The organism is Macrococcus capreoli, from assembly GCF_025628935.1.
GTDB classification, from domain to species: Bacteria; Bacillota; Bacilli; order Staphylococcales; family Staphylococcaceae; genus Macrococcoides; species Macrococcoides capreoli.
On record NZ_JAOTIS010000018.1, the window covers coordinates 1 to 43,514 of the forward strand.

Annotated in this window: 44 protein-coding genes, 8 tRNA genes and 1 rRNA gene; 3 read left to right on the forward strand and 50 right to left on the reverse strand. The window is 36.3% G+C overall.

Going from position 1 to position 43,514, the window contains the following annotated elements; translation table 11 throughout:
• Positions 1–9 precede the first annotated feature (9 nt).
• The 32 genes from OCL94_RS11550 to ald all read right to left on the reverse strand — a co-directional run bounded on the left by OCL94_RS11550 (position 10) and on the right by ald (position 26,484).
• Positions 10–85 (reverse strand) — tRNA-Ala (locus OCL94_RS11550).
• A 17-nt stretch (positions 86–102) separates the two neighbouring features.
• A tRNA-Pro gene (locus OCL94_RS11555) sits at positions 103–176 on the reverse strand.
• 11 nt (positions 177–187) lie between these two features.
• A tRNA-Arg gene (locus tag OCL94_RS11560) sits at positions 188–261 on the reverse strand.
• A 19-nt stretch (positions 262–280) separates the two neighbouring features.
• Positions 281–369: transfer RNA gene (locus OCL94_RS11565), tRNA-Leu, on the reverse strand.
• A gap of 15 nt (positions 370–384) precedes the next feature.
• Positions 385–459 (reverse strand) — tRNA-Gly (locus OCL94_RS11570).
• 25 nt (positions 460–484) lie between these two features.
• Positions 485–560, reverse strand: a tRNA-Lys gene (locus tag OCL94_RS11575).
• A gap of 6 nt (positions 561–566) precedes the next feature.
• A tRNA-Thr gene (locus OCL94_RS11580) sits at positions 567–642 on the reverse strand.
• Positions 643–657: 15 nt separating this feature from the next.
• A tRNA-Val gene (locus tag OCL94_RS11585) sits at positions 658–733 on the reverse strand.
• A gap of 11 nt (positions 734–744) precedes the next feature.
• Positions 745–859 (reverse strand): 5S ribosomal RNA (rrf, locus tag OCL94_RS11590).
• A 275-nt stretch (positions 860–1,134) separates the two neighbouring features.
• Positions 1,135–2,622 (reverse strand): lysine--tRNA ligase, encoded by a 1,488-nt coding sequence (lysS, locus tag OCL94_RS11595; protein WP_262997080.1) that lies wholly within the window; start codon positions 2,620–2,622, stop codon positions 1,135–1,137.
• A 4-nt stretch (positions 2,623–2,626) separates the two neighbouring features.
• Positions 2,627–3,640 carry a tRNA dihydrouridine synthase DusB gene (gene dusB, locus OCL94_RS11600; RefSeq protein WP_262997081.1) on the reverse strand — a complete coding sequence of 338 codons (1,014 nt, stop codon included), beginning with the start codon at positions 3,638–3,640 and terminating at the stop codon, positions 2,627–2,629.
• 10 nt (positions 3,641–3,650) lie between these two features.
• Positions 3,651–4,127 carry a 2-amino-4-hydroxy-6-hydroxymethyldihydropteridine diphosphokinase gene (gene folK / locus OCL94_RS11605; RefSeq protein WP_262997082.1) on the reverse strand — a complete coding sequence of 159 codons (477 nt, stop codon included), beginning with the start codon at positions 4,125–4,127 and terminating at the stop codon, positions 3,651–3,653.
• Between the two features lie 2 nt (positions 4,128–4,129).
• The gene (folB, locus tag OCL94_RS11610; RefSeq protein WP_262997083.1) at positions 4,130–4,486 is read right to left on the reverse strand and encodes a dihydroneopterin aldolase; all 357 of its coding nucleotides are present in this window, start codon (positions 4,484–4,486) and stop codon (positions 4,130–4,132) included.
• A complete protein-coding gene (gene folP, locus OCL94_RS11615; protein ID WP_262997084.1) occupies positions 4,479–5,267 on the reverse strand; it encodes a dihydropteroate synthase in 789 nt (262 codons plus the stop codon). Before folP ends, folB begins: the two co-directional genes overlap by 8 nt.
• Positions 5,268–5,362: 95 nt before the next feature.
• Positions 5,363–6,295, reverse strand: a complete 933-nt coding sequence (cysK, locus tag OCL94_RS11620) for a cysteine synthase A (RefSeq protein ID WP_262997085.1) — start codon at positions 6,293–6,295, stop codon at positions 5,363–5,365.
• Between the two features lie 89 nt (positions 6,296–6,384).
• Positions 6,385–7,257: an Hsp33 family molecular chaperone HslO gene (gene hslO, locus OCL94_RS11625; RefSeq protein ID WP_262997086.1), complete on the reverse strand. Its 873-nt coding sequence runs from the start codon at positions 7,255–7,257 to the stop codon at positions 6,385–6,387.
• Positions 7,258–7,319: 62 nt separating this feature from the next.
• Positions 7,320–9,392, reverse strand: coding sequence for an ATP-dependent zinc metalloprotease FtsH (ftsH, locus tag OCL94_RS11630; protein WP_262997087.1), 2,073 nt, complete (start codon positions 9,390–9,392; stop codon positions 7,320–7,322).
• 124 nt (positions 9,393–9,516) lie between these two features.
• Positions 9,517–10,056, reverse strand: a complete 540-nt coding sequence (hpt, locus tag OCL94_RS11635; protein ID WP_262997088.1) for a hypoxanthine phosphoribosyltransferase — start codon at positions 10,054–10,056, stop codon at positions 9,517–9,519.
• A 3-nt stretch (positions 10,057–10,059) separates the two neighbouring features.
• Positions 10,060–11,283: a tRNA lysidine(34) synthetase TilS gene (gene tilS, locus OCL94_RS11640; RefSeq protein WP_262997089.1), complete on the reverse strand. Its 1,224-nt coding sequence runs from the start codon at positions 11,281–11,283 to the stop codon at positions 10,060–10,062.
• A 72-nt stretch (positions 11,284–11,355) separates the two neighbouring features.
• Complete coding sequence (locus OCL94_RS11645) at positions 11,356–11,742, reverse strand: S1 domain-containing RNA-binding protein (protein WP_262997090.1); 387 nt, start codon at positions 11,740–11,742, stop codon at positions 11,356–11,358.
• A gap of 103 nt (positions 11,743–11,845) precedes the next feature.
• Positions 11,846–12,229, reverse strand: coding sequence for an FtsB family cell division protein (locus OCL94_RS11650; RefSeq protein ID WP_262997091.1), 384 nt, complete (start codon positions 12,227–12,229; stop codon positions 11,846–11,848).
• An 11-nt stretch (positions 12,230–12,240) separates the two neighbouring features.
• Positions 12,241–12,510 carry an RNA-binding S4 domain-containing protein gene (locus OCL94_RS11655; protein ID WP_262997092.1) on the reverse strand — a complete coding sequence of 90 codons (270 nt, stop codon included), beginning with the start codon at positions 12,508–12,510 and terminating at the stop codon, positions 12,241–12,243.
• Positions 12,497–13,666, reverse strand: coding sequence for a MazG family protein (locus OCL94_RS11660; RefSeq protein WP_262997093.1), 1,170 nt, complete (start codon positions 13,664–13,666; stop codon positions 12,497–12,499). Before OCL94_RS11660 ends, OCL94_RS11655 begins: the two co-directional genes overlap by 14 nt.
• 4 nt (positions 13,667–13,670) lie before the next feature.
• Entirely contained in the window at positions 13,671–15,182 is a 1,512-nt protein-coding gene (locus OCL94_RS11665; RefSeq protein WP_262997094.1) for a polysaccharide biosynthesis protein, read from the reverse strand.
• Positions 15,172–18,669 carry a transcription-repair coupling factor gene (gene mfd / locus OCL94_RS11670; protein ID WP_262997095.1) on the reverse strand — a complete coding sequence of 1,166 codons (3,498 nt, stop codon included), beginning with the start codon at positions 18,667–18,669 and terminating at the stop codon, positions 15,172–15,174. The genes OCL94_RS11665 and mfd overlap by 11 nt, the downstream gene beginning before the upstream one ends.
• Positions 18,666–19,235, reverse strand: coding sequence for an aminoacyl-tRNA hydrolase (gene pth / locus OCL94_RS11675; RefSeq protein WP_262997096.1), 570 nt, complete (start codon positions 19,233–19,235; stop codon positions 18,666–18,668). Before pth ends, mfd begins: the two co-directional genes overlap by 4 nt.
• A gap of 85 nt (positions 19,236–19,320) precedes the next feature.
• Positions 19,321–19,986, reverse strand: a complete 666-nt coding sequence (locus OCL94_RS11680) for a 50S ribosomal protein L25/general stress protein Ctc (protein ID WP_262997097.1) — start codon at positions 19,984–19,986, stop codon at positions 19,321–19,323.
• Between the two features lie 248 nt (positions 19,987–20,234).
• Complete coding sequence (locus tag OCL94_RS11685) at positions 20,235–21,200, reverse strand: ribose-phosphate diphosphokinase (protein ID WP_262997098.1); 966 nt, start codon at positions 21,198–21,200, stop codon at positions 20,235–20,237.
• Between the two features lie 75 nt (positions 21,201–21,275).
• Positions 21,276–22,634 (reverse strand): bifunctional UDP-N-acetylglucosamine diphosphorylase/glucosamine-1-phosphate N-acetyltransferase GlmU, encoded by a 1,359-nt coding sequence (glmU, locus tag OCL94_RS11690; RefSeq protein WP_262997099.1) that lies wholly within the window; start codon positions 22,632–22,634, stop codon positions 21,276–21,278.
• A gap of 287 nt (positions 22,635–22,921) precedes the next feature.
• Positions 22,922–24,247, reverse strand: coding sequence for an APC family permease (locus OCL94_RS11695; protein WP_262997100.1), 1,326 nt, complete (start codon positions 24,245–24,247; stop codon positions 22,922–22,924).
• Positions 24,248–24,273: 26 nt separating this feature from the next.
• Positions 24,274–25,314 (reverse strand): bifunctional threonine ammonia-lyase/L-serine ammonia-lyase TdcB, encoded by a 1,041-nt coding sequence (gene tdcB / locus OCL94_RS11700; protein ID WP_262997101.1) that lies wholly within the window; start codon positions 25,312–25,314, stop codon positions 24,274–24,276.
• Between the two features lie 51 nt (positions 25,315–25,365).
• Complete coding sequence (gene ald / locus OCL94_RS11705) at positions 25,366–26,484, reverse strand: alanine dehydrogenase (protein ID WP_262997102.1); 1,119 nt, start codon at positions 26,482–26,484, stop codon at positions 25,366–25,368.
• A 366-nt stretch (positions 26,485–26,850) separates the two neighbouring features.
• On the opposite strand from ald, the gene OCL94_RS11710 reads away from it, so the two are divergent.
• Positions 26,851–28,038 (forward strand): glycine C-acetyltransferase, encoded by a 1,188-nt coding sequence (locus OCL94_RS11710; RefSeq protein ID WP_262997103.1) that lies wholly within the window; start codon positions 26,851–26,853, stop codon positions 28,036–28,038.
• A 34-nt stretch (positions 28,039–28,072) separates the two neighbouring features.
• Positions 28,073–29,023, forward strand: a complete 951-nt coding sequence (locus OCL94_RS11715) for an L-threonine 3-dehydrogenase (RefSeq protein WP_262997104.1) — start codon at positions 28,073–28,075, stop codon at positions 29,021–29,023.
• A 62-nt stretch (positions 29,024–29,085) separates the two neighbouring features.
• Here the strand turns inward: OCL94_RS11715 and spoVG are convergent, their stop codons facing one another.
• From spoVG to metG, 9 genes are all read right to left on the reverse strand, one after another.
• Positions 29,086–29,421: a septation regulator SpoVG gene (gene spoVG, locus OCL94_RS11720; protein WP_262997105.1), complete on the reverse strand. Its 336-nt coding sequence runs from the start codon at positions 29,419–29,421 to the stop codon at positions 29,086–29,088.
• A gap of 36 nt (positions 29,422–29,457) precedes the next feature.
• Complete coding sequence (locus OCL94_RS11725; RefSeq protein ID WP_317618564.1) at positions 29,458–29,832, reverse strand: RidA family protein; 375 nt, start codon at positions 29,830–29,832, stop codon at positions 29,458–29,460.
• Between the two features lie 15 nt (positions 29,833–29,847).
• Positions 29,848–30,675 carry a pur operon repressor gene (gene purR, locus OCL94_RS11730; protein ID WP_262997106.1) on the reverse strand — a complete coding sequence of 276 codons (828 nt, stop codon included), beginning with the start codon at positions 30,673–30,675 and terminating at the stop codon, positions 29,848–29,850.
• Positions 30,676–30,735: 60 nt separating this feature from the next.
• Positions 30,736–31,587, reverse strand: coding sequence for a 4-(cytidine 5'-diphospho)-2-C-methyl-D-erythritol kinase (ispE, locus tag OCL94_RS11735; RefSeq protein ID WP_262997107.1), 852 nt, complete (start codon positions 31,585–31,587; stop codon positions 30,736–30,738).
• 122 nt (positions 31,588–31,709) lie between these two features.
• Positions 31,710–31,973, reverse strand: a complete 264-nt coding sequence (gene veg / locus OCL94_RS11740; protein ID WP_096077819.1) for a biofilm formation stimulator Veg — start codon at positions 31,971–31,973, stop codon at positions 31,710–31,712.
• A gap of 98 nt (positions 31,974–32,071) precedes the next feature.
• Positions 32,072–32,962 carry a 16S rRNA (adenine(1518)-N(6)/adenine(1519)-N(6))-dimethyltransferase RsmA gene (gene rsmA / locus OCL94_RS11745; protein WP_317618565.1) on the reverse strand — a complete coding sequence of 297 codons (891 nt, stop codon included), beginning with the start codon at positions 32,960–32,962 and terminating at the stop codon, positions 32,072–32,074.
• Positions 32,949–33,512, reverse strand: coding sequence for a ribonuclease M5 (rnmV, locus tag OCL94_RS11750; RefSeq protein ID WP_262997108.1), 564 nt, complete (start codon positions 33,510–33,512; stop codon positions 32,949–32,951). The genes rsmA and rnmV overlap by 14 nt, the downstream gene beginning before the upstream one ends.
• 107 nt (positions 33,513–33,619) lie before the next feature.
• Positions 33,620–34,396, reverse strand: a complete 777-nt coding sequence (locus OCL94_RS11755) for a TatD family hydrolase (RefSeq protein WP_262997109.1) — start codon at positions 34,394–34,396, stop codon at positions 33,620–33,622.
• 20 nt (positions 34,397–34,416) lie between these two features.
• Complete coding sequence (gene metG / locus OCL94_RS11760) at positions 34,417–36,390, reverse strand: methionine--tRNA ligase (protein ID WP_262997110.1); 1,974 nt, start codon at positions 36,388–36,390, stop codon at positions 34,417–34,419.
• Between the two features lie 302 nt (positions 36,391–36,692).
• Here metG and OCL94_RS11765 point away from each other — a divergent pair, with 302 nt between their 5' ends.
• A complete protein-coding gene (locus OCL94_RS11765; RefSeq protein ID WP_262997111.1) occupies positions 36,693–36,968 on the forward strand; it encodes an AbrB/MazE/SpoVT family DNA-binding domain-containing protein in 276 nt (91 codons plus the stop codon).
• Between the two features lie 73 nt (positions 36,969–37,041).
• On the opposite strand, the gene rsmI is transcribed toward OCL94_RS11765, so the two are convergent.
• The 9 genes from rsmI to OCL94_RS11810 are packed head-to-tail and all read right to left on the reverse strand — an operon-like array spanning position 37,042 to position 43,342.
• On the reverse strand, positions 37,042–37,875 hold the full coding sequence (rsmI, locus tag OCL94_RS11770) for a 16S rRNA (cytidine(1402)-2'-O)-methyltransferase (protein ID WP_262997112.1): 834 nt from the start codon (positions 37,873–37,875) through the stop codon (positions 37,042–37,044).
• Positions 37,872–38,126: a GIY-YIG nuclease family protein gene (locus tag OCL94_RS11775; protein WP_262997113.1), complete on the reverse strand. Its 255-nt coding sequence runs from the start codon at positions 38,124–38,126 to the stop codon at positions 37,872–37,874. The genes rsmI and OCL94_RS11775 overlap by 4 nt, the downstream gene beginning before the upstream one ends.
• Complete coding sequence (locus tag OCL94_RS11780) at positions 38,119–38,847, reverse strand: tRNA1(Val) (adenine(37)-N6)-methyltransferase (protein ID WP_262997114.1); 729 nt, start codon at positions 38,845–38,847, stop codon at positions 38,119–38,121. Before OCL94_RS11780 ends, OCL94_RS11775 begins: the two co-directional genes overlap by 8 nt.
• Before the next feature lie 37 nt (positions 38,848–38,884).
• A complete protein-coding gene (gene yabA / locus OCL94_RS11785) occupies positions 38,885–39,214 on the reverse strand; it encodes a DNA replication initiation control protein YabA (RefSeq protein WP_262997115.1) in 330 nt (109 codons plus the stop codon).
• Positions 39,215–39,224: 10 nt separating this feature from the next.
• Positions 39,225–40,025 (reverse strand): PSP1 domain-containing protein, encoded by an 801-nt coding sequence (locus tag OCL94_RS11790; RefSeq protein WP_262997116.1) that lies wholly within the window; start codon positions 40,023–40,025, stop codon positions 39,225–39,227.
• On the reverse strand, positions 40,025–40,945 hold the full coding sequence (locus OCL94_RS11795; protein ID WP_262997117.1) for a DNA polymerase III subunit delta': 921 nt from the start codon (positions 40,943–40,945) through the stop codon (positions 40,025–40,027). Before OCL94_RS11795 ends, OCL94_RS11790 begins: the two co-directional genes overlap by 1 nt.
• Before the next feature lie 49 nt (positions 40,946–40,994).
• Positions 40,995–41,324 (reverse strand): cyclic-di-AMP receptor, encoded by a 330-nt coding sequence (locus OCL94_RS11800; protein WP_262997118.1) that lies wholly within the window; start codon positions 41,322–41,324, stop codon positions 40,995–40,997.
• Between the two features lie 41 nt (positions 41,325–41,365).
• The gene (tmk, locus tag OCL94_RS11805) at positions 41,366–41,980 is read right to left on the reverse strand and encodes a dTMP kinase (protein ID WP_262997119.1); all 615 of its coding nucleotides are present in this window, start codon (positions 41,978–41,980) and stop codon (positions 41,366–41,368) included.
• Between the two features lie 9 nt (positions 41,981–41,989).
• Positions 41,990–43,342 carry an Orn/Lys/Arg family decarboxylase gene (locus OCL94_RS11810; protein ID WP_262997120.1) on the reverse strand — a complete coding sequence of 451 codons (1,353 nt, stop codon included), beginning with the start codon at positions 43,340–43,342 and terminating at the stop codon, positions 41,990–41,992.
• Between the last annotated feature and the right edge of the window lie 172 nt (positions 43,343–43,514).

Consider the following 43,514-nt stretch of genomic DNA (forward strand, 5'->3'; position numbering starts at 1 on the left):
TAAATATAATGGTGGAGACTAGCGGGATCGAACCGCTGACCTCCTGCGTGCAAAGCAGGCGCTCTCCCAGCTGAGCTAAGCCCCCATATATAATTTAGTAAGTCGGGAAGACAGGATTCGAACCTGCGACCCCTTGGTCCCAAACCAAGTGCTCTACCAAGCTGAGCTACTTCCCGTTTATTAAAAACGCGCCCGAGAGGAGTCGAACCCCTAACCTTTTGATCCGTAGTCAAACGCTCTATCCAATTGAGCTACGGGCGCAAAAAAAATAAAAATTAAATGGTGCCGAGGACCGGAATCGAACCGGTACGGTAATCACTTACCGCAGGATTTTAAGTCCTGTGCGTCTGCCAGTTCCGCCACCCCGGCATTTAATTTTCTTAATGGAGCGAAAGACGGGATTCGAACCCGCGACCCCAACCTTGGCAAGGTTGTATTCTACCACTGAACTACTTTCGCATTATTAAGTTTTATATTCAAATAATGGTGAGCCATAGAGGATTCGAACCTCTGACCCTTTGATTAAAAGTCAAATGCTCTACCAACTGAGCTAATGGCTCTGGAAATGGTGCCGGAAAAAGGACTTGAACCCTCAACCTACTGATTACAAGTCAGTTGCTCTACCAATTGAGCTATTCCGGCATAATATTAAATAAATGGTGGAGGATGACGGGCTCGAACCGCCGACCCTCTGCTTGTAAGGCAGATGCTCTCCCAGCTGAGCTAATCCTCCTGGGTATATCTGCCCGGCAACGTCCTACTCTCGCGGATCGTAAGACCAACTACCATCGGCGCTAGAGAGCTTAACTTCTGTGTTCGGTATGGGAACAGGTGTGACCTCTCTGCCATCGTCACCAGACAATTTTCAATACTTATATAAGTATAACAGCTTCGAAGATTATTTCAATAGTAAATTTTACACTGTGTTCATGAACTTTACAATTGATTAACTTTCTTAATGTGTCGACTTGTCATAAGCGACTTTTTAATAATACGAAATTCAGCAATTAAAGTCAACAAATTTTTTTATCTTTTTTTGATTTTTTTAAAGTTAGTAAATTCTGATAATTGCGCCCGAAGAAAAAGCACTCTAAACCCCTTTGTTTACAAGGTTTAGAGCGCATTCGATTCTCCTTATTTATGTCTCATATATGGGAATAATAACACGTCACGAATTGATGCACTGTTTGTCAGTAACATTACTAGGCGGTCGATACCGATACCTAATCCACCTGTTGGAGGCATACCGTATTCTAATGCTTCGATATAATCTTCATCCATTTCGTGTGCTTCATCGTTACCAGCAGCTTTCTCTTCCATTTGCGCTAAGAAACGTTGTTTTTGATCGATTGGGTCATTTAATTCAGTGAATGCGTTCGCATGCTCACGACGTACGATAAACAATTCAAAACGATCTGTAAAGCGTGGGTCTTCTGGATTTTGTTTCGCTAATGGTGAAACTTCTACTGGATGACCATAAATAAATGTTGGTTGAACTAAATGTTCTTCAACCTTTTGTTCAAAGAATTCATTTAATACATGACCATATTTCATTCCTGGCTTTACTTCAACACCATGCTCTTTAGCCAGTGCATGTGCTTCTTCATCTGATTTCACATCATAGAAATTGACGCCAGTATATTCTTTAACAGCATCAACCATATGCCATCTTCTCCATTTCGGAGCCAACTCGATAGCTTCGCCTGCATATTCTACAGTAGTAGAACCTGTTACTTTTTCAGCAATATGTGCAACCATCTCTTCCGTTAAATCCATAATATCGTTATAATCTGCATACGCTTCATATAATTCAATCATCGTAAACTCTGGATTATGTCGCGTTGAAATACCTTCATTACGGAATACGCGTCCAATTTCATAAACTTTCTCTAATCCACCAACGATTAAACGTTTTAAATGTAATTCAATCGCAATACGCATGTATAATTCCATGTCTAACGCGTTATGATGTGTAACGAATGGACGTGCAGCAGCACCACCAGCGATTGTATGCATCATTGGCGTTTCTACTTCTAAGAAACCTTTCGCGTTTAAATAGCTACGCATTTCCTGAATAATTTTACTGCGTGTAATAAATGTTTGTGTTGATTCTTCACTCGTAATCAAATCTAAATAACGTTGACGGTAACGTTGTTCAACGTCTTGTAGACCATGGAATTTATCCGGTAACGGACGAAGTGCTTTCGATAACATTGTAAACGACTTAGCTTTAACAGATAATTCTCCAGTGTTTGTTTTAAACATTACACCTTCAATACCTACGATATCGCCTAAATCTGCATTGTTCCATAATTCGAACTGTTCATCGCCAACTGCATCTTTACGTACATAAATTTGAATTTGTCCGTCTAAATCTTTTACATGTGCAAATCCAGCTTTACCTTTTCCACGTTTCGTCATAATACGACCTGCGAAAGATACGTGAGATGTTTCTTCTTTTTCATGTAATTCTTCTTTAGAAAATTGATCCCACTCAGCTTTTAATGTTGCTGATGTTGCAGTTCTAACGAATTTTTGACCGAACGGATCGATTCCCTGGTCTAATAAGTCTTGCATTTTTTGACGACGTACCAACATTTGGTCGTTTAATTCTTCTGTCATTTGATTACACTCCTTCAGCAATTTTCATTTCTTGTTTTTTCTCTTCTTCTATTACATATTCCTCGAATGATTTAAGTATATCAACTAATTCGTCTCGTGTCTCAGCAACGTTTATCAGCTTACGTGCTTTACCATTGCCACGAATCCCTTTTAAATACCATGATGCGTGTTTACGCATTTCCATTACCGCTACTTTTTCACCCTTCAACGCGATTAAACGGTCTAAATGTAGTGTTGCCACTTTCATCTTCTCTGAAATGTGCGGTTCCGGCATTAATTCACCCGTCTCTAAATAATGAACAGTACGGTAAATCATCCATGGATTCCCTAAAGCTTCGCGTCCAATCATGACTGCATCGACACCTGTTTCATCAAGCATTTTCTTGGCAAGTTCCGGACTCGTTACGTCACCATTACCGATAACTGGTATGCTTACCGCTTCTTTCACTTGGCGAATCACATCCCAATCCGCTTTACCTTCGTACATTTGTACACGCGTTCTACCATGAACGGCAATTGCTGATGCACCGGCTTTCTCAATCATCTTCGCATTTTCAACTGCGAAAATATGCTCATCATCCCAACCTATACGCATCTTTACTGTAACAGGTTTATTAACTGCTTCTACAACTGCCGAAACCATTTCATAAACTTTCTCAGGATTTAATAACCATTTCGCACCGGCTTCACATTTAATGATCTTCGATACTGGACATCCCATATTAATATCAATAATATCTGCTGTTGTATTCTGATCTACATATTTTGCTGCTTCTACTAATGTTTCTTTTTCTCCACCAAAAATTTGTAAACTTAACGGTCTTTCGTTCTCATCGATATACAGCATTTTCATCGTCTTTTCATTATTGAAAAGAATCGCTTTATCACTTACCATTTCAGCACAAACTAATCCTGCACCAAATTCTTTTACAGTTAATCTGAAAGCTGCATTACAAACACCTGCCATTGGCGCTAATACAACTTTATTATTAATTTCTATATCTCCAATTTTCCACATATCTTTACCCTCACTTATAAATTCTTACATCCGGGTCCAAAGTTACTAATTCACTTACTTTTTGATTCAATATTGGATGAATTGCGTATGGTGCAATTTCATTCAATGGAATCAATACAAAACTACGCTCATGCATATATGGATGCGGCACTTTTAATCGCTCACTATCTATAACCTGACTTCCGAACAGGACAATATCCAAATCAATCGTTCTCGGTCCCCAGTGAATCTTACGAACACGATTCAACTTCAATTCTATTGCTTGAATTTCATCTAGCAATTCCAGTGCCGATAAATATGTTGAAACTTCAACCACACCGTTAAGAAAATCATCCTGAACAACGCCTCCAACAGGTGCTGTTTCATATAAAGCCGAAACTTGTGTCACCTTAGTTTCTCGAACTTCGTTGAGCATTGCTAATGCATCAGTTATTTGTCGCGCTCTATCACCCATATTACTTCCAAAGCTAATATATGCAACCGTCATAACTACCTCATTCTATGAATCTCAATACCAACGCCATCATAAACACCAGGGATGGGGGGATTCATTTTTGTAATTTTGACTTTTAAGGCCATTATCTGATTATAGTGATTGAAGAGTATTTTTGCAATACGTTCAGCCACATGTTCTAATAATTTCGACTGAATTGCCATTTCTGCCTTAATATCTTCATAAACGAGACCGTAGTTTACTGTATGTTCAAGCGCGTCTGTTTCTCCCGCTTGTTTCAAATCAACGTCTAATTCCACATCTACGACAAATATTTGCCCAATTTGATTCTCCGCTTCAAATACACCATGATATGCATAAAATTGCATCCCATTTAAAAAGATTTTATCCATTGATTTCTCCTTTTAACTGATCCATTACTTTAATAAAACGTGCATTCATCAGTACGTTATGTACTCTGACAGCTTCAACTCCGAAATTAATACCTATCGCCGTTGTAGCAAGCGTCCCTTCATCACGCTCGGTTGGTGTAGTTTCTCCACCTAATAATTCTTTAACCATACGTTTACGACTCGTTGCAAGCAACACTTTGTAATTTAATGCAACAAGTTCATCTAAGCGTTTCATCACTTCTACTTCTTGTTCGCGAGATTTAGCAAAACCGATACCTGGATCAAGCCAAATCTTATCATGTGGTATACCCGCATCTTGTGCGTGTTGCGCTTGTGTACAAAGATCCGTAATCATGTGTTCCATCACATCGCCACTGATTTCTTCCTTCTCGTTATGCATTAATATAATTTCCGCGTCATATTTTTTTACGACATCAAATATTTTCGGATCAAATTTACCAGCCCACTGATCATTAATTATATGCGCGCCGTGTTCTAATGCTGCCTCGGCCACTTCACTTCTAAATGTATCTACAGAAATGATAACATCTATGTCACAAATTGCTTTAAGCACCGGAATGACGCGATTAATTTCTTCTCCAATTGAAATTTCGGTATATCCAGGTCTTGTAGAATATCCACCGATATCAATGATATCAACACCTTGAGCGATCATTTCATGTACGCGATTGACCGCATGTGTTACTTCGTTATATTTGCCACCGTCTGAAAACGAATCCGGTGTAACGTTCAATATCCCCATCACTAACGTTCTCTTCATCTCATTTACCTCCACAGTATAGTGACTTTATTATAACAAAGTTCTAATACAAAAAATAAGACTGAGACTCACCGTCCCAGTCAATCCACTTATATTTAGTCTTGTAAATTCGCAAATAACGGCGTAGATAAATAACGTTCACCATTACTTGGTAAAATAGCGACAACGTTTTTACCGCTACCTAATTCAACTGCTTTATCTATCGCTGCTTTAATTGCAGCACCTGATGAAATCCCTGCTAAAATACCTTCTTCACGTGCAACTAAACGACTCGTCTCCATCGCTTCATCATTCGTAATTTGTGTAATGCTTGTATACATATCTGTATTTAAAGTTTTTGGGATGAACCCTGCACCGATGCCTTGAATTTTATGTGGTCCTGGCTGTCCGCCACTTAATACAGGAGAATCAGCAGGTTCTACAGCAATGATTTCGATGTCTGGGTTATGTTCTTTTAACACTGACCCTGCACCTGATAACGTACCACCTGTACCAACACCTGAAATAAATGCGTCGATTGATAAACCTTCCATGGCTTTCACAATTTCAGGACCTGTCGTTAAGCGATGCACTTCAGGATTAGACATATTCTCAAACTGTTGCGGCATAAAGTAACCATGTTCATCTCTTAATTCATTTGCTTTTGCGATGGCACCTTTCATACCTTCAGCGCCAGGTGTTAATACTAATGTTGCACCATATGCTCTCAGTAAAGTACGACGTTCCTGACTCATCGTATCCGGCATTACTAAAGTTGCTTTATAGCCTTTAGCTGCTGCAACCATTGCTAAACCGATACCTGTATTACCAGACGTTGGTTCAACAATATTATCTCCAGGCTTAATGATGCCCTCTTTTTCAGCCGCTTCAATCATTGCTAAAGCAATTCTATCTTTTACTGAGCTACCTGGGTTTTGATATTCCAATTTAACGTAAACATCTGCTGCACCTTCTGGAACAACACGATTCAATTTAACTAATGGCGTATTACCGATTAAATCTGTGACACTTTCTACTCTTAATGACATAATAATCGACCTCCATAATGTAATATTATTCTTACTTATTTTATCGGAATAATTATATCAAAATTTATAATGAATTAACAATAATCAGTCTAAGCAATAATGCTGCGTAATTCATCTGGGGTAAAATTGTATTTCGTACGACAGAAATGACATTCGACTTCTGCGCCACCGTCTTCTTCAATCATAGATTCAACTTCGGCTTCACCTAAACCTTTAATTGCTGTTAAAAACTTCTCTTTACCACAATTACATTTAAATTCAACAGGCATCGTATCAATAATACGAATGTTATCTTCGCCTAATATCTCTTCTAATATTTGTTCTGGAGACAATCCTTTATTAATTAAGTTAGAAATTGGCTCCATGTTATTAATACGTTCTTCTAAAAATGATATCGTTTCTTCACTTGCGAAAGGTAACAACTGAATAATAAATCCACCTGCTGCTTGTGTTAGTTCTTCTGGTGTACACAATACGCCTAAACCAACTGCTGCAGGTACTTGTTCACTCGTTGCAAAATAATAAGCAAAATCTTCAGCGATTTCACCGTTATGAATTTCTGTAGATCCCGTAAAGTAATCACGCATACCGATATCTTTTACAACATTAATATAACCGCTGCGGCCGACCGCTTCACCTACATCCATTTTACCCGGACGAATAGATTCTACTTGAACATGTGGATTTTGAACATAGCCACGCACTTCACCTTTAGCATTTGCATCGACTACGATTTGACCTAATGGCCCACCACCATTAACAGTTATCGTTAACTTCTCTTCATTTTTAAGCATCGCACCCATCATTGAACCTACTGTCAATGTACGTCCAAGTGCTGCTGTTCCGACACGCCAAGTGTCATGTTTCTCACGTGCAGATTCTACTAAATTTGTCGTTCTCACACTAAACGCACGCACTTCATCATTAAACGCTAACGCTCTTACTAAATAATCTTTTGTCATTATATTTCTCCTTTTAAAAAGAGGCGGAATCGAATCAGCGATTCTCTTCCAGCCTCATATGATTAAAACTTATCTTTATCTAATTTATCTACATTAGGTTGTGGTTCATTTTTCGATTCATCGACTGGTGCATCCGGATTTTTTAATTGTTCCTTCACCTCTTCATAAGAAGAGCCAGCATCATCAGAATTATCATCCACATTTTTCACAGTCACACGAGCATCATCTGTATTATCTACTACAGTTTCTTTCTCCTTCATGTGATATAAATGAGAATCATCATAACTTACTTCAGGTAAAGTACCTTTCGTAAATAACTCATTGATTTGGTTTGCGACTAATGTTTCTTCAGTCAATAAAGTCTTCGCAATTAAATCAAGCTTATCTTGATGTTCAAGAAGAATTTCTATACATCTCGCATAACTTTCTTTAATTATACGTTGTACTTCTAAATCAATTTCATAAGCAATTTGATCTGAGTAATTCGGTTCATGACCCATATCACGACCTAAGAACACTTCACCTTGTGATTGACCAAATTGTAATGGTCCAAGTTTATCACTCATACCATATTCTGTCACCATTTTACGTGCGATACCTGTTGCGCGCTGGAAGTCATTATGTGCTCCTGTAGAAACTTCACCAAAAGTGATTTCTTCAGCAACACGACCACCTAATAATCCAACAATCTTATCTAGTAATTCTGGTTTCGTCATAAAGTAACGATCTTGTTTCGGTAACATCATTGCGTAACCACCCGCTTGACCACGTGGTACAATTGTAACCTTGTGAACCATTTCGGCTTCATCTAATACACAACCGATAATCGTGTGTCCTGCCTCGTGCCATGCAACGATATTTCTTTCTTTCTCAGAAATAACGCGTGATTTCTTCGCGGGACCTGCAATGACGCGGTCTGTCGCTTCATCAATATCGCGCATATCAATCTTCGTCTTACCTTGACGCGCAGCCACTAATGCTGCTTCGTTTAATAAGTTCTCTAAGTCTGCACCACTGAATCCAGGTGTACGTTGACTTAAAGCTTTTAAATCGACTGTTTCATCAAGTGGTTTGTTGCGTGCATGTACTTTAAGTACCGCTTCACGCCCTTTAACATCAGGCGCACCAACTTGAATTTGACGGTCAAAACGACCTGGACGTAATAATGCCGGGTCTAAAATGTCTGGTCTGTTTGTCGCTGCGATCATGATAATTCCTTCATTCTCACCGAAACCATCCATCTCAACAAGTAACTGGTTTAATGTTTGTTCACGCTCATCGTGACCCCCACCAACACCAGCACCACGTTGACGACCTACCGCATCAATTTCATCGATGAAAATAATACATGGTGCATTTTTCTTAGCATTTTCAAATAAATCACGTACACGGCTTGCACCGACCCCAACGAACATCTCAACGAAGTCTGAACCACTAATAGAGAAGAACGGAACGCCAGCTTCCCCAGCGACGGCACGTGCAATTAAAGTTTTACCTGTACCAGGAGGACCTACTAAAAGGACCCCTTTCGGAATACGCGCACCCATTTTTACGAATTTACGATTATCTTTTAAGAAATCAACTATTTCTACTAATTCTGCTTTCTCTTCATCTGCTCCGGCTACATCTTTAAAACGTACTTTTTTCTTTTTATCATCATAAAGTTTCGCTTTAGATTTCCCAAAGTTCATGACACGGCCTCCGCCGCCGCCACCTTGTGATTGAGATAGGAAGAAAATAAAGACGAATGCTAATAATAATAGCGGAATCAATGTACTTAACATACCTAAAAATACATTTTCTTTATCAGCTGGCTTTATATCAAATTTCAAATCACCATCTTGCTCTTCAGCAATTTTAGTGATTTTATCTAAATCTTTCTGATTGTTATACATTAATACAGATGTGAACGTTTCGTTCGGTTCAGCACCTTTTAATTTCCCTTTGACTAAATATACATCTTGTCCAGGCTGGATTGTTAATTCTTTAACTTTGCCCTTTTCCAGCTGTGACATTAATTTCGTGTATGTCATCTGTTTAGGCATGGAACCCGTGCCATTAATCATTGAGAACACACCAAATAAGACGATACCTATAAGCGTTACCATCAATATACTACGAAAGGCTTTTTGCATTCACGTTTTCCTCCTACTAATTTGTAAAGCTAACAAAGATTTTAACACACTAAATGTTATTCAATCTACTAATTAAACTTACACAATCTATTTATCTCATGTTCCATTTAGGTGTAATTCCACTCTACTTAGAATATACTTCTTCTTTTAATAATCCGATGTAAGGTAAATTACGATATTTTTCTTGATAATCCAAACCGTAACCTACTACGAAATCATCAGGGATTTTTTCCCCAACATATTTCGCTTCAATATCGACTTTACGACGCATTGGTTTATCTAATAATGTTACAATTTCAATAGAGTTTGCTTTGCGGTATTTTAATAAATCGATAATTGCGTTTAACGTCGTTCCTGTTTCTAAAATATCTTCAATAATAATAACGTCACGTCCTTCAACTGACACATCTAAATCTTTTAAGATTTTGACTTCGCCTGTTGATTCAGTACCACCGTGGTATGATGAAACATCCATAAATTCGATTTCTACATGGGTATCAATATGTTTGATTAAATCTGCCATGAATAAAATAGATCCTTTTAAAATACCAACACATAAAGGTACTTTCCCTTCGTAATCGGCAGTTATTTCTTGACCTAGACGCACACAAGCAGCCTCAATTTGTTCTTTCGTTAATACTACACTTTCAATATCGTTATGCATCGTTTATTTCTCCTTTGTAATAATAATATCTTTATTGAATAGATGATGATTTTGTTTATAATGACCAACCGCGATTACTTTATTATCCACACAAATAATCGGTACTTTCGAACGTTCATGAACCGGTATTTTCAAATCTTTCATGATTCGCGAAACTTTCTGATGTTTTCCACCGATTTCTATAAGATCACCCTCTACGCGCTTACGAATAACAATTGTACTTAAGATGCTTTTAATTTCTATCTTATATTCGTTAAAGTGGTATTTCCCGGGTGAAGTAATTTCCATCCACTCATCTACCGGTTCATTTTTATTTCGTACTATCAATTTATCATAAGCAATTTGAATATGCCAATGCTGTGCAATTTCAAAAGATGCATGTGTTGTATCGGTTTGCATGACACGCACAATTTCATCTAATAATCCATGACTTAGCGCAAAGTCTTTATGATATTGCTGAATGAATTGGATGAGCACACGATGAATGACTAATCGATTTTCTTGCACTAACTGGCTGCGCGATAAACAATTAGATTTGATTTGTTTCTGAAATACTTCGACACGCTTTAATATGAGCGCATCTGTATCTTTCATATACTCTGCCAAATATAATAAGTGGTCGGGATTAAGGGCTGCCTGCTCCAAACTAGGCATAATTTCATTTCGAATATAATTGCGCACATATTTATTACTCTCATTGGATGCATCTGTCATATACGGTACATCAAAACGTTCAGCATATGCATAGAGTTCGTCCTTACTTTCTGATAATAAAGGCCTTATTACCTTATATCCATCGCGCTCAATCATTGATTGTATATCAATCGGTTGATAGAGATAACGATGCGTCATAAGTCTAAAGAATATCGTTTCTATTTGATCATCTTTATGATGCGCAGTCAATAAGTAGTCTATGTTGTACTGGTGAATTGCTTGCTCAAAAAAAAGATATCGTGCTTCCCGCGCATCATTTTGAATACTTTTTGTAAGGTCGAAAAAGTCTTTAGATATCGTATGTGCGATGAAATGTAAATGATACTTTTCGCAATACATCTCAATCATGTCCGCTTCTTGTTTAGAAGCGTCTCGCAACTGATGATTCACATGCAATACATAAATATCTTTGAAATGTTTCGTTCTTCTCACTTTATCTAGCAGTACCATGCTATCCACGCCACCTGAAACCGCAATCGCAAGCTTATCAGATGCATTCCAAAGTATATCCACGTCCTCAACTCCCTTAATAAAATAAGAGCTTAGGGTCACACCCCAGCTCTTGATTTAAGAAACAATCACGTATTAACGCTTAGATCCTCTACCGCCACGACGTGATTCAGTTTGACGTTTAATTGAAGTTAGTCGATCTTCACTGTCTTTTAAGAAATTTGATAATTGTTTTTCAAAGTCTTCAGGCTTTTTCTCAACTTTAACTGGCGCTGGCTTTCTTGGACGTTCTTTCGCTTTCTTAATAGAAAGGCTAATTTTACCGTCATCTCCGATTGTTAATACTTTTACCTCTACTTCATCTCCGACTTTTAAATGCTCGGCAATGTTTTCAACGTAACTATCTGCAACCTCGCTAATATGAACTAATCCACTTTTGCCTCCAGGTAATTCTACGAACGCACCAAAGTTTTTAATGCCTGTTACTTTACCTTTTAATTTGTTTCCAACTTCAATTGCCATAAGTTTAATAAATCCTCCCGATATAATTCTTCATAATATATCATTATATGCTTGATTTCCTCATTTTACAACTTGATAAATGAAATTATCTGTGAACTCTGACTTATTCATTCTCGTCTTTCTTTTTCTCTGCATCAGGAATCTTAAAGATAACTTCCCCATCATTGCTCAGGAAATATTCGCTACGTGCTATTTTCTCGATATATTCTTTACTGTTTAACTGTTTTAATCGTTCTTTCAAAGTAATTTCTTTATCTTTTAATTTCTCTAATTCAGCTGCTTGTCGCTGTTTTTCCTGCGCAAGTTCTTTATTCGTATTCATTTGCATGAACAACATAATCGTTAAAAATAATAATATCGCAAGTAATGCTCCACCAAATACTTTTAAGCGTTTACGCACAATTTTACTACTCTTAATATTTACCCGATGTTTTCGTGCCTGCTCTTTCGTGTACTCATTTTCAATTGCACTTACTTTTTTAGCCATGCGTCACACCTCTATTCAAAAGGTTGTTCAATTTTTTCTTCTTTTTTAACTTCAAACATACCTTTCGCATTATCTTTCGTTGCGTGTTCTTTTAAATCTGTTACGACTACCGTAATAATACGTTGCCCAAGTCTCACTTCAATTTCATCATCTACCGCCACATTACTTGATGCTTTCGCAACATGACCGTTGATTTTTATTCTGCCCTGATCACTTACTTCCTTTGCTAATGTACGACGTTTAATTAAACGTGATACTTTTAAATATTTATCGAGTCTCATTCATTTCACCTGCAATTTCCTTCAAAGCTTCTTCTATAGATGTACCTTGAGATTTATTCAAATCATATAACTTTAAGAAGATATCTGCAAAAATTTTCTCTTGTTTCACTTTTCTTTCCACTTTACCTTCTTTAGCTTTCGCATCATTCCACACAGTATGTAACTCTTCTATCGTTGAAATAGATGCATCTCCAAACACATGCGGATGACGACGAATCATCTTCTCTGTAATGCTCTTCACTACTTCACGCGCATCAAACATATACTCTTTATTGGCAATAGCTGCATGGAAGACGACTTGCAGTAGAATGTCCCCCAATTCTTCAATCATATGTTCAATATCGTCATTATCAATTGCTTCAAATAGTTCATATGATTCTTCTATCAAATATCGCTTTAATGATTGATGTGTTTGTTCTTTATCCCATGGACAACCGTTTTCTCCAACTAATGCATCCATGACTTCTGTAAAATAGTCAAAATCTCCCGCTAGTAACTCCCCTTGTAACGGCGGAACAAATAAAGAGGTTAAATTCGATAATGCGAAGTCGTGATCCATTTCATGTAATGCGCGCCAATCTATATCTGCATTTTCGCCGCGCGCACCCGTAACAATCGCCACATTGTGCTCAGCTGGATATATATCAAGTAATGATACTTTAACATCACTTGCAATAAGCTGATCATACACTTGCGTAATGATTAACCCATTACGCGGATTAATCGCAGCTTTATTCAGCAGTGTTCCGTCAAGCATCTGAAAGCCATTGTTCGGGTCAAACTGTACAGCCTGGAATAAATCATCGATAAAGCTCTTTCCACCTAATATTTCTACATTTAAGTCATTATCCGCAAGTAGCAACTCAGTCGTAGATTCAGCAACCATCGGATGGCCAGGTACCGCATATATAATATCTTCTTGCAAAGCAAGTTCCTTCAGCTGTCTTACAATTTCTTCATACACATTATTAAAGCTATCATGCGCTTCATATACATCATCAAAGCTAATCCATTCAATATCTTCTAAATCTTCAACAACTGGATGACTTAATGTTCTAACATAAACTTTATTTGCTTTATTTAAGAAACGATAAATTCCGAATGGCAACTCATCTAATCCATAGTTTCCTAAACCAACTACTGTAATCTTATTCATCCAATCACTCTTTCATCAATTTATTCATCGTGCTGCCAAAAGGCAAATGTTCCCACTCTTCTCGGGTAATAATCTTCCACTTAATCATAGCATAAACGACGACAAGTCCCCCTATAATTACCCCTATGATTGAGATATAAAATGCATTCATGCGTGTGCCATAGTCATGCAACGCAAATAATAAGCTTTGTATTAAACAACTCATTATCATCAGTGTAGAACACCATTTCATTAGAAATGATGCAAATACAATACGATATCTTCTCATAATACCCACATGAAGTACAATAGCATACACAAATAATCCTAAAACAGTGGCAATAGAGGCTCCATTAATACTTAAGTATGGTATCAATAATATGTTTAGCGTTATCTTCACAACTAATCCTATTCCTACACCCCACAACTGTACACGATAATCTTCAAATATTTGCAGCATTGCTGTATACATAATAATCAATGAGACGAAGATGATCGCCAGCATGTAAATAAACAATGCTTCATATCCATTCGTCGACTTAAATAAAAACATATTAAATGGTTTAATCAAATTCATTAAACCGATTGCAGCTGCACTGCTAAAGACGACGGTAATCTTGAGCGCACTATTGGCATAACTATTCATTTGTTCTATTCGATTGCGATGAATGCATTCTGATAATAGTGGAATGAGCACAAGCGAAAATGAGGTTGTCACAATTAAGCCCATTTGAATCAATGAGGCGCCACGATCATAAATTCCTTTCAATTCTCGTGCTTCATTGAGTGACATAATATTTTTAAGTTGATTAATCATGGTAAAGCTATCAACAAGTTGCCATAATATCATTATCAAATAACTCAAACTATAAAATAAAATGAGCAAGACGAAATTCCGATACGACCCTTCATTATTTCCCTGGTAATGTACTGGATTCCTCTTATTACTCCAAACTAAATATATGCAAGCGCCACACAATCCAATAAAAGAACCCAATATACTCAACGCACCACTTTGATAGACCGATAAATCTAACCATACAAACAAAGCGATTGAAATTAATATCATCCCAACACGCAGCACTTGATCTACGACTTGAGAATATGCAATTTGTTTCATCGAATGATTGCGTTGTAAATTACCCCGTATTATTGCAACAGTTGGAAAGGGCAGCAACACTAAGCTCGATACGCTTAACATCGGACTAAGCATCGGATCTCCCATCAGTCGTGCAACACCATTACTGAACACTATTATGCACACCAAAATAGCGATACTTATCAAAGTAATATTTCGATATAGTTTCTGTAAAAATTCATTGCTATAGTGAGATTGACTAATCACCGACGGAATCGCATTGAGCGATAACACCGAAACGATTGCGATAATCGGATATACTTGTTGATACGCATAAAGACCTGTATCGCCTAGTATATTTTGATAAGGTACTCTATATATCGCACTTAATATTTTTACAACTAACATCGTAATCGTTAGTACAATCACACTATTAAATACCGGACTTTTATTCACCATCGATTTCTATTCCTTCTTGAATTTGACGCGTCAATTGCACTAATGTATTCAACCAATTTGCACTTTTCTTGAGCGTAAACATTATTTTATTATCTTTATATTCTATTTTCAAATCGCGCCCGAAACTTTCCGTTGCTTTGAACAAACGTTCCCCGTTGATTTTATTTGTTGTTGCAACGCTTGTTTCAAGTTCAATTGCTTTACCACTATCCTTAACGTTGACAATGCCAAATGCAATTGCATTCACACGTATTTCAACAATCTTCATTAACTGGTCAACCGCTTCCGGATACTCTCCGTATCGGTCGGTCATCTCATCCTGAATATCCATGAGCTCAGATTCCGACGTTACACCGCGTAATTTCTTATAGAATTCAATCTTCGCTTGTTCCTCACGAATATAATCAGCTGGAATATACGCATCCACTTCTACGTCAATTTCAAGTTGTGGTACTTCTTCCTCTTGTTTAATACCACGTTTCTCATTCACAGCTTGTTGTAACATTTCAGAATATAAATCATAGCCGACAGAATCAATAAAGCCATGTTGTTGTCGACCTAATAAGTTACCTGCACCACGAATATTCAAATCACGCATTGCGATCTTAAAGCCGGATCCAAGCTCAGTAAATTCTTTAATCGCTTGCAGTCGTTGTTCTGCAACTTCAGTTAATACTTTATTGGGTGCATGCAAGAAATACGCATAACTAATGCGGTTACTACGTCCGACACGCCCACGTAATTGATACAACTGGCTTAAGCCAAAGCGATCGGCATCTTCGATTATTAAGGTATTCGCATTCGGTACATCAACACCTGTTTCAATAATTGTCGTCGTTACTAAAATATCATATTCACCATTGATGAAACCTAGCATTGTTTCTTCCAATTCACGTTCACCAAGTTGGCCATGTGCAACTGCAATGCGCGCATCTGGCATCATCATCGCCAACTGTTCAGCTTTCTGATAAATCGTTGCAACACGATTATAGAGGTAGAATACTTGACCGTTACGCGATAATTCACGCTCCATCGCTTCTTTAATAAAGTTATGTTGATATTCCAGTACATATGTTTGCACAGGAAATCTGTTTTCCGGCGGTGTTTCAATTACTGATAAATCACGTACACCAAGTAAACTCATATGTAATGTTCTTGGAATAGGTGTTGCCGTTAATGTTAGCACGTCAACATTTGTCTTTAACGCTTTAATCTTTTCTTTATGCGTCACACCGAAACGTTGTTCTTCATCAACGATTAATAAACCTAAATCTTTATAAACGATATCTTTGCTGAGTAATTTATGTGTCCCTACTACGATATCTACGAATCCTGACTTTAAACCTTTTTTCGTTTCATCGACTTCTTTCTTCGTTCTAAAGCGACTCATTAATTGAATTTCTACCGGATAATCCTGCATACGTTCAATTAACATTTCATAATGTTGCTGTGCTAATATCGTTGTTGGCACTAAAAATGCAACTTGTTTACCATCCATTACTGCTTTAAATGCCGCACGCACTGCGACTTCAGTTTTTCCGTAACCTACATCTCCACATAACAATCTGTCCATCGGTTTACGCTTTTCCATGTCTTGCTTAATTTCTACTAAACTTTGAATTTGATCCGCGGTTGGTTCATAGGGAAAGTCCATTTCAAATGTTTCCTGTGCTTCAGTATCCGGTCCAAATTGATAACCTTCTACGCGGTCACGCTCTTGATATAACTTTAATAACTCTTCTGCAATATCCTCAACACTTTGTTGCACACGTGCTTTCGTCTTCTTCCACTCAGTGCCACCCAGTTTATTCAGTTTAGGCTCTTTATCTTCCGAACCTACGAACTTCTGAACATAATTCATTTGATCTACCGGCACAAATAATTGATCTGTTCCTTTATACTGGATTTTTATATAATCCTTATGCATTTTATTCACTAACAGTGTTTCAACGCCCATATAGCGTCCTACACCATGATGTACATGGACAATATAGTCCCCTACATTTAACTCTTGATAGGATTTAATTTTCTCGGCATTTGACAACTTCTTCGTTCGCTTCGGTTGCTCTTTTCGTAATTTAAATAACTCACGTTCCGTCACTACAACAAGTTTCATAAACGGTAACTCAAATCCTTCAGATAAGTCACCTTCTACAATTGTATTAACGCCCCCCTTACTCTCAGCAACACTGAAAGTAACAGGCAACTTCATATCTGTGAGCATCGATTTAATCTTTTCCTTACGCGTGCTATTACTCGCTAGTACAACAACATTAAATGCATGCTTTCTAAAGCGGTCAAATTCAGAGAACATTAAATCATATTGCCCATAAAATTGTTGCAATGGTTTACAAGAGAATTTAAAGATATTTTTTATTTTAACCGGCATTGATGCTGTAAATAACGTTACGTAAGCAATTTGATAGCGATTCAACAATGTTTCGAAACTGTCTTCTTTAATAAACGATTGACCGACAAAACCACGTCCCGATTCAACGAGTGATTGATGAAATTCACTCGTTTCACGAATGCTCGACTCAATTGCTTCATTCACTCTATTCAGTTCGTCTACAATAACAATCGCATCTTTACCAAAATAATCTATTATTGTCGTTTCTTCTTGATAAGCGAACTTTACGACGCGGCGTAATATATTGTGATTTAGCAACTCGCCCGCATTCATCTTAATTGTTTGATACGTATCGCGTAAATCATCTCGCACATTCGTTGCAATTTTTTGGCGTGTTATTTCAAATGCTTCTGCTAAATTACTTTCCAACAGTTTAATATCTTCGTTTGTGAAAATAAATTCACTAGCTGTAGATATTTCGACCGCGTCAATGTTATTTAACGAACGCTGACTATCTGCATCAAAATAACGTATCGCATCTACTTCTGTATCAAACAACTCTATACGTACTGGTTCACCAATCATCGGATAAACATCGATTAAACCACCACGTACAGAAAACTGACCTAACGTTGTAACGCGTTCACTTTTCTGGTAGCCCATATCGATTAAATCTTGCTGCAATTGAATCAGATCAAGATCATCACCCAGCTTTATTTCACGGTAGTAGTCCGTAAATACCTCTTTACGGCTAATTAATTTTTGCAAACCGTTAATCGGCACAAGAAATAGCCCAACATGACCTTTCGCCAAGTGGGTTAATGTACGTATACGTTCTCGCATTAAATCTGGACTTTTAGTCGAGAACTCTTCTATCATGATATCTTGTACAGGAAACTTAAATAATTCATCTTCATTTATCAATTGTGCCAAATCATTCTCTAACTTTTCGGCCTGGAACAGATTGCTTGTTATGATGATCATCTGCTTCTTCTGCTTTAAATAACTCTCTGCTAAAATAACGGCTTTCGCACTCGGGTTTAATCCCGTTACTAAAATATTATCTTTCCCTAAGCTGCTGTTCAGTTCCTTAAAACGCTCATCATTATTTAATAACGTATCTATTATTTGTCTCATACATCACCATTATATTGATTCATTACATTCTCGAATTTTTCACCGGAAATAAACGTTTCAAGTGCTTCGATTGTATGATCAATCACCTTATGCATCGTTATCATTTCATCATCACTAAACTTCTGCAGAACATAGTCAACAACCGGTTGATGACCTTCCGGACGCCCAATACCAACACGTATGCGTTTAAATTCTTGTGTTCCTACATGTTGAATGATAGATTTCATGCCGTTTTGTCCACCTGCAGAACCTTTTTGACGAATGCGAATACGACCTTGCGGCATATCCATATCATCATAAAGTACAACTAAATCTTCAATATCTACTTTATAATAATCCATTAATGGACGCACCGCTTCGCCTGATAAATTCATATATGTCATCGGTTCAATTAACAGCACTTTCTCACCATTAATTGTTGCCACTGTGTAATTGCCTTTAAATTTTTGTTTATCTAATGCAATATTATGCTTGTCTATCAATGCATCAACGACCATAAAGCCAATATTGTGCCTTGTATTCTCATATTTCTTACCGATATTACCTAAACCAACTATACATTTCATGTTCAAATCCTCCGAATATTCATTAATCCTATTATAATATAAAAAAAGAGACATACAAAAGTATGCCCCTTGAATTCTCATATGATTATTCAGCTTTTTCTTCAGTAGCTGCTTCGCCTTCTGCTGTTTCTTCACCAGCTTCAGTACCTTCTGCTGCTTCACCTTCTGCAGATTCGCCTGCTTCACCTTCTGCAGGTTCTTCAACAGTTGGAGGAACTACAGATACGATTGCCTCATCATCTTCGTTGTTGATTGTATAAGCTTTATCAGCTTTTAAATCACCAACCATAATTGAATCACCGATGTTTAAGTTCGTAACATCTACTTCGATGTTTTCTGGAATATCGTCTGGTGTAGCTGTAACTGATAATTGGAATAATGGTTGTTGAACTACGCCACCTTCTTTAGCGCCTTCTGCTTCACCTACTAAGTTAACTACTACGTCTACTGTTAATTCAGCTTTCATATTAATCGCTAAGAAGTCGATATGTGTAATTTTGTTTTTAATCGGGTTGATTTGGTAATCTGAAACCATAACTTTAACTGTGTTTGAACCTACTTCTAAATCGATAACACCGTTACGTCCAACTTCACGAATGACTTTAATGAAGTCTACTTCTTCTACTTTAACTGAAGTGTTTTTTGCACCATATCCATAAACAACTGCTGGAATTTTACCTTCGTTACGTACTTTGTTTAAGCTTGAACGTGTTTGTTTACCTTGTCTGATAATTGATTTTAATTTAGTCATAATTAAATACTCCTTTTGTGCGCAATCTATGTGCGCTCCTACACTTACCCATCAGTTGTGGAAACCTGCTTGCAAGTGTTTATTTGTCTTAAATGCTCTTCACATAATTTATATATACCCCAAGTTTTTTGAGATAAACATCTTATTTATGATAATGATTATTTTTATAATATAAAAAATAGGCTAAACGCGCTCATGGCAAGCGTTTAGCCTATCAAAATAATATTATATTTTATTTTGATTGATGATTAATCAAATAAAATACTTACTGATTCCTGCTCGTATACACGAACGATAGCTTGTGCTAATAATTCACCAACAGATAGTTGTTTAATTTTCGCTGGTTTATTTTCTTCAGGCAATAAAATAGAATTTGTAACGACTAATTCTTTAATTGCTGAGTTTTCGATTCTTTCATAAGCTGGTCCAGATAATACTGGGTGCGTACAACATGCATAAACTTCTTTTGCACCTTTATCAATTAAAGCTTGTGCTGCTAAAGTAATTGTTCCTGCTGTATCAATGATGTCATCAATGATGATGGCAGTTTTCCCGTTAATGTCGCCGACAATGTTCATTACTTCAGACACATTTGGTCTCGGACGACGTTTATCGATAATCGCGATTGGTGCTTTTAAACGATCGGCCATTTTACGTGCACGAGTTACACCACCATGGTCTGGTGAAACGATAACAAGTGACTCTTTATCGATATCTTCTTTCGCTTCAAAGTAATCAGAAAGAATTGGTACACCCATTAAGTGGTCAATCGGTAAATCAAAGAATCCTTGAATTTGTGGTGCATGTAAATCTAAAGCGATAACGCGATCGGCACCCGCTTTTTCAATCATATCGGCAACTAACTTCGCAGTAATCGGTTCACGACTACGTGCTTTACGATCTTGACGTGCATAACCATAGTATGGCATAACAACGTTAATTGTTACGGCTGAAGCGCGTTTTAATGCATCGATCATAATTAATAATTCCATCAAATGTTCATTTACAGGATTAGACGTTGGTTGAACAATAAACACGTCACATCCACGAATACTCTCTTCGATATTGATTTGAACTTCTCCATCACTAAAACGTTTAACACTACATTTTCCTAATGGAATACCGACTTCTTTCGCAATTTCTTCAGCTAAAGGAAGATTGGCGTTTAAAGAGAAAATCTTTAAAGTTGTATTTCTGTATTCATTGTTTATCATTTTGTAATGCCCCCATTTAGATATCGTATTATAATCTTCTCGACTTATGAATCGTGCCTTTAATATTATACATTACTATTCTTTATCGTAGTAGCCTTCTTTTGTAGTTTGTCTCGCACGACCTAATGCTAAACTTTTATCTGGTACATCATCCGTAATTGTAGAACCTGCTGCAACAAATGATGCATCACCAATATGCACAGGTGCCACTAAGTTTGAATTACATCCAATAAATGAATCTTTACCTACAACTGTTTTAAATTTATTTTTGCCATCATAGTTTACTGTTATTGCTCCGCAGCCTACATTTGTTCGTGCACCAATTTCAGCATCTCCGATATAACTTAAATGAGAAACTTTAGCTTCATCTTCTAATTTCGCCTTCTTAATTTCAACAAAGTTACCGATTTTCACTTCTTTGCCAATATCACTGCCAGGACGAAGTTGTGCAAAAGGCCCGATTGCTGTTCGTTCATCAACAAATGATTCTGAAATGTAAGATTGTTTAACAGTTACGCCATCTTTAATTTCACTGTTTTCAATTGTAGTATGTGCAGTAATGACAACATCTTCGCCAATCTTCGTATTCCCTCTTAATATAACACCCGGTTCGATGATTGTATCTGCTCCAATTTCTACATCCTTATCAATATATGTCGTTAAAGGATCTATAATTGTAACACCATTCATCATGTGTGCTTTATTAATACGTAAACGCATTGTTTGTTCCGCAATAGATAAATTGTAGCGGTCGTTAATCCCTAATGTTTCGCTAAAGTCTTCAGTGACATACGCTTCTACTAATTCACCTTGGGCACGCAATAATTTAATAACGTCCGGTAAATAGTATTCACCTTGTGCGTTATCGTTATCGACTTGCTTTAATAACTCAAATAATAATTTGTTGTTGAAACAGAAAGTACCCGAACTGATTTCATTCACTAATTTCTCTTCAATATTTGCATCTTTCTCTTCAACAATACGTTCTACCACACCGTGTTCATCACGAATAATACGACCATAGCCAAATGGTGTATTGGTCTTCGCTGAAAGAATCGTTGCTTTCGCACCTGTCGTCTCATGATGATGTACAAAGCCTTGAATTGTTTCTTCAGAAATTAACGGTGTGTCCCCACAAATCACAATCGTTGTGCCTTCTTTATCTGCTAAATGCTCTTCTGCCATTTGAACCGCGTGCGCTGTCCCCAATTGTTCAGTTTGCATACTAAATAACGATTGTTCCGATAATGCTTTCTTCACATCTTCAGCACCATATCCTACAATCGTTACAATATCTGTGACACCTGCCGATTTAATGTTATCGATTACATGTTGAACCATCGGCTTCCCACAAACCGGATGCAATACTTTATGAAGCTTCGATTTCATACGCGTGCCTTTACCTGCCGCTAAAATTACAGCTTGTCTCGTCATTGTTTTTCCTCCTGAAACTTATCTTTATTCATTATTATATTCAATATACAATTCATTTTACAATACATCCTAATCTTTTATGCAATATTACAAAGTTTAATAACGTTTACAACTGTACCGAATTGCTAGCTTACAGTTTGTCTAGTTTAATTATACATTATTCAAAATATTTTTTTAGTTTCTTTACCAATATTGTATCAATAAAATGATGGACAAATAAAAAAATGATAGACAATTGTAAACTAAATTTGTCTATCATTTCAATACTATTCATTTCAATTCATCATTTATAATGCATTTTGCTGTTTCTTTTTGTAGTAGTAAACCGGTACACCAAGTAATGTTATCACTATACCGATCATCGCGAGTAAAAATTGCGTAAATAAAGTATTGATTAATACAAAGGCACCTGCAATTAATGCGATTAACGGAATAATTGGATATAAAGGCACTTTATATGGACGTTCCATGTTCGGTTCGCGTTTTCTTAAAATTATTACAGCAACAAATGACATGCAGTAGAATAACCAAATGACGAACACTAACATATTTGTAATTGTATCGAATGCACCCATAGAAATCATTACAATCGCAATAACAAATTGAATAATTGCACCAAACCAAGGCACACCTGATTGCGTTAATTTAGCAAATAAATTACTGTACGGTAATAATCTTTTTTCAGCCATTGCATATGGTACACGCATGCCTGTCATCGTATAACCATTAATTGTACCGTATACTGAAATTAATATACCGATCGTAATTAATTTACCACCTGCTTCTCCAAATAAAATTTTTGAAGTATCAGAAGCTGCATTTAAATTTCCAGCAAGTTGTTCGATAGGTAATGTTAATAAGAATGTCGCATTGATTAATAAGTAAACTGCCATAACACATCCGAGACCAACAGTAATCGCTAATGGTAAATCTCGTTTAGGATTTTTTAATTCTCCTGCTACGTTCCCTACATGAATCCAGCCATCATAAGCAAACATTGTTGCTAATAATCCGCTACCGATAGCTGTAAAGAATCCATTTCCTGAATCTCCAGTTGAAGGTATTAATGAGAATGTAACATCTCCTGATTGGAAGATCCCGAAGATTACGATGACAATAATCGGTATTAATTTAATCACTAATGTAACAGATTGTAGCATTCCACCCGCTTTAGATCCTAAAAAGTTAATCAGCATAATCGATAATGCTGAAATTACTGCAACCGGAATCAATAAGCTTTCACTTAAGTGGAATAGATTGATTAATTGTGTTGCGAATACAATTGATAAAGCTGCTACGTTCGCTGGAAAGTAGATAAATGATTGTGCCCAGCCAGATAAAAAGCCCCAAAAATCCCCGTAAGTATATTCAATATACTTTGTTAATCCGCCTGTTTCAGGAATTGCTGCAGCAAGTTCTGCTGCAGTAAGTCCCGCACAAATTGTTATAATGCCTCCTAATAACCAAACGAAGAGCGCCATCCCAGCCGTTCCCGTTACTTCGGTAACATTTGATATTTTAAAGAATACACCTGATCCTATTACTGTACCCATTACAATTGCAAGGGCAGAGAAGAATCCAATACTTTTTTGTAATTCATTGTTGTTTGACATAACTACACCCCTTTTCCATATGGTTCTTAACCTACGACACCTTTACTTGTGTCTGCCATTTTTAATCCGTGTTCTATCACACCAGAAACACGTGTTAAATCAACATTTCCTCCTGAAACTAATGCAACGATATTTTTACCTTCAGTCCATTTTTTATTAATTTTACCGCTTAAGATTGCTGCTGTTGGTAATGCGCCTGCACCTTCTGTAATTATTTTCGCGCGTTGCATTAAATCTTTCATCGCATGTTCAATTTCTTCTTCAGTCACTAAGATGAACTCGTCCACTAAATGTTTAACAACTTCAAATGTTTGTTCACCTGGTACTTTCACATCACAACCGTCTGCAATAGTGCCATCTGTACGGTGTTCAGTTAACTCGCGTTTATAGAATGATTCTGCCATACCATGTACATTTTCTGCCTGCACACCAATAATATGAATTGACGGGTTAAATGATTTAAGTGCTGTTGCAACACCAGCGATTAATCCACCACCACCTACTGGTACAATCACTGTATTAACATTCCAGATGTCATCTAATATTTCTAAACCAATTGTTCCCTGACCTGCCATTACACATTTATCGTCATATGGGTGAACAATGGTCATGCCTGTTTCTTTAGCTAATTCTTCCATATATAAACGTGTCTCATTAAAGTTTTTACCTTTTAAGATTACTTTTGCACCGTATCCTTCAGTCGCTTTTTGTTTTGCGATTGGTGCTGTTTCCGGCATCACGATTGTTGCTTCGATACCTAAAAGTTTCGCAGTAAGAGCAACACCTTGTGCATGGTTACCAGCAGATGCAGCAACAATTCCTTTTGCTTTTTGTTCTTCTGTTAAGTGATGTATTTTATTATTGGCACCTCTAAATTTGAAAGACCCAGTATATTGCATGTTTTCTAGTTTTAAATACACATTACCATGTGTAATATTTTGACTTAAGTACATAGATTGAATTAATGGTGTTCTACGAATAAATGGTTTAATTCTAGCTTTAGCTTCTTCAATATCTCCTAAATTTACAATATGAGCAGTTTGTAATGCGATAGGGTTTGTTGACATAATAATGACATCCTTCCTACTTTTTATTTTTTATTTTCAGTCACGATCAACTTATGCGATAACATTTAATATTTCTTTATATTCCATATCATGTGAATCAGCTAAACCTTTATTCGTTACTTGGCCTTTATATACGTTAACACCTGTACTTAATGGCTGATTATCTTTAATTGCTTGTTCTAAACCTTTGTTACAAATCTCTAATAAGTAATCAATATTACCTTGTGCTAGTGCCATTGTAGATGTTCTTGGTACTGCACCTGGTTGATTTGGAACGCCGTAATGAATAACGCCTTCCTCAATATAAATCGGATCTGATATTGTTGTTGGTCTAATTGTTTCTACTGTTCCACCTTGGTCGATAGCGATATCAATGATTACTGATCCTTTTTTCATTGATTGAACCATTTCTCGTTTAACAAGTTTCGGTGGTTTTGCACCTGGAATTAAAATTGTTGAAATAAATACATCTGCTTTTTTAATTTGTTCTGATAAGTTTTCTGGTGTTGATTTAACAACTTCAACATCTTTTCCAGCATATTGAGATTTTAAGTATTCAATTCTGTCGTCGTTTAATTCAATGATGATTACTTTAGCATTTAATCCTAAGGCAATGTTTGCAGCGTTTGTTGCAGCAACGCCTCCTCCGAAAATAACATATGTGCTTGAAGGAATATCTACAATTTCTTTAACACCTGTTACTAAAGTACCTTGTCCACCGTGTTGTGCTTCAGAGTAGTACGCACCCATGATTGCTGAACGTTGACCTGCAATTGCACTCATCGGCGCAAGCAATTCTGCTTTACCGTCTTTAATGATTGTTTCACCACTTATTGCAGTCATACCAACACTTTGCATTTTTTCAACAATCTCTTTTGAAGAAGCTAAATGTAAGAATCCCCAAATAATTTGATCTTTTTTGAAGAATTTGTATTCACTTTCATGAGGTTCTTTTACTTTAATTACTAAGTCTGCTTCCCACGCTTGTTCATGCGTTACAATTGTTCCACCTTCAGCTTGATACATTTCATCAGTGAATCCTGAACCCACACCTGCATTTTTCTCAACAACAACTTCGTGGCCTGCTTCTGTTAATTTTCGAACATTTTCAGGTGTACAAGCTACGCGTCCTTCACCTTGTTTTAATTCTTTAACTACGCCTACTTTCATTTTCAGCACTCCTTTTGTGATTGATTTCACATGTACTATATCCCGAGTAGTCGCTATTGTAAATATAAATTCAGCACTATTAATATTTTATACACATTATTTTTGTCTCCACGACCTTTGGCAATGCATCAACAAAACACTTGTACAATTGTTTTTCTGAAAAGGACAAATATTTAGTGATATTAATCACATTTTATATTAATGTTTAGACACATACTCTCCAAACCCTTCAGGTAAACGCTTACACATAAAGTTTTCATGTTTTTTCATTTATGAACTTTGTCTATTTCAGGTGGAATTTTGTTGGCTTTAACGGTTTTATGTGCTAATTTAAACGTGTAAAACAAATCAAAGGAGTGAACATGAATGTCGAAAGTACTACAACAGTTCTTAACGGAAAACTTAGATCATTTAAAGAACAATGGTCTGTATAACGAAATTAATGTCGTTGAAGGCGCAAATGGTCCAAAAATTAAAATTAAAGGACAAGAATTAATCAACCTTTCATCAAACAACTACTTAGGACTTGCCACTCATGAGCGATTAAAGAAAGTTGCGAAAGAAGCAATTGACTCACACGGTGTAGGAGCTGGTGCCGTACGTACAATTAACGGTACATTAGATTTACACGCCAAATTAGAAGAAAAAATTGCTGAATTTAAAGGCACGGAAGCTGCGATTGCCTTCCAGTCAGGGTTTAACTGTAATATGGGAGCAATTAGCGCAGTGATGAATAAAGATGACGCGATTCTTTCTGATGAGCTAAACCATGCATCAATTATTGACGGATGCCGCTTATCGAGAGCAAAAATAATTCGCGTAAAACACTCAGACATGGATGATTTACGTGCGAAAGCGAAAGAAGCAGTTGAATCAGGATTATACAAAAAAGTAATGTACATTACTGATGGCGTGTTCTCAATGGACGGCGACGTTGCGAAGTTACCTGAAATCGTAGAAATCGCTGAAGAATTTGGTTTAATCACTTACGTTGACGATGCACACGGATCAGGTGTTATGGGTAAAGGTGCAGGTACAGTGAAACACTTCGGCTTACAAGACAAAGTAGATTTACAAATGGGTACATTATCTAAAGCAATCGGTGTTGTTGGTGGTTATGTAGCGGGATCTAAAGATTTAATCGACTGGTTAAAAGTAGCTGGACGTCCATTCTTATTCTCAACTTCATTAACACCGGGAGATACAAGAGCGATTACTGAGGCCATTGATATTTTAATGGAATCTACAGAGTTACATGATAAAGTTTGGGAAAATGGCCATTACTTAAAAGCTGGTCTAAAAAAATTAGGCTTCAATATCGGTGATTCTGAAACACCAATCACACCATGTATTATCGGTGACGAAAAAACAACACAATTATTTTCTAAACGTTTAATGGAAGAAGGCGTATATGCGAAATCAATCGTCTTCCCAACAGTACCAAAAGGCACTGGACGTGTACGTAACATGCCAACTGCAGCACATACGAAAGAAATGTTGGATGAAGCATTAGCCATTTATGAGCGTGTTGGAAAAGAATTAAATATCATTTAAAAAATAATAATTTTTATATAAAGGAGAAAATAACATGAAAAGAATTATGATTACAGGGGCTTTAGGCCAAATTGGTACAGAATTAACGTTAAAATTACGCGAAATCTACGGTGTTGAAAATGTATTGGCAACAGATTTACGCCGTCCAGAAGAAGGCGCTAAAGTATTAGAAGGGCCTTTCGAAGAATTAGACGTAACTGATGCAGAACGTATGGACAAATTAGCTGGTGAATTTAAAGCAGATACAATCATGCATATGGCAGCGCTTTTATCAGCAACGGCTGAGAAGAATCCAGTATTCGCATGGAACTTAAACATGGGTGGTTTATTAAACGCATTAGAAGTTGCACGTAAATACAACATGCAATTCTTCACACCATCATCAATCGGTGCATTCGGACCAAGCACACCAGCTGACAATACACCACAAGTAACGATCCAACGTCCTACAACAATGTACGGTGTAAACAAAGTATCAGGTGAGTTATTATGTGATTACTACTTCCACCGTTTCGGTGTAGATACACGTGGCGTACGTTTCCCAGGTCTTATCTCTCACGTTAAAGAACCAGGTGGCGGTACAACAGACTATGCGGTAGAAATCTACTTCAAAGCAGTACGTGAAGGTAAATACACTTCATACATTGGTAAAGATACATTCATGGATATGATGTTTATGGATGATGCGATTGATGCCATCATTAATTTAATGGAAGCTCCAGCTGAGAACTTAAAAGACCGTAACGCATTTAACGTTACAGCAATGAGTATCGATCCTGAAATGGTAGCAGCAAGCATTAGAAAATTCATCCCAGAATTCGAATTATCATACGATGTAGACCCAGTACGTCAAGGTATCGCAGAAAGCTGGCCAAATTCAATCGACCCAACTGAAGCGAAGAAACAATGGGGCTTCAATCCTAAGTTTGACTTAGATAAGATGACTGAAGAAATGTTAACAGCGATTAGAGCGAAAGAAGCTTAAAAAGTCGCCGAAATACAAAGACGAGCGCATCAACGTTACTGTTGATGCGCTCGTCTTATTCATTATTCTATTACCTCTACTGATTCATCATTTGATGCATCACTAGTTTGTTCAGACGTCTGACTCAGTTCACTTGGATGTATTGCTTCAGTTTCGTCATACACTTTCATTACCGCCGATTGAATCTCTTGACGCATTTCGCTATTAATCGGATGCGCGATATCACGGAATTCACCGTCAGCGGTACGTTTGCTTGGCATCGCCACGAATAAACCATTATTTCCTTCTATCACACGTAAATCGTGGATTACAAATGCCTCGTCCAGCGTAATTGAAACTAAAGCTTTCATTCTACTGTCCGTAGCTAATTTTCTCATTCTAACATCTGTGACTTTCATCTTAGATAGCCTCCTAAATAATTGTAAGTTAAAAATCTACTTAACTTTTAGAGCTACCGCTTCGATCTCAACATTCACATCTTTAGGTAAACGACTTACTTCAACACAACTTCTAGCTGGTAGATGTTCATTGAAGTATTCACCATACACTTCGTTGATGACTGGAAAATCATTCATATCACTAATAAAAATCGTTGTTTTTACTACCGATTTTAAATTTGATCCACTTTCCTCTAATACAGCTGATAAATTGTCTAATACTAATCGTGTTTGTTGTTCAACACCCTCACCGATTTGCCCTTCTTTATCGATAGGTAATTGACCACTTGTGTAAACCATATTATTAACTACTACTGCATGACTGTATGGTCCGATTGCTTCTGGTGCATTTTTTGCAAAAATAGATTTCATGATGTTATCTCCTTTTTATTTAGAAAATTTTTCTAAGCAATTCCCTTTTTCAACTGTAAAAGACTGATTATATTCATCTACGTCGGATAATTTCACTAAAGAGGTATAGTCTTGAATCAAGCGATTTTTAACTTCTTTTGATTCTACTAAGACTGTTACCCCTTTAACAGTCGCTTTAAACTCGTTCATTAAATTCATCACGCCTGTAATTGAGCCACCTGCACGCATAAAATCATCTACAATCAGTACTTTAGAGCCTTCAGGTAATGTTCTTTTTGACAATACCATTGTTTCAATTTTTCGTGAAGAACCCGAAACATAATTTATCGAAACAGTTGAACCTTCAGTGACTTTATTATCCTTACGAATGACAACTACAGGTAAATTAAGTATGCCTGCTACTGCATTGGCTAACGAAATACCTTTTGTAGCAATCGTTACAACAGCATCTAATTCTTCTTCCATATACATCGTGGCAATGAGTTTACCGACTTGATTTAGCAGACTTGGTGTACCTACTAAATCAGACATAAATAAGTAACCACCTGGCAGTAAGCGATCTTTCTCCTGGAGCATGTCACAAAGTTTAGTGACTAACTGATCTGCTTCTTTATAAAACATCTTATGTTTAAAAGTCACACCACCACTCGCACCTGCAGTTGTCATAATCGTTCCAATTTCTTCTTTAACAAATGTATCTTTAATGATTTGAACATCTTCGCTAATCGATGATTTAGCCTGACCAAATTTTTCAACAAAATATGTTAATGGTACGAGTTCATTTGGATGACTTAATAAATAACTCGTCATATATACAATTCGTTCACTTCTTTTAAACTTCATTATTATCCCTCTTTACGCATATTATATATCAAATATAACACAAACGTTCGGATTTTAAAATCACCCGAGCATACGTACCATATAAACTTCTTTACAACAACCTTTTAATGCATTTACAACATTCTTTGCTTGTCTCTCTTTCGCTGCTAAACCATACACAGTCGGACCACTACCACTCATTAGTGCAATATCCGCCCCCGCCTTCATCATCGTATCCTTTAACGTTTGAATAATCGGGTGCATCTCAATCGTTACACTCTCCAAACGATTACCTAAATGTCTAATCATCTCATTGTAGTCACCTGCTTCAATCGCTTTCGCACAAGCAGTACTATTAATTGCTTTATGCGGCTTCGACAAATCAAGTGCTGTGTACACTTCCTGAGTCGACACACTAATATCAGGCTTCGCTAAGATCACCCAGCATGCAGGGGGTTTTGGTAAATGCACAAGCTGCTCTCCACGTCCTGTACATAAGCTTGTCTTTCCATGGACGCAAAACGAAATATCGGATCCAATTTCAGCTGCATGTTCTGCTAATGTTTCTAGTGAAAGACCTAGTTTAAATAATCGATTGATTCCGCGAAATGTAGCTGCAGCATCACTCGAGCCCCCTGCTAATCCTGCTGCAATCGGGATCGTCTTATCTAAAGTGATTGTCACACCACAATCCAGACTATATTTATCCATCATAATCTTCGCTGCTTTATACGCTAAATTACGATTGTCATTAGGGACATAAAGATGTTCAACTTTTAATACAATCTTCTTATCTTTGCGCTTCTCAAGCGTTAGACGATCATATAAGTCGACTGTTGTCATAATCATTTCAACTTCATGGTAACCGTCTTCTCGTTTATATAAAGTATCTAACGTTAAATTAATTTTTGCTGATGCATTTTCATAAATCATAATAATTCCTCACTAAACAAAGATTTGATTATATTTTATCACAAGTCACGGACTACCATTTCATGAATTGAAAATAAATATACAAAGTTAAAGCCTACTCCAAATGGAATAGGCTTTAACTTCTATTGTACAAGAAATTCTTCTTGCTGATCATTTACAAATGTTACTTGCACGTTTTCGGTCAATACGTCTGTATATGTATATGACACGCGTTCAAAATTATGTTTATCTTGGTCTAATTCAACCACGAAAACTGATGGATAAGTTTCTTTAAGCACTCCGCGGCGCTCAATTAACTTTTTACGTCCTCCATTAGCTCTTAGTACAATTTGATTTCCTAACTGACAATCAAGAATTTTTTTGATGTCTACTAATGTTTTTGGCATAGAAACCCACCTCACTATGCCTAAAATTATAGCATTTTGCATGTAAATAGTCAATAAAATTTTTAATTTTATCAATTAAAATTACGCTTGTCAATATTTTATATCACTATTTCCGGGTAATTTTTTATATTATTTGCAAGTTGTGCAAATTCCTCTAGTGATAAGCTCTCTCCTCGGCGACTCGGTGCGATATTACTACTTTCAAGCCATGCTAATATTTCATCTTTATATTCTTTACTGTTCGGGAACAAGCTCATATAATTGTTTAAAATCGTTTTTCTTCTTTGGACAAAGGCGCCGCGTGTCAATTTGAAATAAATTTTCTCATCGTTTACTTTAACACGTGGCTCAGGTAATGTAGTTAATTTTACAACTAAAGAGTCGACGTTCGGTGGTGGCATAAATACCCCTTTCGGCACAACCATCACACGTTTCACATCTGTGTAATACTGAATGGCGATCGACAATGAACCATATGCTTTCGTTGATGGTACAGCCGTCAAACGTTCTCCTACTTCCTTTTGCATCATTACAACATAGCTATTAATCTTTAAATGTTGTTCTAATAATCCCATTAATATAGGCGTCGTAATATAATACGGTAAGTTGGCTACAACAAATATTTCGTCACAATCTGCTAAATACATATCAATTGCCTCTTGAACGTTTGCTTTCAATATATCTTCGTTAATCACTGTAACATTATCATAAGGGCTTAACGTATCTGCTAGAATCGGAATCAAACGTTGATCAATTTCAAAAGCAAGTACATGTTTCGCTTTACGTGCGAGTTGCTCAGTTAACGAACCCATTCCCGGACCAATCTCAATAACACCACACGTCTCATCAATTCCTGCAGCATCAATGATATTGCGGATAACGTTTGGATCTACTAAGAAATTCTGACCTAAACTTTTTTTAAATTTAAAACCATATTTATTTAATAATTCCTTTGTACGCGTTGGTGTTGCAATATCATTTATCTCCATCATGATTCTCCTTATATTCTAAATTCAATGCGTCTAACACATCTAATTCTGTAATACCAAATGCATTGAGTCTATGAAATAGCTGTTTACCGTTACAATAACCAATTCTTAAATTCTTACATAGTTCTTTACGTTTCGATGCAGCATGCGGTCCGATAATTAACCCTAAATCTACTAATAATGCCTTTGAAACAGTTTCTGAATCATGTTCAAATGGTGATGATACACTTAAAAGCGCTTCACGAATAGCTTCAACCGGGGCGTGTTCAATCCCTACTTTACCCCGTTTATTACAAGCAATATCAGCATCAATAAATGCATGTTTGACACTCGGTACGCGTTGTTCAATTGTTTTTCTAATCTTATTTCCCGGGTAATCAGGATCTGTTAATACAATGACACCGCGAACTTCAGCAGCATGTGCAATCATCTCTATTGTTTCATCATTGATGGCCGATCCATTTGTTTCAATCGTATCACATTCTACCGCCATCTTCACACGTGTCGTATCATCCTTACCTTCTACGACAATCATTTCATTTATCTTCATCTTAATCTTTCCTTTTATCTTACTTCTATACAATATTACAATTATACTTGATAATTTTAAAATGGATAGCTTTATTTACACAAAAAATAAGCAGAGACACATTGTCTCTACTTATTTCCTAATCCACCAAACAGCTTTTCTGCATTTTTTGTCGTCTGAAAAGCAACTTCTTCATAGCTAATACCACGTAAGTTCGCGATTTCTTCTGCTACAAGTTTAACATGCATCGGTTCATTGCGTTTGCCACGATACGGATGCGGCGTTAAATAAGGGGCATCCGTTTCCACAATTAACTTATCAAGCGGTACATGTTGCGCTACTTCTTTCGGTTGCTTCGCATTTTTAAATGTTACTGGACCGCCTAATGAAATCATGAAGTTTAACTTCAATACTTCATCACAAGTTTCTGAGCTGCCACTGAAACTATGCATCACGCCACCTACTTCTTGTGCGTTCTCTGACTTCAGGATTTCAATAACGTCAGCAGTTGCCTCACGATTATGAATGACTATCGGCAAATTCACCTCTTTAGCAAGTTGAATTTGTCGTTTAAACACTTCTTTTTGAATGTCTTTCGGTGACTTATCCCAGTGATAGTCTAGCCCCATTTCACCAATAGCAACAATTTTAGGATGTTCAGAGAGCTCTTTAATCCACTCATAATATTCATCCGTGAAATCAATCGCATCTACCGGATGCCAGCCAATCACACCATAAACAAAGTCATATGCATCGATAAGCTGCATTGTACGTTTTATTGTTTCTTCATCGAAGCCGACAACAATCATTCGATCAATACCGTTTTCAAGTGCTCGATCGATTACTTCCTGTAAATCTTCGTCATACTGATCTGCGTTTAAATGAACGTGTGTATCAATTAACACAATATCACTCCTCGTTTATATTATTTTACGATTGAGCCGTTCTCAATTGCATTCGGTACACTTACTAACGTTAAAGCGCCATCTTTTTCAGCCGAAAGAATCATACCTTCTGATTTTTCACCACGAAGTTCGACTGGTTTAAGATTCGTTACGACAATGACTTTTTTTCCGATAATTTCTTCTGGTTTATAGTATTCAGCAATGCCCGAAACGATTTGACGTTGTTCAGATCCTAAATCCACTTGAATTTTTAATAGCTTTTTCGCTTTTTTTACATAGTCTGCATCGATAATTGTTGCAGTCTTAAGTTCTACTTCGTTGAATGTATCAATTGTAATTTCCGGCTTACCTGGTACAACTTCAGTTTCTTCTTCCACTTTAGCAGGGGGTTGCATTGTACTCTTAATGAATTCCACTTCAGCTGCTGTATCTAAACGCGGGAATATCGGTGTTGCTTTCTCAACAACTTTCAATTCACCAATCTTGCCATACGCATCAAGGCTTGCAAATTCAAATAACGTTGGATCCTGAATATTTAATTGATTAAAGATCTTCGTAGGTGCTTCAGTTAAGAATGGACGTAATAATACTGCTGCGAAACGAATATTTTCAACTAAATGGTACATTACACTTTCTAATAAATCTTTCTTATCTTCTTCTTTAATTAAAATCCAAGGTGTTGTTTCATCAATATATTTATTCGTTCTTGAAATTAATTTCCAAACTTCTTGTAATGCTACTGAGTATTGTAAATTTTCCATTGCAGCATCGTATCTTTCTTTTGTTTCTAAAGCTAACGCCTCAATTTCAGCATCCACCTCATGCATTTGACCTTTATACCCTGTAAGATTACCATCAAAGTATTTATTAATCATCGCAATTGTACGGTTTACTAAATTACCTAAATCATTTGCTAAATCAAAGTTTGTACGGTCAACGAACGCTTCAGGTGTAAACACACCATCAGAACCGAATGGTAATTCACGCATTAAATAATAACGCACTGCATCTAAACCGTAACGGTCGATTAAAATATGAGGATCCACTACATTCCCTTTAGACTTACTCATCTTGCCATCTTTCATTAAGATCCATCCATGCGCAAACACTTTCTTTGGTAATGGTAAATCAAGCGCCATTAACAATATCGGCCAAATAATTGTATGGAAACGCACAATCTCTTTCGCCATAATGTGGACATCCGCTGGCCAGTATTTTTTAAATTCTGAATCATCTTCAGAAAGATATCCTAAAGCTGAAATATAGTTTGTTAAAGCATCTATCCATACGTATACAACATGTTTCGGATTAGATGGTACTTTAATACCCCAATCAAATGATGTACGCGATACCGCTAAATCTTCTAAACCAGGCTTAATGAAGTTATTTAACATTTCATTTTTACGTGAAACAGGTTGAATAAATTCCGGATGCTCTTCGTAATATTTCACTAAGCGATCTGCATATTTACTTAAGCGGAAGAAGTAACTCTCTTCTTTCACAAGTTGTACAGGGTGACCAGAATCAGGACTCTTACCACCTACAATTTTGTCGCCTTCCATAATCGGATCAACAAGTTGTGTTTCAGTGTAGAATGTTTCATCCGGTACTGAATACCAACCTTCATATTCACCTAAGTAAATATCATCTTGCGCTAATAATTTTTCGAATACTTTTTCTACTACAAGTTTATGACGTGCTTCTGTCGTTCTAATAAAATCATCGTTAGAAATATCAAGCTTTTTCCATAACGCTTGAATATCTTCGATAATTTCATCTAAATATTCAATTTCTGACTTACCAGCAGCAAGTGCTTTTTCCTGAATTTTTTGGCCATGTTCATCTGTACCTGTTAAGTACTTCACATCATAGCCCTGCATTCTCTTATAACGAGCGATTGCATCGCCAGCAACTGTTGAATATGCATGACCAATATGCAATTTTCCGCTCGGATAATAAATCGGTGTTGTAATATAAAAAGTATTGTTCGTCATGTTCGTCCTCCTAGTTATATCTATCTTTTAAATATACATAAGTTTGCTCTATTTTTCAATATTACTAATCTTTACAATTCGACAAGTAATTTTATTTATTTAATGTAAAATCAAGTAAAATTATATGTTTTGTATTATTACATAACATTACTAAAGCATTACAAATAAAGAATTTGAGTATAATTTATTGACATTGTAAAATTACGGTAGTAAACTCTTATTAAGACAAATGTCGAACAATTACGTCGTTTTGTCGAATTTACTAAAATTTCTATTAAAACAATTTTTGGAGGAAATATATCATGAAATCTACTGGTATCGTAAGAAAAGTTGACGAATTAGGACGCGTAGTTATTCCAATCGAATTACGTCGTATTTTAGACATCGCTGAGAAAGACGCTTTAGAAATTTACACAGATGCTGACAAAATCATCTTAAAGAAATATAAACCAAGCATGACTTGTGCTGTAACAGGTAACGTTTCTGAAGATAACTACTTATTAGCTGGTGGTAAATTAGTATTATCTAAAGAAGGCGTTAAACAAATTTTAAAAGAAATCGAAGCTAAAGAAAAATAATATGGTATACAAAAATAGGATGAGATTAATCTCATCCTATTTTGTTTGGATCTAAGCCGTTGAGAACTGCCTCTCAATCTACATGGTAAATCTGATACACTTCATTCTTTTTCATATCACGGTCTACAGCAACTTGCTTAATGGCATCCTTATTACGTAATCCTTCTTTTACATAATGATTTACATGATCTTCTATCGACAATTCTGACCACCAATTAACATCATTCTCACCATTACTTCCTTCAATAACAATGACAAACTCACCTTTAAGCGTAATATCTTTTTCTAAACGCGTAATGATATGTGACACTGTGTCTGTTTCAACTTGCTCAAATTTCTTTGTCAATTCACGCGCAATCGCAACTTTTCGATTTCCATCTATTTTTTGTATCGTTTCTAAAGTATGTTTCACACGAAACGGCGACTCATAAATAATAACTGTATGAGGTAGTCCCATGAGATTCACTAGTCTATCTTTCTTTTCATTATCTTTGCGCGGTAAAAAGCCATCAAATAAAAATGAATATGAACTCACCCCACTCGTCATTAATGCAGTTAGTGCAGCATTGGCACCTGGCACTGTCTCTACTTTAATGCCTTGTTCACGTGCTACTACCACAAGTTCATAGCCCGGATCACTGATAAGTGGCAGTCCTGCATCAGATACAAGTGCAATATTATTTCCTTCTAATAACAGATCAATAATATAATCCGTCACTTGTTCTTTATTATGCTCATGATAACTTTTAAGCGGTGTATCAATTTCATAGTGCATCACGAGTTTCTTTGTCACACGTGTATCCTCACACAAAATAATATCCGCTTCTTTCAACGTTCTAATAGCTCTAAACGTGATATCTTCTAAATTCCCAATCGGCGTCCCTACTAAGTGTAAAATCCCGCTCATAACATATCTCCTTGAATGAGTTTTATTTTTTGATGTCGTGTTAATTGCTTAATCGCATATTCCCTTTGCATCGCTTCACGTTTAGTCTCGAAACGTTCCTCATAAATGCGTTTCACCGGCAATCTATTTCGCGTGTATTTTGCCCCTTTGCCTGCATTATGCGTTTCTAATCGTTTATCCAAATCGTTTGTATATCCAGTATAAAGTGTACCATCACCGCATTCTAAAATATAAATATAATGGTTACCCATAATACACCACATTCATTTCCTTAGAATATTGCTGTGCTTCATTGTAAATATAAAATGGCGACATTACTTTAACGTCTGCTTTTCCACCTTTTATTCCTTCCACAACAACCGTGATAGCTTGTGGTTTATTTGGAGATGAATAAATAGGATAAATCACTTTCGGTTCAATACCACCATTCCTCATATCCGTCACAACATCGACTAATCTATCCGCACGTTGTACAACAACAAATTTACCACCTTGCTTAAGTAAATGTTTAGCTGCCTGCACACAATCCATAAAAGTACATAATACTTCTGTTCTGGCAATACGATGTGCTTCTTTTAAATGCTGATAATCTTGATTAGCTCTAAAATAAGGTGGATTGCAAGTGACAATGTCAAACTGACTGGGAATAAATTGTTGTTGAACCCCTTTAATGTCCATTTCATGCACATAAACTTGCGATTCAAGTTTGTTATAACGGATAGAACGTCTTGCCATATCTACGAGTTTAGACTGAATTTCTATCGCTTCAATCGGCATATCTGTTCTATCTGAAAGTAGCAAAGGAATAATGCCATTCCCTGAGCATATATCCATAACTTTATCTCTTTTCTTTAACGGCGTGAAATGCGCAAGTAATAGCGCATCCGTAGAAAATGAAAATACTTCATCGTTTTGAATAATTGATAAATTTTCTTTAATTAACTGATCCAATCTTTCATTGTGTAACAACATTGACATTCCTCCAATAAAAAAAGGCTTACGCCCTTTTTTATTCTTTATCAGATAGTAAACTCAAACAAAAGATACAATCACCGCCACCGCGATGTTTGCCAAATAAGTCGGTCGGACAAATGTGGAACCCTTCAGCATATAACATTGCTAAATTATCTTTACTTTGAAGGACTTTACTATTATTTTTTTTCGGTTCTTCTTTCGGAACTTGTATAAATCGCTGTAAGTTATCATTTTCTAATTTTAATGCGACATTCTCTTCTACTAATGCAACTGTAAGTTCTTTTAATGTCTCATAACTCTCATTTACACTATTGATTTGCTTTTCGAGCTTCGTTAAGGCATTAAATAATTCATCTCGGTTCATCATAAACCTCCTAAACTTCTACCTCATCGATATGATACACTACAGGTGTTTCCATACCTTTTAATTTTACTTGCATTGTCACGTCTAAAATATTTAACCCAATTACTCGACCGATTCCTTCAGGCGTTTGGATTTCTTCACCAATATCGGGTAGTTTGCGTCTTGTTTCTTCATAATAATCATTTTCATACTTTAAACAGCACATTAAACGGCCACAAGCCCCAGAAATTTTAGTTGGATTAAGCGACAAGTTTTGATCTTTTGCCATCTTTATAGATACAGGTTCAAAGTCCCCTAAATAAGTCGCACAGCATAAACTACGACCACATGGTCCAATCCCACCTAAAATCTTTGCTTCGTCTCTTACACCGATTTGACGCAATTCAATACGTGTCTTTAAATCATACGCTAAACTTTTGACAAGTTCGCGAAAGTCTACACGTTCATTTGCCGTAAAGTTAAATATAATCTTAGCTTTATCTAGCGTATATGTTGCATTCACTAAACGCATATCTAAATTATGATTCTTAACATGCTTTTTACACAATTCCAACGCATAGTCCGCATCAAGCATATTCTGTTCGTACTTCAATATATCTTGTTCTGTCGCTCTACGATTTATCATCGTTACTGGCAACACAACATCTTCTTCAGACACAAGTTTATTCGGAATAATAACACGGGCAAGTTCTATCCCGCGCTTTTTATTATCGATTACAACTAGTTCATTCACTGCAAATTTCTCATCACCAGGTTGATAATATTCTGTACGACCCGATTTTTGAAATTTAACACCTATAATTTCTATCATTATTTCACCTCATCCAGCATTTGAATCGCCATTTCCTCATACACTAACGTAACATTAACATATTGCAATAATTTTTGTTTCGCCTTTAATGTATGATCAATCAAATTGACACATCTTTGTATCGTCAAATTGCTTGCTTGTTGCTGGATTAATTGTACACTTTCCGGATAACTCACAATATCATCACCAATAAGGGTATACATGATATCTTGTAAATATAGCTGCATTAAGTCAATACCAAGCAATTGCTTCTCTCTGTTATCAAGTGTACTCAGCACGCTTACAATTTGAATTAATCCCATTGTATCACTGTTGAGCAACATTTGGCACCACTTAATTATTGTAGACTTTATCTCAGAGAAGTCATTTACTTCATTCCATTGCGTCGCTTCTTCTTCACTAAAATTAAGACGATTCATTGTCGCAAGTAATGATTTCGGAATGTTTAAACCTTCCTGATTTAATAAGTTATTACATGTTGCTTGTACGAATATATGCTGACATCTTGAATGAATGGTAGGCAAAATTAATTTCGGTGCAGTCGTTACTAATATTGCGATAGTATTTTCGGGGGGTTCTTCTAAAAATTTTAATATGCTATTCTCACCTTGCACAGTGACTTTATCAAAATCCATAATTATATACACTTTATGTGTACCTTCTATCGGCTTTTGATTCATCCGATGCAGCACATCTTCAATCATTTCTTTCTTAATCGTTGCCTCTGACGTTTCAAGTAACAGAAAATCTGCATGGTTTAAATTATGAACACGACTTGAGCACGTTTCATTGTTACGACATAATATGTTCGCAGCAAACTGCATCGCTTCATGTTTCAGTTGATTTCTATTCTGTCCATCAAACAAATATGCATGACTTAATTTATTGTTTTCTACTAAATATTGAAGTTGCTCAATCATGAATCCTACCCCTTTTTATAATGAAAAAGCTGCACAAGGCAGCTCTTAATTAAAACTGATGAAACTGTTCTATTGGCATTACAAATACTGTTGCGCCGCCTACTTCAACTTCAACAGGATATGGTATATATGCATCAGCGTTGCCACCCATCGGCGTAACCGGTGTTACAATCTGCTCTCTATTGCCACATGTCTTATTAATTAAGTTTAACAACTCATTCACACGTTCATCTTCGACACCACATAAAAATGTCGTATTACCAGCTCTCAAAAATCCACCTGTAGAAGCAAGTTTTGTAGTTCTAAAATCATTTTTGGTTAAGACATCAGATAAACTCTGACTATCTTGATCTTGTACAATAGCAATTACCATTTTCATTGAAATCACCTCTTATCGTATTTCATCAATTATAACATAAACTATTTTAATCTTTGATATATCGCTTGTAAGCATTGTTGTAATACCTCTTCGACCGATTGTGTTGCGTCAATCCTTTGAATACGCTCAGGATGCGCTTTTAACAACGCTTCATATCCTTCAACAACACGTTGATGGAAAGTTAATGCCTCTTTATCTAAACGATTCGTTTCACGCGCATTTTGTGAAATACGTGAAAGGCCAACTTCAGGAGCCACACTTAAATATAACGTTAAGTCAGGATATTTACCTTCAATAGCAAATTCATTAATTGAACGAATCGCCTCAACACCTATACCACGTGCATAACCTTGATAAGCTAAAGAGCTATCGATAAAGCGATCGCACAACACAATTTTTCCTGCTGCAAGTGCTGGTAACACCTTTTCTACAAGATGTTGTCTGCGACTTGCTGCAAATAATAACGCTTCAGTTCTATAATCCATTGCAGAAGCATCATCAAGAATAATTTTTCTAATATCTTCACTAATTTTAATACCACCTGGTTCTCTCGTCGTTACCACGTCATAATCTTTACTTAATACTGCTTTAATTTCATTGATTATCGTACTCTTCCCTGAACCTTCTGGACCTTCTATAGAAATAAAAATACTCATTATAATCTCCTATTCAATTACTCTTATTTTAAATTGTTCAACACCATGGACATGTCCACCAGCTGCAATGAATTTTTGAATATGCTGAATATGGTGCATCGTAATTGCTTCACCTGCTAAAATATATGGAATACCTGGTGGGTATGGAATAATATGCTCTGCACTTATTTTTCCAACACATTCCTCTAACGGCATATATATCGCATGCATTGTTTCCTGGGAAATATATATCCCACCCGTTTGATTATATAATAATTCAGCTTTAGCTTCACTTAATAATGAACGTGATTCAAACTGCAATGCTTTAAATCTATCTAATAAATCTTGAAACAAATAATGATCAGTTTTATGCCATAATGGTAAGACACATAGGACAAACTTTTCATTCGATAATTCTGTATAGATTCCTTTTTCTTCTAACAAACCCGCAATTTCTGAACCTGAATAGCCATCAAGTGATAACATGACCTTCAACGGATCAGCAACTTCTATTACGTTGAATATTTTTTTCAATGTATTTATCAATAGCATTCTTCTTTCAAAAAACAATGTAGCATCATACGATTGATAAAATTGATTCGCCTGCTCTAAGCCAAGCATCAACATATATGAAGGACTAGATGATTGTAGTTTAGATAAATGAGCATTTACCTGTTGCAACATATCCTCATTTACTAATTGATTCATATGAATGACAGAACTCATCGTAAACGCTGGCAACGTTTTATGAAACGACTGTACTACGAAATCTGCATCATAATTTAATGTACTTTTTGGGAAACGCTGCGTAATATCAAAATGGGCACCATGGGCTTCATCTATTAATACAGGAATATGACGTTCATGAAAATAATCAATAACAGCTGCTATATCGTATGTTTCACCAAAGTAATTAGGATATGTTAATACTGCCAATTTAATATTTTTAAGTTGAGATTCATCAATGTGTTTTAAATGAACACCACTATATTCACCAGTGTCACGAGAAACCGATGTAGGTAATATATACGCACTCCCATTACCAAGTGAAATGGCATTATATATAGATTTATGTGCATTTCTCATGATTGCAATGGATAGTGTGTCTCCAGCTTGAATATAAGAAAGAATAACAGCAAGTAATCCTACTGACGTACCATTTACAAGAAAACGTGATTGATAACCCTTTTTATTTAATTGTAATTCACTCTCTTTAATGATGCCTTCCGCATGATGATAATCATCCATCCCAGAGATTTCTGTAACATCATATTTAAGTTCTAATTGATTCAATGTGCCAATGGTTTGATAATGATGACCGGGGACATGCAGTGATATAGGCGTTTTCTTAAAATGTTCTAACATTGCATTATATAGTGCCATAATATGACCACCTTTATGTATGAATATATTCTTATTCCCTATTGTATCAACATATCAGATAACAGTATAAAGTAATATCTCATAGAAATTCTTAAAAAAATGCAAAAAAAAGAGACCTAACAGGTCACTCGTTTGCGGCTCATCGCATCCATTTAAGGTATTACTATAAATC

Coding starts and splice junctions, on each gene's coding strand:
- lysS (WP_262997080.1), bottom strand. CDS start 2,622: ATGACAGAAGAATTAAACGACCAAATGTTGGTACGTCGTCAAAAAATG.
- dusB (WP_262997081.1), bottom strand. CDS start 3,640: ATGTGGAAAATTGGAGATATAGAAATTAATAATAAAGTTGTATTAGCG.
- folK (WP_262997082.1), bottom strand. CDS start 4,127: ATGACGGTTGCATATATTAGCTTTGGAAGTAATATGGGTGATAGAGCG.
- folB (WP_262997083.1), bottom strand. CDS start 4,486: ATGGATAAAATCTTTTTAAATGGGATGCAATTTTATGCATATCATGGT.
- folP (WP_262997084.1), bottom strand. CDS start 5,267: ATGAAGAGAACGTTAGTGATGGGGATATTGAACGTTACACCGGATTCG.
- cysK (WP_262997085.1), bottom strand. CDS start 6,295: ATGTCATTAAGAGTAGAAAGTGTCACAGATTTAATCGGTAATACGCCA.
- hslO (WP_262997086.1), bottom strand. CDS start 7,257: ATGACAAAAGATTATTTAGTAAGAGCGTTAGCGTTTAATGATGAAGTG.
- ftsH (WP_262997087.1), bottom strand. CDS start 9,392: ATGCAAAAAGCCTTTCGTAGTATATTGATGGTAACGCTTATAGGTATC.
- hpt (WP_262997088.1), bottom strand. CDS start 10,056: ATGCATAACGATATTGAAAGTGTAGTATTAACGAAAGAACAAATTGAG.
- OCL94_RS11645 (WP_262997090.1), bottom strand. CDS start 11,742: ATGGCAATTGAAGTTGGAAACAAATTAAAAGGTAAAGTAACAGGCATT.
- OCL94_RS11650 (WP_262997091.1), bottom strand. CDS start 12,229: ATGGCTAAAAAAGTAAGTGCAATTGAAAATGAGTACACGAAAGAGCAG.
- OCL94_RS11655 (WP_262997092.1), bottom strand. CDS start 12,510: ATGAGACTCGATAAATATTTAAAAGTATCACGTTTAATTAAACGTCGT.
- OCL94_RS11660 (WP_262997093.1), bottom strand. CDS start 13,666: ATGAATAAGATTACAGTAGTTGGTTTAGGAAACTATGGATTAGATGAG.
- OCL94_RS11665 (WP_262997094.1), bottom strand. CDS start 15,182: ATGGTGAATAAAAGTCCGGTATTTAATAGTGTGATTGTACTAACGATT.
- mfd (WP_262997095.1), bottom strand. CDS start 18,669: ATGAGACAAATAATAGATACGTTATTAAATAATGATGAGCGTTTTAAG.
- pth (WP_262997096.1), bottom strand. CDS start 19,235: ATGAAATGTATAGTTGGTTTAGGTAATATCGGTAAGAAATATGAGAAT.
- OCL94_RS11680 (WP_262997097.1), bottom strand. CDS start 19,986: ATGACTAAATTAAAATCAATTATCAGACAAGGTAAACAAACACGTTCA.
- OCL94_RS11685 (WP_262997098.1), bottom strand. CDS start 21,200: ATGATAAACAATGAATACAGAAATACAACTTTAAAGATTTTCTCTTTA.
- glmU (WP_262997099.1), bottom strand. CDS start 22,634: ATGACGAGACAAGCTGTAATTTTAGCGGCAGGTAAAGGCACGCGTATG.
- OCL94_RS11695 (WP_262997100.1), bottom strand. CDS start 24,247: ATGTCAAACAACAATGAATTACAAAAAAGTATTGGATTCTTCTCTGCC.
- tdcB (WP_262997101.1), bottom strand. CDS start 25,314: ATGTCAACAAACCCTATCGCATTACAAACTGCTCATATTGTAAATTTA.
- ald (WP_262997102.1), bottom strand. CDS start 26,484: ATGAAAGTAGGCGTAGTTAAAGAATTAAAACAAGGTGAAGGACGCGTA.
- OCL94_RS11710 (WP_262997103.1), top strand. CDS start 26,851: ATGTCGAAAGTACTACAACAGTTCTTAACGGAAAACTTAGATCATTTA.
- OCL94_RS11715 (WP_262997104.1), top strand. CDS start 28,073: ATGAAAAGAATTATGATTACAGGGGCTTTAGGCCAAATTGGTACAGAA.
- spoVG (WP_262997105.1), bottom strand. CDS start 29,421: ATGAAAGTCACAGATGTTAGAATGAGAAAATTAGCTACGGACAGTAGA.
- OCL94_RS11725 (WP_317618564.1), bottom strand. CDS start 29,832: ATGAAATCTATTTTTGCAAAAAATGCACCAGAAGCAATCGGACCATAC.
- purR (WP_262997106.1), bottom strand. CDS start 30,675: ATGAAGTTTAAAAGAAGTGAACGAATTGTATATATGACGAGTTATTTA.
- ispE (WP_262997107.1), bottom strand. CDS start 31,587: ATGATTTATGAAAATGCATCAGCAAAAATTAATTTAACGTTAGATACT.
- veg (WP_096077819.1), bottom strand. CDS start 31,973: ATGCCAAAAACATTAGTAGACATCAAAAAAATTCTTGATTGTCAGTTA.
- rsmA (WP_317618565.1), bottom strand. CDS start 32,962: ATGGAGATAAATGATATTGCAACACCAACGCGTACAAAGGAATTATTA.
- rnmV (WP_262997108.1), bottom strand. CDS start 33,512: ATGAAGATAAATGAAATGATTGTCGTAGAAGGTAAGGATGATACGACA.
- metG (WP_262997110.1), bottom strand. CDS start 36,390: ATGACGAACAATACTTTTTATATTACAACACCGATTTATTATCCGAGC.
- OCL94_RS11765 (WP_262997111.1), top strand. CDS start 36,693: ATGAAATCTACTGGTATCGTAAGAAAAGTTGACGAATTAGGACGCGTA.
- rsmI (WP_262997112.1), bottom strand. CDS start 37,875: ATGAGCGGGATTTTACACTTAGTAGGGACGCCGATTGGGAATTTAGAA.
- OCL94_RS11775 (WP_262997113.1), bottom strand. CDS start 38,126: ATGGGTAACCATTATATTTATATTTTAGAATGCGGTGATGGTACACTT.
- OCL94_RS11780 (WP_262997114.1), bottom strand. CDS start 38,847: ATGTTGTTACACAATGAAAGATTGGATCAGTTAATTAAAGAAAATTTA.
- yabA (WP_262997115.1), bottom strand. CDS start 39,214: ATGAACCGAGATGAATTATTTAATGCCTTAACGAAGCTCGAAAAGCAA.
- OCL94_RS11790 (WP_262997116.1), bottom strand. CDS start 40,025: ATGATAGAAATTATAGGTGTTAAATTTCAAAAATCGGGTCGTACAGAA.
- OCL94_RS11795 (WP_262997117.1), bottom strand. CDS start 40,945: ATGATTGAGCAACTTCAATATTTAGTAGAAAACAATAAATTAAGTCAT.
- OCL94_RS11800 (WP_262997118.1), bottom strand. CDS start 41,324: ATGAAAATGGTAATTGCTATTGTACAAGATCAAGATAGTCAGAGTTTA.
- tmk (WP_262997119.1), bottom strand. CDS start 41,980: ATGAGTATTTTTATTTCTATAGAAGGTCCAGAAGGTTCAGGGAAGAGT.
- OCL94_RS11810 (WP_262997120.1), bottom strand. CDS start 43,342: ATGGCACTATATAATGCAATGTTAGAACATTTTAAGAAAACGCCTATA.